Source organism: Pseudomonas sp. CFBP 8770 (genome assembly GCF_014841705.1).
Lineage (GTDB): Bacteria > Pseudomonadota > Gammaproteobacteria > Pseudomonadales > Pseudomonadaceae > Aquipseudomonas.
The window spans coordinates 1-56,603 of the sequence record NZ_JACYUL010000007.1 but is presented as its reverse complement, the minus strand read 5'-3'; the positions used below and the strand labels follow the sequence as shown (position 1 = coordinate 56,603).

The window sequence follows — 56,603 nt, the reverse complement described above, 5'->3', positions numbered from 1 at the left end:
GGGCATGCCGGGCTGCCTGCACTTCGCTGTCCAGCGCAGCCATGGCAACGAGCGACTCTGGCAGGTGGCCGGCGTATGGCGCGATCACGCCGCGATGACGGCCTGGTTCAAGTCGCCTGGCATGCAGGTGTTCTCCGACCTGGTCCAGGGCCTGCTGGTCACCAGCCTCGATCTGCACACTTTCGAGGATGCCGCGATCGAACAGGCCAGCGCGGCCTGAGCTGCGTACAATCGTGGCTTTTGCATAGCTGCGAGGTACGTCATGGCACGCAAGGTATTCGAACATCACGAAGCGGTTTCGGCGGTAGTGCCGAATGAAGGCAGTTACCACGCCGCCATCGCCATCAAGGCCCTGCAGGGCGGTGGTGCGCCGCGGTTTCACAAGGTGCTCGACGGCCAGTCGTTTCGTACCGCGCACGAGGCCGATGGCGCCGCCGCCGAGGTGTTGTCGACACTGGGCAATGTCGACGACGACGGCGAACCGGTCTTCGACGTTACTTGACCTGTGGCCGGTGCATCTTGAACAGCGCCTGCGGACCGATCTCGAAATAATCGGCCGGACCGCCACCGCGCAGGATCGGACCGGCAGCGGCCGTGTCGTAGACCCCGTCCTTGAGCAATGACTTGGCGATGTGCACCGCCACCACCTCGCCCAGGATCAGCCAGGTGGGCACTTCCTGCTGATCGACGCCCTTGAGCTGAATGATCTGGGTCATTTTGCACTCGAACGACACCGGCGCTGCGAGCACCCGCGGTACGCTGACGATTGTCGACGGTGCATGGTGCAGGCCACTGAGTTCGAACTCGTCGACTTCGGGGCCGACCGCGGCGCAGCTCTGGTTCATCTGCTCGGCCAGGGCACGAGTAGACAGGTTCCAGACGAATTCGCCGGTCTGTTCGATGTTGTTCAGGCTGTCCTTGCGTCCCACACTGGCGAAACCGATGATCGGCGGCGTGTAGTTGAAGGCGTTGAAGAAGCTGTACGGCGCCAGGTTCAGGCGACCTTCACGGTCGTGGGAAGAGATCCAACCAATGGGCCGCGGGCCGACGATGGCGTTGAACGGGTCGTGGGGCAAACCATGGCCCTTGGCGGGCTCGTAGTAGTAGGTGTCATCCGACATCAGGGGCAATCCTCAGCGTTCAGGTGCCCCCAGTGTGCGTCGGCCATGGCGGCCAGTGCAACTGCCCCCGCCTTGGCGGCGGAGGCATGCTGAGCTTCAGTCCGTTTCGATCCGTGAGTGCGTCTTGGTGTCCTTCATGAACACGTACACCAGCAGCGAGCAGGCAATGCAGGCGGTCACGTACCAGTAGTAACCGGTTTCCATGCCGATCTGCTTGAACCACAGCGCGATCAGTTCGGCGGTTCCGCCGAAGATCGATACGGTCAGTGCATAGGGCAGACCCACGCCCAGCGCGCGGATCTCGGTGGGGAACAGCTCTGCCTTTACCACGGCGTTGATCGAGGTATAGCCGCTGACGATGATCAGCGCCGCCATGATCAGGAAGAACGCACCCCACCAGGTTTGAATGGTGTGCAGCGTGGTCAGGATGGGAACGGTACACACCGTGCCCAGTACCCCGAACGCGATCAGGATGGGGCGTCGGCCGATCTTGTCGGAGAGGGCGCCGACCAGCGGTTGCAGGCACATGAACAGGAACAGCGTGGCCGCCGAGATGGCCGTCGAGTCCGCCTTGCTGAAGCCCACCGTGTTGACCAGGTATTTCTGCATGTAGGTGGTGTAGGTATAGAAGGCCAGGGTACCGCCCATGGTCAGGCCGACCACGGTCAGCAGTTCCTTGGGATGGCGCAGCAGGGTGCGCATCGTGCTTTCCTTGGATTCCTTTTTCTGGGTGAAGGAGTCGGTCTCTTCCATGCCACGGCGCAACCACAGCGCCACCACTGCGCACAGCGCGCCGATCACGAACGGTACACGCCAGCCCCAGCTGAGCAGCTGTTCTTCGGTGAGTGTCTGCTGCAGCACGATCAGCACCGCCAGCGCGATCAGCTGGCCGGAGATCAGGGTCACGTACTGGAAGCTGGAGAAGAAGCCGCGCCGTTGCTTGGTGGCCATCTCGCTCAGGTAGGTGGCGGACGTACCGTACTCGCCACCGACCGAGAGGCCTTGCATCAGCCGCGCCAGTACCAGCAGCACGGGCGCCCAGATGCCGATGGTCTCGTAGCTCGGCGTCAGCGCAATGACCAGCGAGCCAAAGCACATCAGCAGCACCGAAGCCATCAGCGCTGCCTTGCGGCCCTTGCGGTCGGCGTACAGGCCCATCAGCCAGCCACCAATGGGCCGCATCAGAAAGCCGACGGCGAAGATCGCGGCGGTGTTGAGCAGTTGCGCGTTGAGGCTGTCCTTGGGAAAGAACACCTGGGCGAAATACAGCGAGAATGCCGCGTAGACGTACCAGTCGTACCATTCGACCATGTTGCCGACCGAGCCACTGAAGATCGACTTGACGCGGCTGGCGGTGGTGCGAGGCGGGGCGGTTGCAGCGGTTGCCCCGGCGGGCAGGGTGTTGGAGTTATCCATGCTGGATCCTTCTCATTATTGTTGGTAGCGCGTTGGTTCGCGCTTGCCAAGGCAATAGCAGGAGCCGTGCCAGCCGCTGCACCCCCGCTTTCAGAGGGGGACGCGAAAAAAGCCGGCGGATTCTTGCCGATACGAGAAGTGGAGTGAGCGGATTCTTGCCTACTCGCGAAAATCTTCACGAACCAGGCCGTGACGCTGCATCTTTTCGTTGAGGGTGCGCCGGGGCAGTTGCAGTTCCTCCATCACCGACTTGATGTCGCCACGGTGACGCGCCAGCGCGGCGCGCAGGCACTGGGCTTCGAAAGCTTCCTGTTGTGCCGCCAGGGACAGCCGGGCGCTGGCCGTTTCAGCCGCAGGCGCGGCCAGACCCAGCACATGTCGTTCGGCAGCATTGGCCAGCTCGCGGACATTGCCCGGCCAGTCGTGGCTGAGCAACTGGGCCAGTTGTGCCGAATTGACCGGCGGCACCCGCCGCGCCAGACGCTTCGCGGTCGCCGCGGTGAAGTGATCGAACAGCCGCACGATGTCTTCGCGTCGCTCGCGCAATGGCGGCAGGCGCAGTTCGGCGACATTCAGCCGATAGGCCAGGTCTTCGCGAAACAGCCCGGCCCGTGCCTGCTCCAGCAGATCGGGCTTGCTCGCCGCGACCAGCCGCAGGTCGACGGGAATGCTCTGGTTGGAACCCAGGCGCTCGAGTTTCTGCTCCTGCAGCACACGCAACAGCTTGGCCTGCTGAGCCATGGGCAGGCTTTCCACTTCGTCGAGAAACAGGGTCCCGCCGTGGGCGTACTCCAACTTGCCGATGCGCTTGCCCTGGGCGCCGGTGAACGCACCGCTTTCGTGGCCGAACAGTTCGGCCTCGAACAACGCCTCGGGAATGGCGGCACAGTTGAGTGCCACGAACGGTTTGCCAGCCCGTGGGCCGAAGTCGTGCAGGCACCGCGCAACCAATTCCTTGCCACTGCCGGTTTCGCCACGAATCACCACGTTGACCGGCAATTGCGCCAGATCCAATACCTGGCGGCGCAGCTGCGCGATGGCCGGCGCGGCACCGAGCAGGGTCGCCTGCAGTTGCTCGCTGAAATCGGCCCGGTTGTGCAGGCGACGGTTTTCCAGGACCAGCCGACGCTTGTCCTGGGCGCGCTGCAGGCTGGTCAACAGGCTTTGCGGGCTGAAAGGCTTCTCGAGAAAATCGTAGGCACCCTCGCGCATGGCCTGCACCGCCATCGGCACGTCACCGTGCCCGGTCAACAGAATCACCGGCAACTCGGGGTCGCGAGCCTGGACCTGTGCCAGCAGGCCGAGCCCGCCCATGCCCGGCATGCGCACATCGCTGAGTATGACCCCGGCGAAGTCTGCCGGCAGCTGCGCCAGGCAGTCTTCGGCCTGGCTGAAGCGCTGCACCGAAAAGCCGCTGAGGCCCAGCCACTGTTCGACGGCGTCGCGAATGCTCGCTTCGTCGTCGATGACCATCACTTGATTGCTCATGCAGGCTCCGTATCGATGGGCAGGGCAAGGGTGAAACGTGCGCCGTGTGGCAGGTTTTCCGCGCTCAACTGGCCGCCGTGTTCGTGAGCGATCGCCAGAGAGACCGCCAGCCCCAGGCCGAGGCCTTCGCCGATTGGCTTGGTGGTGAAGAACGGGTCGAACAAGTGTTCGATGTGCTCGCTGGCGATGCCGCCACCGCTGTCGGCAATCTCTAGCTGCCACTGCTCGCCATGAAGCTGCAGGCTGATGTGCATATCCTTGGCAGGCACTCCGGTCATGGCGTCCAGCGCATTGCGTAACAGGTTGATCAGCACCTGTTCGAGGCGAATCACGTCGCCGCGGACATAGGCCGGCCGCCGGACCTGCAAGTGCAAGCGTACACCTGCCGTATGCAGAGGCGTTTCCAGCAACTGCAAGGCTTGATCGAGCACCTGCGCGAGGTCGAGTCGTTCACGCACGCCGGCCGGGCTCTTGCGCGCGAAGGTCTTCAAATGGGTGGTCAGCGCCGCCATGCGCGCCACCATCTGTTCCAGCGGCGCCAGGGCCTGGCGCGCGGCGTCGATGCGGTCCTGATCGAGCAACATCCGCAGGCTCGCCAGCTGCATGCGCTGCGCAGTAAGCGGCTGACTGATCTCGTGGGCCAAGGCCGCCGACATCTGCCCCAATGCCGCCAGCTTGGCCGCCTGGACCAAGCCCTCCTGGGCATCGCGCAATTCCCGGGTGCGTGCCCTGACCAGAGATTCCAAATGCTCGCGACCACGCTGGCGCAGGGCGGCCAGGCGGCGACGCTGGTTCAGCCACAGGCCACCGAACACCAGGCTCAACCACAGGCCGGCCGCTGCCAGCGCGGCATTGCGGCTGTCTTCGGTACTTGCAATGGGAGGCTTGAGCAAGTGCAGGGTCCAGCCTTCGCTGGCCATCGGCAACGATGCCCACAGGTAGTCGGCCGTGCCTTGAGGGCCGTTGACGCGCACGTGCCGCGCCGCGCCATCGAGGCTGCCCAGCACCTGATGATCCAGCGGTTGCAAGGCTTGATCGTGATACTGACGGGTGCGCTGCAGTTCGGCGCGGTCGGCCTCGCTCAAAGGGTGCAAGGTGCGATACCGCCATCCCGGCCGGTTGGCGATGAACACCACCCCGCGCGCGTCACTGACCAGCAAGGTATCGGGCCCCTGCGCCCATTCCTGTTCCAGTTCGGGCAGTTCGAGCTTGACCACCATGGCACCGAGAAAACCGTCCCGAGCGTCCTTGATCGCACTGGACAAGAAGTAGCCGGGAATGCCGCTGGTCACGCCCACCGCATAGAAACGCCCGCTGCCCTGGCTGATCGATTGGCTGAAATAGGGGCGGAAGGCGTAGTTGTGGCCTACATAGCTGGTCGGCAGACGCCAGTTGCTGGCCGCCACCGCCAGGCCCTGGCGGTCGAGCAGTTCCAGGGTCGACGACCGCGCCGCCGCGTTGATGCGTTCAAGTTTGCGGTTGAGCCGGTTCTGGGTGGCGGGATCGATAGGCTCGCGCAGCGAGTGCTGCAGTTCGGGGTCCAGCGCCAGTACGGCAGGCAGGGTGCGATAGCGCTCGATCAGGGTGTGCAGGCCGTTGGCGTACAGCGCCAATTGGCCATTGCTGCGTGCCGCCTCTTCATTCTGCGCCAGCTGCTGGGCGTGGCGGCCTGCCCAGACGGCGGACAACAACGTGCCGGCCACGATGACCAGCACGATGATGGCCAGGCGCAAGGCACGCGAACCGATCACGGGCGCTGTCTAGCCGTTGCCGACCTACAACAACTCGAAATTCGCCTCTTTGACGTCCTCGGAGTCCAGCCCGATCATCACGGTGAATTGCCCGGCCTCGGCGGCCCGAACCAGTTGCTGGTTATAGAACTTCAGATCACCCTCGACGATATCGAATGTCAGGGTCTGGCTTTCGCCCGGCTTGAGCATCACCTTGCGGAAATGCTTGAGCTCCTTGACCGGTCGGGCCATGGAGGCAGCGACATCGCGCAGGTACAGCTGAACCACGGTCTCGCCGGCGACCTTGCCGACGTTGCGGACATTGATGCTGGCTGTCACCTTGCCGTCGCGGCTCAGGCGCTTGCTCGACAGGCTGACGTCCGACAGGCTGAAATCGGTGTAGCTCAGACCGTAGCCGAAGGGGTACAACGGGCCCTGCTCGCTGTCGAAATACTGCGAGCTGTAGTTGCCTGGATGCCCCGGCGTGAACGGTCGACCGATGCTCAAGTGGCTGTAGTACAGCGGCACCTGGCCAACCGAGCGCGGGAAAGTGACCGGCAGTTTGCCCGACGGGTTGTAGTCGCCGAACAACACGTCGGCAATGGCATTGCCGCCTTCGGTGCCGCTGTACCAGGTTTCCAGCACGGCATCGGCCTGGCGCTGTTGTTCGCCAATGGTCAGCGGGCGGCCATTCATGAGCACCAGCACCAGCGGTTTGCCCGTGGCGCGCAGCGCGGTGATCAAGGCCTGCTGGGTACGCGGCAGGTCAAGTGCGACACGGCTGGCCGATTCATGGGTCATGGCGCGCCATTCGCCCACCGCGGCAACGATCACATCGGCATCGCGTGCGGCTGCCAGCGCTTCGTCGATCAAGGCCTGGCCGGAGCGTGGATCGATCGCCTGCTTGATGTGCTCGGGGTTGAAATGGGCGATGAAGTCCAGCGTCGCACGGTCATCGGTCAGGTTCGCGCCCTTGGCGTAAGTCACTTTGGCAGGGTCGGCCACGGCATTGCGCAGCCCGCTGAGCAATGTCACCGATTGCCCGGCGACGCCGGCCGCCGACCAACTGCCGAGCATGTCGTCCGGCGCGTCCGCCAGGGGGCCGACCAAGGCAATGCGGGCGTCCTTTTTCAACGGCAGCGTGTGCTTCTGGTTCTTCAGCAACACCAGCGTCCTGCGCGCGACATCACGCGCTTCGGCGCGATGCAGGCGGCTTTCCGCGTTGACATCGGCCGGGTCGTCCTGGGCCTTGCCGATGCGCAGGTACGGGTTGGCGAACAGGCCCATGTCGTACTTGGCGCCAAGCACCTCGCGCACCGCATTGTCGATGTCCGCCTGGCTGATCTGGCCGCTCTTGAGCAGTCCCGGCAGCTGTTCGCCGTAGGCCTGGTCGTTCATGCTCATGTCGACGCCGGCCTTGATGGCCAGCTTGGCCGCCTCTCGGTCGTCGCTGGCCACGCCATGCTTGATCAATTCATGAATGGCACCGTGGTCGCTGATGGTGACGCCCTTGAACCCCCACTGCTTGCGCAGCACATCCTGCATCAACCAGGTGTTGGAAGTCGCCGGCACACCGTTGATGGAATTCAGCGCGACCATCATGCCACCCGCGCCTGCTTCGACCGTGGCGCGATAAGGCGGCAGGTAGTCCTGGAACATCCGTTGTGGACTCATGTCGACGGTGTTGTAGTCGCGCCCGCCCTCGATCGCGCCATACATCGCGAAATGCTTGGCGCTGGCCATCATTCGGTCCGGGTTGGCCGGGCTGGGGCCCTGTATGTTCTCCACCATCACCCGGGCGATCTTCGACACCAGGTGGGTGTCTTCGCCGAATCCCTCGCTGATGCGGCCCCAGCGTGGATCGCGAGAGATGTCGACCATCGGCGCGAAAGTCATGTCGATACCGTCGGCCGCCGCTTCGGCGGTCGAGGTCCTGGCGCTCAAGGCAATGGCTTCCATGTCCCAGCTCGCGGCCAGGCCCAGGCTGATCGGAAACTGCGTGCGGTGACCGTGGATCACGTCGTAGGCGAAGAACATGGGAATCTTCAAGCGACTGCGCTGCGCGGCATCCTGCATGGGCCGGTTTTCCGCACGAGTGACCGAATTGAAAGTGCCGCCGATGCGCCCTGCGGCGATCTCCGCCTCGATGCGCTGGTGAGTCATTTCACCACCGATGGCGATCAGGCGCAGTTGGCCGATCTTCTCGTCCAGGGTCATGCGTGCGAGCAGGTCGGCAACGAATGCATCCTTGTTTTGCGGACCTTGGGAAGGGCTATCGGCATACGCGGTTTGCAAGGCCAGGCCGACGACGACACCCAGCAGACACAGCTTGTTCATTGAGTTCTTCTCTCTGGCCTACCGCAGGGATGCCGCAGCCGATTACGGGTGACAGTGTTTTTATAGTTTGCCGGAGGTGTTTTAACGTATCGGAGCGCTTCAATCCAGTCGGGTGCCGGGATTGATACAAATGCATCCGCGCAAGCGGCATCCAATCAAATCCCCCAAGTCGATCCACAGCCACTAAAATGCCTGCCTGAATACACCCGAGATCCGTCCCGCCATGCCCGTCACCGACCCACGCGCCGACTTCCTTGCCCTGCTCGACACCAGCCTGGCGCAGAACGCTTTCATCAAGCTGGTGCTGGCTCGCCATGTCGGCCAGGAGCTGGACCTGCAGCGGCTGATCGTCAAGTTGGCGACCATCAAGGGTGAAGCGTGCCTGTCGTTCGTGTACCGCTACAAGACGCGTGACATCACCAAGAACTTCAGTCTGACCGATGGCCAGCAGTTCATTGCCGACGCCTTGCCCGACACCTTCAAGAACGCCCACCTGTTGACCTTGACCGACGAGTTGCAGCTCGAATTCAGCAAGAAGAACAAGGCCAGCCTGCACCGCAACAAGCAACAGCAGGAGCGGGCCGCGCCGGAGTTGGGTCACGATCGGGAGAAAAAGCGTTACCTGGAGCTGAGCCGGCCGTTTCTGCAGGACCTGGGTGTCACCGACAAGCAGCAGCAGTTGATCCCGGCGATGTCGCGCAAGTGGAAACAGATCAACAAGTTCATCGAGGTGTTTTCCCACGCCTTCGCCTCGTCCGTGCTGGCCAGGACAGACGCGCCCGTGCGGGTCGCCGATTTCGGCTCGGGCAAGGGTTACCTGACGTTCGCCATCCATGACTATGTGGCCAACTCGCTGCAGCGTCAGGCCCAGGTCACCGGCGTCGAACTGCGTCCGGACATGGTCGAGTTGTGCAACGCGGCTGCCACCTCCTTGGAACATCCGGGGCTGGTGTTCGAGTGCGGCGACGTGCGTTCGGTGGTGCCCAGCGAGATCGACGTGATGATCGCCTTGCATGCCTGCGATATCGCTACCGACTACGCCATTCACACCGGTATCCGCTGTGGCGCGGCGATCATCATGTGCTCGCCGTGCTGCCACAAGGAAATCCGCCTGCAGATCCAAAGCCCGGGCCTGCTCAAGCCCATGCTGCAATATGGCCTGCATCTGGGCCAGCAGGCCGAGATGGTCACCGACAGTTTGCGCGCGCTGTTGCTGGACGCCTGTGGCTACGAGACCAAGGTGTTCGAGTTCATCTCCCTGGAACACACCAACAAGAACAAGATGATTCTGGCGGTCAAGCGCGACACATCCGGCCCGTCCGCCGAGGCGCTGGCGAAGATCGAGCAGTTGAAGGCGTTCTACGGCATTCGCGAGCAGCGTCTGCAGACCCTGCTGCAGGAAGACGGCCTGCTGGGCCAGGCGCTGTGAGGCATCGGGACTACAAGTCGCCGGCATTGTGACCCACCCCTGACGAGCGCCACCATGAGGCTCAAGTCAAGGGTTGGAGTTCGCAGTGACGCTCGACATCAAGCTGACGCCGCGCGAGCAGGAAGTGCTCGTCTGGAGTGGCAGGGGCAAATCCTCGTGGGAAATCTCACGCATACTGGCCTGCTCCGAGGCCACGGTGAATTTCCATTTCGCCAACATTCGCCGCAAGTTCGCCGTGGGCTCGCGCAGCGTGGCCGTGCTGCTGGCGCTGCAGAAAGGTCTGATATCGCTGTGGTGAGCGCCTGGTTGCGCTCGAGTCTTCAACGACGCTTCTTCAATACCGCAGGAACGGCCACGTTCAATTGCGCACTGCCCAGGCCATGGCTGGTCGCGTCGAAGAAATACAGCGCCTTGCCGCAGCCGGCGAACAACTCTTCGAAGCGCTGTTTCTGGCTGATGATCCAGGCATCGCTGAGCGGGAAGATCGACACATAAAAAGTCTGCGCAGGCGCCAGGCGCAGCGCCTGAAGGATGTGCGCATCGTCGCTGTCCAGGTTGTGGCCGAAGATGCACAAGGTGCCATCTTGCCGACTCAACTCGCCGTGGCACCAGCTCAGGTAGTCCGAATCACGAATGGTGCGCAGCTTCTGCGCACTGGGCCCTTCGTTGACCAGCAACGGCACGTCGCCAGGCGTGTTGATCGCAAACCCGTCGAGCAAGGCTTCGCCCTCGGCGGTGCGTTGCCGGGTCGTACCGTCGCTGTTCTTGATCAGCTGCAGACCGCCGTGCAGGTACAGCATGCGGCAGCCTGTGGCGGCGGTGTGGCGAATGTCGAAACCGGTGTCCACGTCCATCAGCTCGGCAAAACCCTGCGGGTCGTGCTGCACGGCCCAGGGGCAGAGCAGGTCGTAGTTGCTGCTGTACACCGTGTCGAACGCGCGTAGTGCAAGGTTGAGCGCGGCCAGGCGCTGTTCATCGAGCAGGCGAAAGGGAATGTGCACGCTGCGCACCGCATGGATCAACGCTTCCTTGATCGCATAGTAGCGATTGAGCGGGGCAGTCGAACTGATCGCCAGGGCGGCATTGACCCGAACGGTGCTGTTGAGCACCGCCAGCACCTGTTCGAAGCTGCGGGTCTGCAGCGATTTGAACAAGGCCAGGTCGGTCAGGCTCAAGGGCTTGTTGCGCACCTTTTGCGCGCGCTCGAACAACCCATCGTAGGCGAAGCTGCGCCACACTGCGCGGCTGGCGCCGTTGCCCAGCAACAGGCTTTGTGCAGGCTGACGGGTATGCAGGGTTTGCCAATCGTCGAGGTGGGCGTCGAAGGTGTCATGTGCCATGGTGATGATTCGTTCTACTCGTGTCTTGGGCAAGGGCGCGACTCTATCACGCCATGTCCTGTCATCCGACGCCGTCTATGCTGGGTCGGTTCACCGGCATCAAGCCGCGCCGTTTTCGATCATCCGTGGAAGGACTACACATGTTGGCACACCTGTACAAGACGCTCTGCCTCACCGCTGCCATGGGCGCAGCTGCCTCGGCCCAGGGGCAAACTCCCGATCAGTTGGCTCACGCCGCCAACATTCCCCACCCAGCGGTCATTGCCCATCGAGGTGCTTCGTTCGATGCGCCGGAATCGACACTGCCGGCCTACCTGCTGGCCCGTGACCTGGGCGCCGACTATCTGGAACTCGATGTGCAGCGCACTCGCGACGGGCAACTGATCGCACTGCACGACGATACTTTGTTGCGCACCACCGACATCGCCAGCAAATTTCCCGAGCGCAAGGACAAGCCGGCCAGTGACTTTACCCTGGCGGAGCTGAAAACCCTGGATGCCGGCAGCTGGTTCAACGCAGCGCACCCCGAGCGCGCCCGTGACAGCTACAAAGGCTTGCAGATTCTCACCCTGGATGAGGTGCTCGACGTGGCGCAAGGCGCTACGCACACGCCTGGGGTGTATATCGAAACCAAGGTGCCGCAGCAGTTTCCTGGTATCGAGCGCGATCTCAAGGCCAAGCTTGCGCAACGAGGCTGGCTCGATGGTCAGCACCGGGTCGTGTTGCAGACGTTCGAAAAGGGCAGCCTGGAACTGCTGGCCAAGGAAATGCCGCAGGTGCCCAAGGTATTGCTGCTATGGGTAGGCGAGGGCAGCATCGAACCCGAATCCAAGGTGACGTTCGCAGCGTCCGGCATGAAGGACAAAGCGGCTTACTACGCCCAGCAACGACCCCGCGACCGTGCCGAGTTCGAGCGGTGGCTGGACATCGCCAAAGCCAACGGTGCGGTGGGCACCGGCCCTTCGGCCGCTTTGAACGAGGGGGGAGAGCAGAGCTACATGGACCTGGTCCAGCCGTGGATGAACAAGCTGACCCACGACAAAGGCCTTCTGGTGCACGTGTATACCGTGGACGAGCCGGTCGATTTCAAGAAAGTCAGTGACGCAGGCGTGGATGGCATCTTCACCAACCGGACCAGCGAGCTGCTGAAGTTCTACAAGCGTCCTGCGGCTGAATCCGTGATCGAGGTTCTTCAACGCAACGGTTACTGACCTGCAGAAACGCCAACGGCGCGAATCCGGTTGACCTTGCAATTGCGCTTGGCAATTTAAAGGGCAGAATTCGCGCCGCTGCAGAGGCTGGGGTGGGCTTATTTGCCGGCGCCGCTGCCGTTGCCGCCACTGTTGCCCGAGCTGCCATCGCCTTTGGTCGCGCCCATCGGGGTAGGGCCACCGTCGGTGGTGCCGGCGTCTGCGCCCTGGCTCATGGAACCGGTCTTGCCGTCGATACCGGTGGCGTTGCCATTGTCGGGCGATTTGTCGGTGCCTGGAATGACCTGCTTGCCCGATGGTGCTTCCGGCGTGGCAGTAGGGTTGCTGTCATTGGATGCCGCAATCGCCGCGAACGACGAGGCCGACAGAAGACCGGCCAGAGCCAGCGAGGCAAGCTTTTTGCTAATCATCATGGTGCATCTCCGCAGTGATTGGGGTACAAGCATTGGGCCAGCGTCTTGCACGCAAGGTGCCGTCGAGGCGACGAGCGGCACGTCGCCGTGGCACCTCTTCTCAGCGGTACTGGCGATGAAAGCCCGGTGGCTGGCTTCGGGCCGAATCGATGGAAATCGGCTGCCCGCGCTTCAGCCAGGCATCCAGGGTCTGGCCAAAGGTGTGATCACTGCAATCGCGCAGCAGCATCAGTGGAATATCCAGGTGGCGCGCAACGGCTCGCGCGCTCTCGCGCTCCTGGTGCTGGAACACCTCGACCTCGGTCGGCGAAGCGTGACTGGCCGGCAACCGCTTCAACACCGTCCACGGATCGCTCTCCAGCAACACAATCGCCCTCAGGGAAAGCCGCTCGAACGCTGTCAGATCAATGCCTGACGACCGCGGTCGCTTGCCCATCAATGCAGCGTTTCCCTCCAGCAGCAGTGACTTGCCGCTGGCGGCAATACTGGTGACAGCCAGTTCGAGCGCCTGGCGGTTGCGGTCTCGATTGGTCGCATAGCGATCATCGCTCCATTTCACACAGGCCAGCACCTGCCTGACCAAGCCCGCCACACTGCTGTGCAACACGCCCCGACGGTGCGCGTAATGCTCGCAATGCCAGGTTTTTCCCACGCCATGAATACCGGCTACCAGGATGATCATGATGGATGTCCTTATCAAGTAAGAGGGTATTACTTGAAAGGATGGGTAACTGGACCGTCAACGTAAGTGTCAGAAATTTCTTCGCAATGTAGGGTAGTTTTCTGATTGAGTTGGCGTAACTGGCTGTTTGATCGAGAAATGAACGGCGCCAGGCGGGCAGGCTTCGCAAGGTTGCGAGCATCGAATCTGTGCTGATAACTGCGCCGTGTCTGCATCTTGTTTATCTGTATAGCTGGTGCTAATGGAACGGTTTGCACACTATGCGGTGCCGCCCGGACGCTATCTGTCCTTGAAACCTGCAAGCTGTTGCAGATACCCCTGTTTGAAGCGTTCAACCTATCACCAGGCCTGTTGCGTGAGATGACAATGTGTTCGAACTGACCAGCTATGCGAGCCTTTTCATCGTCGCGTTCGGTGCCGCCACGCTGCTGCCTTTGCAATCGGAAGCGGTATTGGTGGGGATGCTTGTTTCGCAACACTACGCAACGGTGTCGCTCGTACTGATCGCCACGGCGGGCAACGTGCTGGGTTCTGTCGTGAACTGGTACCTGGGCCGCTCTATCGAGCGTTTTCGGCACCGCCGTTGGTTTCCCATCGGTGAGCGCCACTTGGACAAAGCGCAGAATGCCTACCTGCGCTACGGACGCTGGGCGCTCTTGTTCAGCTGGGTGCCGATCATCGGTGATCCCATCACTATGATCGCTGGCGTCATGCGTGAGCCGCTCTGGCGTTTTCTGGTCGTGGTTACGCTGGCCAAGGCGTTCCGCTATTTGGCACTGACCGCGATCACGCTTGGCTGGGCGATATGAACGCCTTCAGCCGAACGCCTGGGAATGGCGAATTAAATACAAGTCAACGAGTATCAGATGGGTAGGATCGGCATCAGCCTTTGCTGTGTTTATCCGATGTTGGCGGAATGGCAACACCTCTCGGCCCGGCGATGCCCCAGATAGCGAGTCCGACAAGGGGCAATACAAAGATCAGCACCGTCCAGCCCAGCTTCGTGCCGGAGCCTTTGGTGCTTCGCCAGACGCTGGTCAGTACCCAAGCGTCCAGCAACAGAACGATCACGGCGGACGCCGCCCAGAAAATCGAGGTTTCCATGGTTTATCACTCCTGAGCAATCACCTACACGAGAGGGGTACCGATCTGCGCAAGTTCCCGATCATTTCCAGCTGGCGATCAACGTACCTTCCAATTCCTCACGGTAATCACCGCCGCGCAAGCGCCCGACGCACTCATCTCGCGTGTTTATGAGTGAGCGTGCGGTTAAATCGAATTGATATGATCGGATTCGCGGCGCTCAGTCCAATGGCAGTGAGCGATCTGTGATGATGTGCTTCATTACCAAGGTCGAGGTCAGCCGCTGTACATTTGGCAGCCTCGATAGCGCTTCGTCATAAAGTCTCTGAAACGCGGGAAGATCTGCGGTTACCACCATGAGTAGGTAGTCCGGATCGCCAAACAGTCTCTGCGCCTGGACGATGTAGGGGATGCCTGGCAAAGCCTTTTCGAAATCTGCTACAGCCTGCTGGTGTCCTTCCCGCAAAGTAACAAACACAAGCGAAGAGAAATTGAGTCCTAACTGGGGTGCAGAGAGGTGGGCGCGATATCCTTTGATCACTCCAGCCTCTTCCAGAGCTCGAACGCGCCGATGGCAAGGGGATAAACTCAACCCCACGCGCTCGGCCAGGTCAGTGAGTGACTGGCGACCATCCTGTTGTAGCTGCGCAAGAATCTGCCTATCGATCCGATCCATTTCGTAAAACCTTCCACAGCCCCTGGGTCCTGCGAGTAACTACGCAAGATAATAACACGAGGCTTTCTTTATCCTTCTCTCTCAGTTTCCACCAGGGCCAAAGGCGCCGTACTGGTAATGGGCAAGAGGAAGGATCGATCGTGAGCGCTTCTATGATGATGGCCTTTTGGGCCGTTTCGTTTCTGTTTGTCATCACGCCTGGGGCGGACTGGGCTTACGCTATTTCAGCGGGTTTGCGAGGCCGTACCGTGCCGGCAGTATTGGGTATGCTCTGTGGCCATGTTCTCGCCACATTGATCGTCTCGGCGGGTGTGGGTGGCGTGCTGGTGAAAATACCTTATGCGCTGTTGACACTTACGCTGATGGGCGCCGCTTATCTCTTATGGCTTGGCATCAACATGCTGTTGAGGCCGGCAATGCCCACCCAGGGAGACGCCGCAGATGACGGAGGCTGGATGACCTCGGCGGTTAAGGGGCTTTGTGTGAGCGGCCTCAACCCGAAAGTGCTGTTGTTGTTCTTGGCTTTGCTACCCCAGTTCACTGATTCATCTGCCCCCTGGCCGGTTGCAGCTCAAATTCTTGCGCTGGGGCTAATTCATGCATTGAGTTGCGGCGTCGTATATCTGGCCGTGGGATATGGTGCCCGCGCAGTACTCAGCTCTCGACCCGGTGCCGCTCTCAATGTAAGCCGGCTCTCTGGGGTCGCAATGATTGTGATTGCTGTCGTTCTCGCGGCTGAGCGGCTGGCTGTTTGAAAAGGTATCCACATGTCTGAACAGACCAACTTCTTGAAGCTTCTATGAACGTTGGGCTCAAGGGCGGTGAAGAGATTCCGAGGGGCTGGGGGCAGAGCGGATTCGCCTGAAAGGGCCGTGAATACTGGGTGAAACTGGAGCGGGTAGAGGGAATCGAACCCTCAACTAAAGCTTGGGAAGCTTTCGTTTTACCACTAAACTATACCCGCATAACGCGTTGTTTCCGTGCCGCTGGCAGTTCATTGCGAACTCGATTGCCAGCTTGGCCACCTCGGTGCGATGCGTCTTTCGACACCTGCTCCGGGCGGCTGACTTTGTACCAGAAGCGCCTGGCAATTTGAAGCGATAATTTTCGTTTCTCTGCGCGATCCCCCTCAAACCAGACCGATCTCTTCTGCGCTCAAGCTGCGGTACTGGCCGGGTTGCAGGCTGTCATCGAGCATCAGCGCGCCCATGCGCTCGCGGTGCAGCGTGAGCACCTTGTTCTGGAAGTGGCCGAACATCCGCTTCACCTGGTGGTAACGCCCTTCGACGATGCTCAGGCGCGCCACGCGCGGGCCGAGAATGTCGAGGTGGGCGGGCAGGGTGGTGAGGTCTTCGAAGGCGAAGTAGATGCCCTTGGCGAACGTCTCTACATAATGGGGCTCGATGACCTGCTCGGTCTCGACCAGGTACACCTTGGGCAGCTTGGTGGCCGGCTGGGTCAGGCGGCGTGACCATTGCCCATCGTTGGTCAGGATCATCAGCCCGGTGGTGTTGAAATCCAGTCGCCCGGCGATGTGCAACTGGTGCTTGTCGGGCACCTCGAGCAGGTCAAGAACGGTCCGATGCTGCGGATCCTGCGTGGCGCTGACGCAACCAGGTGGTTTGTGCAGCATCAGGTAGCGAGCAGGATAGCCGGCCTGCAACAACGTCTGGTCAAGCCGTACTTCGCTGAACTCAGAGACAGCGTGCAGCGGGTCGCGGACCACGCTGCCATCCACCTGTACTCGTCCTGCGATCAAGGCCAGGCGCACCTGCTGCCGGTTGAAGCGTTCGAAATTGGAAAGGAATCTGTCCAGACGCATCGCTGCGCTATGCCCCCGACTCAGACAGTTGCTCATTCACCCGCGCGCAGCGCGGACACAAGCAGGCGGCGTTGCGCAGATGCTCGGGCAAAGCCCGCAGCACAGCGGGGTCGATGCTGACCGTGTAGCACCAGCACGGCTGTGCGGCCGTCTTGGCATCGGCCAATGTGCAGTCGTTGCGGCCGCCGCAGGCTGGGCAAAGGCGGCTGTCGGTCAGCGCGAGCGTGGTCATGAGCGATCCGTGAAGGTATGAACGTGGCATTCTACTTCAGCGCCCTGCGGGTCGGCGAAAAGCGTCAACGCAGAGCGCTTTGTATCAATTTATTGCCGAGTGAAATGCAGTATCTTTCCTGCTGTCTGAGTTATGCCCAGAACCACCGTTCCGGGTAACGACCAGTCGTGCTGGTTCGATCCCCCTCGCGGTCCAGGAGGCCGCTTATGTCCCCTAGAGCTCTTTTGATCGTGGTATTGGGCTTGTTGACAAGTGCCTGTGTGCCCTATGGAGGGGGAGGTTACTACCGCACCGAAGTCTATTCCGTGGACAGCTCGCCGAGAGGCGGCTACTACCCCTACAGCCAGCCCTATGGCAGCGGTTACTACGTGACGCCGGCGCCGCGCTACTACGAGGGGCCGCGCTACTTTTCTTCACCACGGTATTACGCGGTGCCGCCACCGCGCTACTACGGTCCGCCTGCGCCGCACTACCGGCCGGGTTTCAGGCCGGGACGCGGCCCCGACCCACGTTGGCGCGACGGGCCGGCGCGGCATTACGGCCAGGATTGGAACCGGGGTCGAGGCTCCGACCGCGGCCCGGGCCGTGGTGGTCGACACTAGCCAGCAACGGCGCCCTCAGGGGCGCCGTTTTCGTTTTCACCTGCCATTCAGTAATCGCAAAGGTCGGCCAGCGGATGACGGCCTTCCCAGGCCTTGCTGAAATGCGCCTCGACCACCGCCTGCGGTACATGGTCGACGTCGGGCCAGTGCCAGTGCGGCTGGTTGTCCTTGTCGATCAGGCGCGCACGCACGCCTTCGCTGAATTCGGGATGGCGGCAGCAGTTCAGGCTCAGGCTGTATTCCATCTGGAACACCTGGGCCAGCGACAAGTGGCGGGCACGGGCCAATTGCGCCCAGATCAAGTGCGCGGTCAGCGGGCAGCCCTTGGCGAGGTTGCCGGCAGCCTTGGCCAGCAAGGGGTCGTCGTGTCGTTGCCATTGCACCAGTGCATGCCAGGCGCCAGGCGCGTCGCTGACGTCCAGCTGGGCGTCGATGGCGGCCCTGCGCGGCAGCCATTGCGCTGCTGGGGCACTGTCGCGCGCATCGTGCTCGAGGGCCTTGAGCAAGCTGTTCAGCTGCATGGCTGTCTGCTCCTGCCAGTTCAGCTGCAGCAGGCCGTCGAGCAGGTCTTCGTATTGGTCGTCGCGCAGGCAGCGGTCGGCCAGGCCCAGGTCGAGGGCATCGCGGGCGTTGATCTGCGCGCCGGTCATGCCCAGGAACAGGCCGAGCTTGCCGGGCATGCGCGAGAGGAATCCGCTGGCACCCACGTCCGGGTACAGGCCGATGGTGATTTCGGGCATGGCCAGGCGGCTGCTCGGCGTGACGATGCGAATGCTCGACGCCTGCAGCAAGCCCATGCCACCGCCCAGTACGTAGCCGTGGCCCCAGCAGATCACTGGCTTGGGGTAGGTGTGCAGGCGGTAGTCGAAGCGGTATTCGGCGGCGAAGAATCGGGCGGCCAGCGGCGGCACTTCACCGGGGTGGGCGCGGCAGGCCTGGACCAGGCTGCGTACGTCGCCACCGGCGCAAAAGGCTTTTTCGCCTTCGCCGCGCAGCACCACACAGACCACCCGATCATCCTGCGCCCACTCATCGAATTTTCCCGCGAGCGCTTCGAGCATCGGCAAGGTCAGAGCATTGAGGGTTTTCTCCGCATTCAGGGAGGCGACGCCGATCCGCGCGCCATTGCCGGCGCTGAGTTCTTCGAAATTCAAATCCATCCTGACCTCGCATCAAAGGGGCGGCAGCAGCGCAGCGATGACCGCGAAGGGCCGGCGGAGGGTCGCAGTGCGCTGTCCAGTCTGGATTTGACTTTCTGTGTCCGCATTCCTACCGTCCGCCCACTGATTTCTGGTGCCTGGTGTTTTAGGGTGCCTGCTTCTTGTTGAGGAACATATGAGCACAGACGACCGCATCAAACTCGAGCCTAGCTGGAAAGCTGCACTGCGTGAGGAATTCGACAAGCCTTACATGGCCCAGTTGCGCGAATTCCTGCGCCAGGAGCATGCGCTGGGGAAAGAAATCTATCCGCCCGGGCCGATGATCTTCAACGCGCTCAACACCACGCCGTTGGACCAGGTGAAAGTCGTGATTCTCGGTCAGGATCCCTACCACGGTCCGGGCCAGGCGCATGGCTTGTGCTTCTCGGTGCAGCCGGGCATTCCTACGCCGCCTTCGCTGGTGAATATCTACAAGGAGCTCAAGCGCGACCTCAACATCGACATCCCCAAGCATGGCTATCTGCAGAGCTGGGCGGAGCAGGGTGTATTGCTGCTCAACACCACCATGACGGTGGAGAGGGCAAACGCCGCCGCCCATGCCAAGAAAGGCTGGCAGCCGTTCACCGACCGCATCATCGAAGTGGTCAGCGAGCAACAGTCCAGCGTGGTGTTCATGCTGTGGGGCGCGCATGCGCAGAGCAAGCAGAAGCTGATCGACAACAGCAAGCACCTGGTGCTGACCTCTGTGCATCCCTCGCCGTTGTCGGCGCACAAGGGCTTCATCGGCAACGGCCACTTCAGCCGCGCCAACAAGTTTCTCGAGCAGAACGGTCTGACCGCCATCGACTGGCGCCTGCCCTAAGGCACCGGTCGACGCTTCTGCCACTGGCGAAACAGCGGTTCAGCCAGAAACAGCACGAACAGCAGGCGCATTACCTGCATCGCTGTCACCAGCGGTACCGACAGCTGCAGCACCTCGGCGGTCAGGCTCATCTCGGCAATGCCACCGGGCATCATGCCCAGGGTCAGCGAGCGCAGGTCGAGGTTGGTCAGGGCACTCAGGGCCAGTGCGCAGCCGCCGGCAATGGCCATGGTCAGGGCGGTGCTGACCAGCGTACGCGCGAGAAACGATGGCGCGCGGCGGAAAAACGCGCGATTGAAGTGGCAGCCCAGGCCGCTGCCGATCAGCCACTGGCCGATCTGGCTGCCACCGTCCGGCAGGCCGATGTGCAGATCGAAGCTGACGCTCATGGCAGCGCTGACCAGCAAGGGGCCGAACAGCCAGGGGTTGGGCTGATCCAGTCGCTGCCAGATCCAGGCCGCCGCCCCGGCGAGGGGGAAGATCAACGCCAGCCAGGCCCAGTCGACGCCGCCTTCATGGCTGATGGGGGTGCCGTCGCCCATCAGGAATTTGAACAGCGCCGGCACGCACAGCACCACGGCCAGTACCCGCAGGCTTTGCCCTGCGGCGACGCGGCTGAGGTCGGCACCGTTGCGCGCGCCCAGGTTGACCATTTCGCCGGAACCGCCCGGCATGCTGGAAAAAAAAGCCGTGGCCCGGTCTTCACCGGTGCGCAGCATCAGCCACACGCCCACGGCACTGGAAACGCTGGTGATCAGCGCTCCGAAAAAAATCAGGCCGAAATGGCCGCCAACCTGCTCCATCACCAGGGGGGTGAAGTGCAGGCCGATGCCTATGCCGACGATCCACTGGCCCAGCTTGCGGCCATTGGGTATTTCCGCCAATTGCCAAGGTGTCAGGCAGCGCACCAGGATGATCGCCAGCAACGAGCCGATCATCCAGGGCAGCGGCCAGCCGATCAGGCTGGCGACATAGCCGCCAGCCAGACCTACGAACGGTGTACCCCACCAGTTGTGCAGGAACCGATCAAACATCGGCAGCGGCACGACGCATGGCAGCGCGCTTGCGCCAGATACGAACCACCGGCAGCAGCAGCATCAGAACGGTGAGTATCCAGACACCTGCGGTGATCGGGCTGCCCCAGAGAATCTGCAGCTCGCCGTTGGAAATCGACAGCGCGCGACGCAGGTTCTGCTCCATCAGGCCGCCCAGGATGAAGCCGAGCAGGACGGGCGACAGCGGGAAATCCAGCTTGCGCAGGATGTAGCCGAAGATGCCGATACCGATCATCAGGAACAGGTCGAAGGTGGTCGCGTGGACCGCGTAGACGCCGATGCCGGTGATGATGGCGATGACCGGTACCAGTGCCCAGTTCGGCACGGCGAGGATCTTGGTGAAGATGCGGATCATGGGGATGTTCAGGATCACCAGCATGATGTTGGCGACGAACAGCGAGGCGATCAGGCCCCAGACGATGTCCGGTTGCTGTTGGAACAGCAGCGGGCCTGGCGTGATGTTGTACAGAGACAGGGCGCCGATCATCACTGCAGTGGTGCCCGAACCCGGTACGCCGAGGGTCAGCATCGGCACCAGGGCGCCGCAGGCAGTGGCGCCGATGGCGGTTTCCGGCGCGGCCAGGCCACGCTTGTCACCTTGGCCGAACTTGCCGCTGGCACCCGCCAGGCGCTTCTCGGTGGTGTAGGCCACGGCGCTGGCCAGGGTGGCGCCGGCGCCGGGCAGTACGCCCATGATGAAGCCCAGCACGCCGCAGCGGATGTTCACCCAGAACACCGAAGCGGCTTCCTTGAGGTTGAACATCATGCGCCCGGTGGCCGTGACGGCCACGCTGCCGTGGTGAGTCTTTTCCAGCAGCAGGAGGATTTCACTGATCGAGAACAGGCCCAGCACCAGCACGACGAATTGAATACCGTCGGTCAGGTGGATGTTGTCGCCGGTGAACCGGTACACGCCGCTGTTGGCGTCGATGCCGACACTGGACAGAAACAGGCCGATCAGCGCCGCAATGAACGTCTTCAATGGCCTGTCACCGGCCATGCCGCCCAGGCAGACGATGGCGAACACCATCAACACGAAGTATTCCGCAGGGCCGAAGGCAATCGCCCATTTGGCCAGGATCGGGGCAAACATGACCATGCCGCAGGTGGCGATGAATGCACCGATGAACGAGCTCCACGCGGACAACGACAGCGCAACGCCGGCCAGGCCCTGGCGGGCCATCGGGTAGCCGTCCAGAGTGGTCATCACGGTCGATGCTTCGCCGGGAATGTTGAGCAGGATCGAGCTGATGCGACCGCCGTATTCGCAGCCCAGGTACACCGCCGCCAGCAGGATCAGTGCCGATTCCGGCGGCAGGCCCAGGGCGAAGGCGATCGGGATGAGCAGGGCGACACCGTTGATCGGTCCCAGGCCCGGCAGCAGGCCGACCACGGTGCCGATCAGGGTGCCCGACAGGGCGGTGATGAGGTTGTAAGGGGTCAGTGCAACGCCGAAGCCCTGACCCAGGTAGCCGAGAGTATCCATGTCAGTTCTCCAGAACGCTGAGCAGGCCCAGGGGCAGCGGCACGTCCATGACTTTGTCGAAGAGCACGTACAGGCCGATGCTCATCAAGGTGATGATGATCACGCTGGGCATTGCGCGGCCGCCATACAGCAGGGCCATCGGAATGCCGATCAGGATGCTGCTGAGAATGAAGCCCAAGGGTTCGAACGTCCCGGCGAACACCAGCAGCAGGCCGATGCACATGGCGATCTTCTTCAAGGTCGGACGGTCCAGCGGCGGTTCTTCCTCGCTGTGCACGATCGGAGTGGGACGAAACACCAGGTACAGCAAGGCCAGGCTCATCAGGCCCAGCATCAGCAACGGGTAGGCGCGCGGGCCTACCGGCTCATAGGAAAAGGGTGCCTGGTAGGGCCAGGCCATCAGTGCCAGACCGGCACAGACAAGCAGCAACAGCAGGGCGAAAAGCCGTTGAACGATCATGATCATGGTCATGTTCCTTCGTGAAGGAGGACGATGGTGGTGTCGGCAGGGAAGCCTTCGCGGGCAGAGATCCGCTCTCACGGTGGGCTTGTATATCCAGCCCTGAGGGAGCGGGTCTCTGCCCGCGAATGGCTCCCCGCGGACCCAGGCCGATTACTGAACCAGCCCGAATTCCTTGGCCAGGGTCTTGTACTCGGCGACCTGTTTCTTCACGTAGGTGTCCAATTCCTGCCCGGTCATGGCGAACGGGAACAGCTCGCGCTGGTCACGCAGCTTGGCGAATTCTTCGGATACCAGCAGCTTGTCGAACGCCGCTTTCCACCAGTCGTATTCGGCGTCGGTCACCTTCGGCCCCAGGTAGAAGCCGCGCACCACTGGCCAGACGATGTCGTAGCCCTGCTCCTTGGCAGTGGGGATGTCCTTCATTTCCGGCTCGTCCAGACGCTTGTCGGAGAACACCGCGAGCAGGCGCATGTCACCACTGAGGATGTGCGGCATGGAGTCGGAGATGTCGGTGCTGCCGACCTGGATGTGGCCACCGAGCAGGGCCGTGGCGATTTCACCGCCACCTTCCAGGGCAACGTAGCGCAGGTCGCGCGGGTTGATCCCGGCAGCCTTGGCGATCAGCGCGGTCTGCATCCAATCCTGGCTGCCGACGGTGCCGCCTGAGCCGATCACCACTTTGCTCGGGTCAGCCTTGAGCGCCTTGACCAGGTCATCCAGGGTCTTGTAGGGCGAGTTGCTCTTCACCGCGATGGCTCCATAGCTGGTGCCTACCGCGGCCAGCCAGCGTACGGCGCTTTCGTCGAAACGGCCGAACTTGCCCTGCGCCAGGTTGAGTAGCGAGCCGCTGGACCATGCCACCAGGGTGCCTGCGTCGGCTGGACGCTGGGCGACCACCGCGTTGTACGCTACCGCGCCGACACCGCCGGGCATGTAGGTGACGCGCATGGGTTTGGACAGCAGTTTCTCGTTGACCAGTGCGCTTTGGGCAAGTTTGCAGGTCAGGTCGAAGCCACCGCCAGGCGAGGCTGGGGCAATGCATTCAGGACGTTTGGGTTCTTCCTGGGCAAGCAGCGGGGCACTGATGAACAGGCAGCTGACAGCCAGGGCAAGCGGACGCATGGCGCGGATCATGGGTATTTCTCCATTGTTGTTCTTGTTATCGAAAACGTATCGTGACGTTTGCGTGGCAGGTCTCTACGGACTCGCCTTGCTGAAACCTTATGTTGCGAACCTTTCACCAAGCTTTCAGCGGCGGTCAATCTGCCAAGACTGCTTCACAGTCCGGCGCGGGCCTGTAAACTCGGGCACATAAAGCGGTTGATGAGCCTTTCGCAGCTGGCGCTGACAGCAGCGAATACCGTACTACGGCAACATCACCCCGACATAGAAAAGATTGGCCGTGAGGAATACCGATGCGTGTCCTGCTTGTAGAAGATCACCTGCAGTTGGCCGAAAGTGTCGCCCAGGCGCTGAAGGCCACCGGCTTGACCGTCGATGTGCTGCACGACGGGGTGGCGGCAGACCTGGCCCTGGCCAGCGAGGAATACGCCGCCGCGATACTCGATGTCGGCCTGCCCAGGCTTGATGGTTTCGAGGTGCTGGCGCGCCTGCGGGCGCGAGGCAAGAACCTGCCGGTGCTGATGCTCACGGCGCGCAGCGACGTCAAGGACCGCGTCCATGGCTTGAACCTGGGCGCCGACGACTATCTGGCCAAACCGTTCGAACTCACCGAGCTGGAAGCCCGGGTCAAGGCCCTGCTGCGGCGCACCGTGCTCGGTGGTGAGCGCCAGCAGCGCTGCGGTCCGCTGGCCTATGACCTGGATACGCGACGCTTCACCCTGGGCAAGGAACTGCTGACCCTGACCTCGCGCGAACAGGCGGTGCTCGAGGCGCTGATTGCCCGTCCGGGGCGGGTGATGAGCAAGGAGCAGTTGGCGGCCCAGGTATTCGGCCTGGACGAGGAAGCCAGCGCCGACGCCATCGAGATCTATGTGCACCGCCTGCGCAAGAAGCTCGACAAGCAACCGATCGCCATCGTCACCTTCCGCGGTCTGGGCTACCTGCTGGAAAGCCGCGATGCGTGAAGTCAGCAGCCTGCGTTGGCGGCTGCTGTGGAACCTCGCCATGCTGCTGGTCTTCCTCATGCTGGCCAGCGGCTTGAGTGCCTACTGGAATGGCCGCGAAGCGGCCGACACGGCTTATGACCGGACCCTGCTGGCTTCGGCGCGCACCATTGCTGCCGGGCTTTCCCAGCGCGACGGCACGCTCAGTGCCGACGTGCCCTACGTGGCCCTGGATACCTTCGCCTACGACAGCGCCGGGCGTATCTACTATCAGGTCAACGACATTGACCACAAGCTGATCTCCGGCTACGAAAATCTGCCGGCGCCGCCGCGCGGCACTCCGCGTACGGACGATTACCCGGCCCTGGCCACGTTCTACAGCGGCCGTTATCTGGGGCAGAACGTACGCGTGGTGAGCCTGCTCAAGGCGGTCAGCGAACCGAACATGATCGGCATGGCAGAGATTCGCGTGGCCGAGACCGAAGAGGCGCGGGTGTCGATGGCACGCAGCCTGATGGCCGACACCTTGTTGCGCCTGGGCATGCTCGGCGGCGGCGCCTTGTTGCTGGTGTGGGTCACGGTCAGCGCTGCCCTGCGGCCACTGGAGCGCCTGCGCGACGAAGTCGAAGACCGTCAGCCCGACGACCTGCGCCCCCTGCCGCTGGTCGAGGTCCAGCGCGAACTGTGGCCGCTGGTGCAGGCCCTCAACCATTTCACCGAACGCCTGCGTGTCCAGTTCGAGCGGCAGGCGCAGTTCATTGCCGATGCTGCCCACGAGCTGCGCACGCCGCTGGCAGCGCTCAAGGCGAGGGTGGAGTTGGGCCTGCGCGCCGAACAGCCGGAAGTCTGGCGCAGCACCCTGCAGCAGGCGGTGGAAGGCACCGACAAACTTACCCACCTGGCCAATCAGTTACTGTCGCTGGCCCGCGTCGAGAACGGCGCACGGGCCATTGCCGAAGGCGGCGCCCAGCGCCTGGACCTGAGCCAGCTGGCCCGCGAACTGGGCATGGCCATGGCCCCTCTGGCCCACGGCCGGGGCGTGGCGCTGGCGCTGGAGGCCGACGAGCCCATCTGGTTGCGCGGTGAGCCGACGTTGCTCAACGAACTGCTCAGCAACCTGGTGGACAACGCCTTGGCACATACTCCGGCCGGCGGCAACGTCATTCTGCGCGTGCTGGCCCCTGGCATCCTCGAAGTCGAGGACGACGGGCCAGGCATTCCGGCGGACGAACGCGATCGAGTCTTCGAGCGCTTCTACCGGCGCAATGCGCAGAGCAGCGGAACCGGGTTGGGGCTGGCCATCGTCGGTGAAATCTGCCGCGCGCACATGGCGCGCATCAGCCTGCACGATGGCGCCAGGGGCGGCTTGAAAGTGCGCGTCGACTTCGCGCTCTAGTTCAGCAGCGACTGTGCCTGCAGCAGATCGCTGGCCAGCAGCACCGGGCTTTGCTTGATTTCCAGGCGTTGATACGCCGGATGCTCGACCAGGGTCGGCAGGCCCGTATTGTGCGGCAGGCGCAACAGCGTGACGATCATCACCAGATCGCCATAATCGGTTTCCGTGTTGTGCCGGTTCAGGTCCAGGAACTGGCCTGGCACCTGCGCGAGCATGGCCGGAAAGTCCCACTTGTGCAGGATGTGGTCGCCTATCCGCGGATGGATATGCTCGATCACATGGGTGAGGCTCACCGGGTCGGCCAGCAGTTCGTTGTGCTCCTGGGCGTAGGTCAGGATCGGCAATACGCCGATCTGGTGCACCAGGCCGGCAAGAGCGGCGCGGTCGGGCTTGAGCGTGGTGAATCGCCGCGCCAGCTCGGTGCACATGCCGGCCACCTCCAGGCTGGTCCGCCAGGCCTCGCGCATGCGGCTCTGCACAGCAGGCGCGCGGGCGTGGAAGATCTGTTCGATGACCAGGCCGATGGCCAGGTTGCTGCTGTAATTGACGCCCAGCCGATTGATCGCCGTACGCACGTCGGTGACCTCGAAACTGGCGCGCAGCAGTGGGCTGTTGACCACCTTGAGCAGACGCGCCGACAGCGCTGCGTCCTGAGCGATGACTTGACTCAGACGATTGACGCTGACGTTGTCGTCCTCGGCCGCTTCACGAATTTTCAGGGCGACTTCCGGCATGGTCGGCAAGACCAGCTCGTCACGGTCGATGGCGGCCAGCAAATCCCTTTGTACTGTATCGGCCAGCTGGTTCATTCGACGCCTCGGCATAGCGGGAGAGGGGTACGCAGGCCCTGCTACGGGCCGTGTCAGCGCTGTATTTCACGGTCTCGATCAAGTGTATAGGGCAAGGTGAGAAGTGCCAGCGCAGGACCTTCGAGACTGCCCAGATGAATGCGACCATCCTCCACAGCGTTGTCCTGCAGTACGGCAAGAGCCTCGTAGCCCTCGGCCGTCGGTGCGGCCAGGGCAATCTCGCCGATGGCGCTGCCATGCACCGGCGAGAACAGCGCGGTACCCGGTTCCGGACGGGTCGGGCCGGTCAACTGGACGTGGTAGAGGCGTCGCTTGAGTTTGCCCAGGTACTGCATGCGTGCCACGATTTCCTGGCCGGTGTAGCAACCTTTCTTGAAACTCACGCCGCCCACGGCCTGCAGGTTCAGCATCTGCGGGATGAACAGTTCGCGAGTCGGCTCCAGCACCTGGCCGATGCCGGCGCGGATCTGCCCCAGCAGCCAGTCGTCGAGCGAGCCCTGGGCCAGCTGTTCGGCCAGCCGGGCGGCAAGGTTCTCGGCCTGCTCGGCAGGCGCCCACAGCTCGGCCCGCGCCGGCGAGACGCGCACTGCGATCAGCGCGCCGTGACGTACCACCGCATCGGTGTCCAGGGGCAGGTCCAGGCCCAGCGCGTTCAGCGCGCCATCGCCATGCTGCACGCCGAAGCGCACCCAGGCGTCGCTCTCGTCGGTGAGCTTGGACTTGGAGAACACCGCGTACTTCTTCAGGTCCGCCAATTGTGCTTCGAGCAGGCCGCGGGCCATGGCCAGAACACAGCCATCGCCCTGCAAAAGAATGCGAAAGCTGGACTGCATGCGGCCTTTCTGCGTGCAGCGCGCGCCGAGACTTGCCGTGTGCTCGTCCAGGTAGTTGAGGTTGCAGGTGAGCTGGCCCTGCAGGAACTTGCCGGCGTCCGAGCCGCGAACGGCGAGGACGCCCTCGTGGGTCAGGGTGCAGAACATAGCGCTATCGGACATGGGTCATCGCTGAGTTGAAGGGACTGGACATCATCATAGAGCCCCGCGCCGGGGGAATGCTATCCCCGCCGCCCTGACACCCCACCGACGCCTCTGTATACTGCGCGCCTATTCAAGGAGCCCCCCATGGTCGAAAACGTTGAACTCAACCGGCTTTACTGGCACAGCCGCCGCGGCATGCTGGAGCTGGACGTGTTGCTGGTGCCTTTCGTCAAGGAAGTCTATCCCCACTTGAATCAGGTGGATCGCGACGTCTACGTGCGCCTGCTCGAATGCGAAGATCAGGACATGTTCGGCTGGTTCATGGAGCGCAACGAGTCTGATGACCCCGAGTTGCAACGCATGGTTCGGATGATCCTGGATCGTGTCCAGCCCAAGTAACCGCTTCGAATGCCGTTGGCAGCCCTCGCGGCGGCTGCTGGCCGTCTACGTGCTGGCGCAAGCCTCGGCGTGGCTGGCAAACCTGCTGATGGATGCACCCATCCTCGTGCACCTGGCGGCCGCTGCGCTGTGCATCGTGCATGCGCTTCACGTATTGCCGCGGCACGTGTTGCTCGACAGCCCCCACGCCGTGACCGGCCTGCGCCGCGACCGCAGTGGCTGGGCAGTATGGACCGAGGCGGATGGCTGGCAAGCGGTGCAGCTGCGCCCCGACAGCATGGCGCTGCCCCAGGTGGTGGTGCTGCGCTTCCGTCTGGCCGGTCAGCGACGGGTGCGCAGCGCCTGTGTCATGCCTGACTGCCTGGATGCAGACACCCATCGGCGCCTGCGGCTGCGCCTCAAGTTCAGTCGGCGTAGGTGGGCGGTTCCAGGATAGTATCCTTCGCCTCTGGCAGCAGGTCTGGATAGTCGAGCGTGTAGTGCAGGCCTCGGCTTTCCTTGCGCTGCATGGCTGAAGCGATCATCAGCTCGGCCACCTGCGCCAGGTTGCGCAGTTCGATCAGGTCTCTGCTCACTTTATAGTTGCTGTAGAACTCGTCGATCTCGTCGAGCAGCAGGCGCACTCGGTGCTGTGCGCGCTGCAGGCGCTTGGTGGTGCGCACGATGCCCACGTAGTCCCACATGAAGCGCCGCAGTTCGTCCCAGTTGTGGGCAATGATCACGTCTTCGTCCGAATCGGTCACCTGGCTGGCATCCCACTGCAGCAACGCTCCGGGCATTGCGACATCGGCCAGGCATGAAACGATGTGCTCGGCGGCGGAGCGCGCGTAGACGATGCACTCGAGCAGTGAATTGCTGGCCATGCGGTTGGCGCCGTGCAGGCCAGTGCAACTGGTTTCGCCAATGGCATACAGGCAGGGGACGTCGGTGCGGCCGTGCTGGTCCACCTGCACGCCGCCACAGGTGTAGTGGGCGGCTGGCACCACGGGGATCGGCTGGCGGGTGATGTCGATGCCGAACGTCAGGCAACGTTGGTACACCGTGGGAAAATGGCTGCGGATGAAGTCCGCCGGTTTGTGGCTGATGTCCAGGTATACACACTCGGCGCCCAGCCGCTTCATTTCGTGGTCGATGGCGCGTGCCACGATATCGCGCGGGGCAAGCTCGGCGCGCGGGTCGAAGCGGGGCATGAAGCGCTCGCCGTTGGCCAGCTTGAGCAGGGCGCCCTCGCCACGCAACGCTTCGGTGATCAGAAAGCTTTTGGCCTGGGGGTGATACAGGCAGGTCGGGTGGAACTGGTTGAATTCCAGATTGGCAACCCGGCAGCCCGCGCGCCAGGCCATGGCAATGCCATCGCCGCAGGCACCGTCGGGGTTGCTGGTGTACAGGTAGACCTTCGCGGCGCCACCAGTGGCGAGCACGGTGAAGCGCGCTGCGTGAGTGTTCACCGCACCGCTGCGATGATCCAGTACATAGGCGCCGAGGCAGCGATCCTCGGCGCGGCCCAGGCGCCGTTCGGTAATCAGGTCGATGGCAGCGCACTGTTCCATGAGTTCGATGTTGGGCCGCAGGCGCGCCGCTGCCAGCAGCGTGTCGAACATCGCCGCGCCGGTGGCATCCGCCGCATGAATGATGCGGCGCTGGCTGTGGCCGCCTTCACGGGTCAGGTGAAAGGGGAAGCCGGTGTGCTCAGGGTCCGTTGCCTGCTCACGGGTAAAGGGCACGCCCAGCTCCACGAGCCATTGAATCGCTGCGCGGCTGTGCTCCACCGTGAAGCGCACGGCCTCTTCATCGCACAGGCCAGCACCGGCCTGAAGGGTGTCCTGAACGTGGGCCTCGACGGTATCGGTGTCGGCCAGGACGGCAGCAACGCCCCCCTGGGCCCAAGGTGTCGAGCCATCGCCAAGCCCGCCCTTGCTGATGACCGCAATGCGCAGCGTGTCGGGCAACGCCAGTGCAAGGCTCAAGCCTGCGGCTCCGCTACCGATCACCAGAACATCGTGTTGCAGTTGCTTGCCCATTCGAAGGTCGTCCGCAGGTCGAAATTGAAGTTGCGTGAAGCGCTATCCAGCGTGCCGTTCGTGCCTGTTGTGCACGTCCCGCTGGTATATCCAAGGGGGTAGCGGCACAATAGCGGCACCTTCGACGCACGCAACCCAGCATTTTCCGCTGGTACGGCGCGGCATTTATAGCAGCCGCACCGACGCCTGCGCTATGTGAACAGGCACTCGACCTGGGTTGCGCGAGCTGAATCACTTCAGTCGCAGCAACGGCTGTAGGACCGAATAAACCGTGCGTGTAGGCCTAGACCTTCGTTTTTGTGGGAACTTTCCAAGAAACCCCGCAATCAATAGAAGGTTGCCTATAGGAAGGAAACAGTGTCGATCAATGGATGCACCAGCAATGCCTGGATGCGGCGATCGGCGGAAAGATTATCGGCGCAGCCCGGCATGTTCGAGCTGCGCTTTCCGTGCAGGCTTGATCCGGGCCTGCGGGAAACTTGCCTGGAGGGGAGAACTTTTGCGAATAGCCCGAGTCTATGGTTGCAAGCCTGAACGATGGCCTGAGCAGCGCTCCTTCCGGACCCATGAGGAGTGTTCATGCTAACCCAGGAAGAGGATCAGCAGCTGGTCGAGCGTGTACAACGCGGTGATCGGCGAGCGTTTGATCTGTTGGTGCTGAAGTATCAGCACAAGATTCTCGGGTTGATCGTGCGGTTCGTGCACGACACCCATGAAGCCCAGGACGTGGCGCAGGAAGCTTTCATCAAGGCTTACCGCGCGTTGGGCAACTTTCGCGGAGACAGCGCGTTCTACACGTGGCTGTACCGCATCGCCATCAACACGGCGAAAAACTATCTGGTGTCCCGCGGACGCAGGCCACCGGACAGCGACGTAAGTTCCGAGGACGCGGAGTTCTATGACGGCGATCATGGCCTCAAGGATCTCGAGTCACCGGAACGTTCATTGCTGCGCGATGAGATCGAAGGCACCGTCCATCGAACCATTCAGCAGTTGCCCGAAGACCTGCGCACGGCGTTGACCCTGCGCGAGTTCGACGGTTTGAGTTACGAAGACATTGCCAGTGTCATGCAGTGTCCGGTGGGGACCGTGCGGTCGCGGATTTTTCGTGCCCGGGAAGCCATCGACAAAGCCCTGCAGCCGTTGTTGCAGGAATCCTGAGACAGCGGCGATAGCCAAGAGAGGAACGCCATGAGTCGTGAAGCCCTGCAGGAATCGCTGTCCGCAGTGATGGATAACGAAGCGGACGAATTGGAACTGCGTCGGGTACTGACCGCGTTGGACGATGCTGAAACCCGTGCCACCTGGGCGCGTTTTCAGGTTGCCCGCGCTGTCATGCACAAGGACCTTCTGGATCCGCGCCTGGATCTGTCGGCTGCAGTATCAGCAGCCATTGCCGAAGACGTTGCGCCTGCAGCAGCTGCTCGCGGTCCATGGCGCAGCCTGGGTCGTCTGGCCGTCGCCGCTTCGGTGACGGTCGCTGTGCTGGCAGGTGTACGCCTGTACAACCAGGACGACATCACCGGCGCTGAACTGGCGCAACAGCAGCCCGCCCAGCAAGCACCGTCGACGCCGATGGTACAAGGTCCGGCCGTTCTGGCAGGCTACACGCCTGACAGTTCCGACACACCAGGGCCCATGGCCAACGGCGTGTTGAAGGGTGAGGAAGGTCTGAACGACCAGCGTCTGCCGGGCTACCTGCGCCAGCATTCGCAAGAAGCGGCCGCCAAGGGTTCCGACAGTGCGCTGCCCTATGCCCGCTCCGCGAGCATGGAAAACCGCTAATCCCGACCATGCGTGCGGCTCTATTCCTGCCATTTCTCCTTGGCTTGGCCGCACCGGTCACTGCGGCTCCCGATGCAGCGCAGTGGCTCGAGAACATGACGCGCGCAGAGCGCACGCAGAATTTCGAAGGCACGTTCGTCTACGAGCGTGACGGCGATTTCTCCACCTATCAGGTTTGGCACCGTGCCGGCAACGGCGGGGTGCACGAGCGTGTACTCAAGCTTGACGGTATCGCTTCCGAACGCGTTCAGGTCGCTGGTCGTACGTCCTGTGCGACGGGCAACCCAATGCTCGGCGTGGTGCAGGGGCCTGGCGGCTACGATGGCCTGGTCGATCCGCTCAAACTGATGTCTTGGTACGAACTGCGTGTTGCGGGAGCTTCTAGGGTCGCTGGGCGCGATGCGGTGGTGGTGACTCTGGTTCCCAAAGATCGCGACCGCTATGCCTTCGAAATGCATCTGGACACACGCACCGGCCTGTTGCTCAAGTCTCTGCTGATCGATGCACAGGGGCGACTGCTCGAACGTTTGCAGTACACGCGTCTGGCACCGGGAGCACCTGCGTCGGCCGACTTGATAGCGACACCAAATTGTAAGCCTGTATTGCATACCGTCGCCGGGCCCGCACCACGCGAGGTGTCCGCTTGGCGCTCCAAATGGATACCGGCCGGCTTCGAGCTGGCCCAGACAGGCTTGCGCAAATCCTCTGCCAGCAATGCCAGTGTGACCAGCCTGCTGTATGCCGATGGCCTTGCCCATTTTTCTGTATTTCTCGAACCGCTCAATGGCGCTTCGGCGCGTGATACCCGCGTCCAGCTTGGCCCGACGGCGGCCGTGTCGCGGCGACTGAAGACTACGGACGGTGAAATGATGATCACGGTGGTGGGTGAAATTCCGCTGGGCACCGCAGAGCGAATAGCCCTGTCGATGCAACGGCAGGATGTTCAGGCTCGGCGTTGAACTGTGCGCGCCCCAGGCGCCGTCCATGCTTCGCGGCAGCCCTTCATGCTGGTTTAATCATCGCGACGTAACGTGAAAGCTGTTTCATGCAGGTTGCAAACCGCCGGTTTTTTTCTTATAGGTCTGTGCTTCGGGGGTGAGTCATTTCTGCAGTCACAGGCTCGCTGCCGTGCGCCACAGCAAAACGCGGGATTGCCAGAGGGCTGAATCCTGGTTTTGTCGGCCGCACAACCCTATTGCTCAACCATGCTCGTTACGAACGGGAGCCGTATGTCGATAACACGTTTCAACCCCTTTCTTTCACTGTTCGCGGCAGTGCTGATGCTGGGCAATGTTGCCAGCGTCCAGGCTGAAGCGTTGCCCGATTTCACCACGCTGGTCGAACAGGCCTCGCCTGCTGTGGTGAACATCAGTACCACGCAGAAGCTGCCGGATCGCGGTGTGGCTGCCAGCCAGATGCCGGATCTGGAAGGCTTGCCGCCGATGTTCCGCGAGTTCTTCGAGCGCAACATGCCGCGCGGTGGGCCGCGGTCGCCGCAACGCGGAGATCGTCAGCGCGAAGCGCAGTCACTGGGCTCGGGCTTCATCGTGTCGGCCGATGGCTATGTGCTCACCAACAACCACGTGATTGCCGACGCCGACGAAATCATCGTGCGTTTGTCTGATCGCAGTGAACTGAAGGCCAAGCTGGTCGGCACCGATCCGCGAACCGACGTGGCGCTGTTGAAAATCGACGGCAAGAACCTGCCTACGGTGAAGCTGGGCGATTCGGCCAAGTTGAAAGTGGGCGAGTGGGTATTGGCCATCGGTTCGCCGTTCGGCTTCGACCATTCCGTTACCAAAGGCATCGTCAGCGCCAAGGGCCGTACGCTGCCCAATGACGCCTACGTTCCGTTCATTCAAACGGACGTGGCCATCAACCCAGGCAACTCGGGCGGCCCGCTGTTCAACATGAACGGTGAAGTGGTGGGTATCAACTCGCAGATCTTCACCCGTTCCGGTGGCTTCATGGGCTTGTCCTTCGCGATCCCGATCGACGTCGCCCTGGATGTTTCGGACCAGCTCAAGAAGGACGGCAAGGTCAGCCGCGGCTGGCTGGGTGTGGTCATTCAAGAGGTCAACAAGGACCTGGCCGAGTCGTTCGGCCTGGACAAGCCGGCCGGCGCACTGGTTGCACAGGTGCTCGAAGAAGGCCCGGCAGCCAAGGGCGGCCTGCAGGTGGGTGATGTGATCCTGAGCATGAATGGCCAGCCGATCGATATGTCGGCCGACCTGCCGCACCTGGTCGGGGGCCTCAAGGCCGGTGCCAAGGCCAGCCTGGAAGTGATCCGGGAAGGCAAGCGCCGTACGGTCGACGTGACCGTCGGTGCGATGCCGGATGACGATCAGGACCTGGATGCAGGTGCCAAGGCCCAGACCGAGCGCAGCAGCAATCGCTTGGGCGTGTCGGTGGCAGAGCTGACCACCGAGCAGAAGAAGGCTCTGGAGCTCAAGGGCGGTGTGGTCATCAAGGAAGTGCAGGACGGTCCGGCGGCGCTGATCGGCCTGCAGCCCGGCGACGTCATCACGCACCTGAACAACCAGGCCATCGAGTCGTCGAAGCAGTTCGCCGATATCGCCAAGGGCCTGCCGAAGAATCGTTCTGTGTCCATGCGCGTGCTGCGTCAGGGCAGGGCGAGCTTCATCACCTTCAAGCTGGCTGAGTAATCAGGTTGGGTGTGTGAACGAAAGGCGACCTTCGGGTCGCCTTTTTTGTGAGCGGTGGTGTGGCCTTCGCGAGCAGAGGGCTCGCCGCAACCCACCGCTCCCACACCCCAACGTAATTCAGGTACAATTCCCGGCTATTTTTCGTTGGGCGTCCGGCCCGCAGCCTTTTTGAGTGTTGACCCGTGAGTGATTTGAGTCATATCCGCAATTTCTCCATCATCGCCCACATCGATCACGGCAAGTCGACCCTCGCCGATCGGTTCATCCAGATGTGCGGCGGCCTGGCCGACCGTGAAATGGAGGCCCAGGTGCTGGACTCCATGGACCTGGAGCGTGAGCGCGGGATCACCATCAAGGCGCACAGCGTTACGCTGCACTACAAGGCGCAGGACGGCAAAACCTATCAGCTGAACTTCATCGACACCCCGGGCCACGTCGACTTCACCTACGAAGTCAGCCGTTCGCTTGCGGCCTGCGAAGGTGCGCTGCTGGTGGTGGATGCGGGGCAGGGCGTCGAAGCCCAGTCCGTGGCCAACTGCTACACCGCCATCGAGCAAGGCCTGGAAGTCATGCCTGTGCTGAACAAGATGGACCTGCCGCAGGCCGATCCGGACAAGGTCAAGGACGAGATCGAGAAGATCATCGGCATCGACGCCACCGACGCCGTGGCCTGCAGCGCCAAGAGCGGCATGGGCGTCATCGACGTGCTCGAACGCCTGGTGCAGACCATTCCAGCCCCTACCGGCGATATCGAAGCACCGTTGCAGGCGTTGATCATCGACTCCTGGTTCGACAACTACCTGGGCGTTGTCTCGCTGGTACGCGTGCGCCATGGCCGGGTGAAGAAGGGCGACAAGATTCTGGTCAAGTCCACCGGCAAGGTGCACCTGGTCGACAGCGTCGGCGTCTTCACGCCCAAGCACACCGCCACCGCCGACCTCAAAGCCGGCGAGGTGGGCTTCATCATCGGCAGCATCAAGGACATCCACGGCGCGCCGGTCGGCGACACCCTGACCCTGAGCAGCACGCCCGATGTCGCCGTACTGCCGGGCTTCAAGCGCATTCAGCCGCAGGTCTACGCCGGGCTGTTCCCGGTAAGCTCGGAAGACTTCGAAGATTTCCGCGACGCCCTGCAGAAGCTGACTCTCAACGATTCCTCGCTGCAATACCTGCCGGAAAGCTCCGATGCCTTGGGCTTCGGTTTCCGCTGCGGGTTCCTTGGCATGCTGCACATGGAGATCATCCAGGAGCGCCTGGAGCGCGAGTACGACCTGGACCTGATCACCACGGCGCCGAGCGTGATCTTCGAAGTGGTCATGAAGACCGGTGAAACCATTTATGTCGACAACCCGTCGAAGCTTCCGGACGCCTCATCCGTCGAAGACTTCCGCGAGCCTATCGTCTCGGCGACGATTCTTGTGCCTCAAGAGCACCTGGGCAACGTCATTACCCTGTGCATCGAGAAGCGCGGCGTCCAGCGCGACATGCAATTCCTCGGCAGCCAGGTTCAGGTTCGCTACGACCTGCCGATGAATGAAGTGGTGCTGGACTTCTTCGACCGCCTGAAATCCACCAGCCGTGGCTATGCCTCGCTGGACTACCATTTCGAGCGTTACCAGTCGGCCAACCTGGTCAAGCTGGATGTGTTGATCAACGGCGACAAGGTCGATGCCCTGGCGCTGATCGTGCACCGCGACAACGCGGCCTACAAGGGCCGTGCATTGACCGAAAAAATGAAGGAGCTGATCCCTCGGCAGATGTTCGATGTGGCAATCCAGGCCGCCATTGGCGGACAGGTCATTGCCCGGACCACTGTCAAGGCACTCAGAAAGAACGTACTGGCCAAGTGCTACGGTGGCGACGTGAGCCGTAAACGCAAGCTGTTGGAGAAACAGAAGGCTGGTAAGAAACGCATGAAGCAGGTCGGCAACGTGGAAATTCCACAGGAAGCCTTCCTTGCTGTGCTCAGGTTGGAATAGTCGAGTCCTATGTCACTAAATTTCCCGCTGTTGCTGGTTATCGCCGTAGCCGTTTGCGGTCTGCTGGCCTTGCTTGATCTGGTCGTCCTGGCGCCACGACGACGGGCTGCGATCGCCACCTACGAGGGCAGCGTCAGCCAGCCCGAGCCGGCGGTGGTCGAGCGCCTGGACAAGGAACCGCTGCTGGTCGAGTACGGCAAGTCGTTCTTCCCGGTGCTGTTCATCGTGCTGGTATTGCGCTCGTTTCTGGTCGAGCCTTTCCAGATTCCTTCGGGCTCGATGATCCCGACCCTGGAAGTGGGTGATTTCATCCTCGTGAACAAGTTCTCCTACGGCATTCGCCTGCCGGTGGTAGACAAGAAGATCATCGAGGTCAACGATCCCAAGCGCGGCGACGTCATGGTGTTCCGCTACCCCAGCGATCCCAACGTCAATTACATCAAGCGCGTGATCGGCTTGCCGGGTGACCAGATTCGCTACACCTCGAACAAGCAGCTGTACGTCAACGGTGAATTGATCGCCCGGCAACTGGTCGGCAGCGAACCGGGCAGCCTGGGCAGCGCGGAGTTGTACAAGGAAAAGCTGGGCGAAGTCGAGCACGTGATTCGCCAGGAGATGTCTCGCTATCGCGCGCCGCCCGACAGCCAGTGGACGGTGCCTTCCGGGCACTACTTCATGATGGGCGACAACCGCGACAACTCGAACGACAGCCGTTACTGGGACGATCCGTCGATTCCCAAGGAACTGCTGGGCATGGTCCCCGACCAGAACATCGTCGGCAAAGCCTTTGCCATCTGGATGAGCTGGCCCGAACCCAAGCTCAGCCACCTGCCCAACTTCTCGCGAGTCGGGCTGATCAAGTAGCGCCGCCGGCGCCGTCCACGGACGGCGCCGATCGTTTTCCGAGGTGTCCAGCATGAACGCAGTGAAGTCTCAGCAAGGCATGTCCATCGTTGGCTGGTTGCTGACGCTGGCGGTGATCGCGTTCGTGGCCAGCACGGCTTTCAAGCTGGTGCCGCACTACATGGACTACCGGACGCTGACCCAGGCCATCGAGTCGGCCGGTGCCGACAAGTCCACCCGGGTCGATACGGTGGGTGAATTCTATGGCCACGTCAGCCGGGCCATGCAGGTCAACAATATTCAGGATCTGGATTTGAACAAGGTTTTAAGCATCACCGAGGCGGGCAACGCATTCAAGGCGCACCTCAAGTACGAAAAGCGTGAGCCACTGATCCAGAATCTGGACGTGGTGGTGAAGTTCGATCGTGAGTTCAGCGTGGTCAAGCCGTGACCGCTTCCCTGGGCCGCCTCGAACGCCAGCTGGGCTACACTTTCAAGGACCAGGACCTGATGGTGCTGGCACTGACTCATCGCAGCTTCGCCGGGCGCAATAACGAGCGCCTCGAGTTTCTGGGTGATGCCATCCTCAATTTCGTCGCTGGCGAGGCGCTTTTCGAGCGCTTTCCGCAAGCCCGTGAAGGCCAGTTGTCACGCCTGCGCGCGCGTCTGGTCAAAGGTGAAACCCTGGCCATACTGGCCCGCGGCTTCGATCTGGGCGATTACCTGCGCCTGGGCTCGGGCGAGTTGAAGAGTGGTGGTTTCCGCCGCGAATCGATTCTGGCCGATGCCCTCGAAGCACTGATCGGGGCTATCTACCTGGACACCGGCATGGATGCAGCGCGTGATCGCGTGCTGGCCTGGCTGGAAGGGCAGTTCGAAGGGCTGACGCTGGTCGATACCAACAAAGATCCCAAGACCCGCCTGCAGGAGTTCCTGCAGTCGCGCGGTGCTGAACTGCCGCGCTATGAAGTGGTGGATATCCAGGGCGACCCGCACTGCCGACAGTTCTTCGTCGAGTGTGAAGTCGTCCTTCTGAATGAGAAAAGCCGGGGCCAGGGCGTCAGCCGTCGCATCGCCGAACAGGTGGCCGCCGCGTCTGCCCTGATCGCCCTGGGCGTGGAGAATGGCAATGACTGATGCACCCGTTACCCGTTGTGGCTATGTAGCCATCGTCGGCCGCCCGAATGTCGGCAAGTCGACGTTGCTCAACCACATTCTGGGGCAGAAGCTGGCGATCACGTCGCGCAAGCCGCAGACCACTCGCCACAACATGCTGGGCATCAAGACCGAGGGCGAGATCCAGGCCGTCTATGTCGACACCCCGGGCATGCACAAGGGCAATGAAAAAGCCCTGAACCGCTACATGAACAAGACCGCCTCGGCGGCGTTGAAAGACGTCGACGTAGTGATCTTCGTGGTCGACCGCACCAAGTGGACGGACGAAGACCAATTGGTTCTGGAGCGAGTGCAATACGTCCAGGGGCCGGTGATCCTGGCCATCAACAAGACCGACCGCATCGAGGACAAGGCTGAGCTGATGCCGCACCTGGCCTGGCTGCAGGAGCAACTGCCGAACGCCGAGATCGTGCCGATTTCCGCGCAGCACGGGCACAACCTGGAAGCGCTGGAGAAAGTCATTGCCGGGCATCTGCCGGAGAATGAGCATTTCTTCCCCGAAGACCAGATCACCGACCGCAGCAGCCGGTTCCTCGCTGCCGAACTGGTGCGCGAGAAGATCATGCGCCAGCTGGGTGCCGAGCTGCCGTACCAGATCACCGTCGAGATCGAGGAATTCAAGCAGCAGGGCAAGACGCTGCATATCCATGCCTTGATCCTCGTCGAGCGTGATGGCCAGAAGAAAATCATCATTGGTGACAAGGGCGAGCGTATCAAGCGCATCGGCATGGAAGCGCGCAAGGACATGGAGGTGCTGTTCGACTCCAAGGTCATGCTCAATCTGTGGGTGAAAGTGAAGGGCGGCTGGTCCGATGACGAGCGTGCGTTGCGTTCGCTGGGGTATAACGACCAGTAATCCACAGCTTGGCCTCGCGTTGGCCTTTTCGCGGCCACTGACCGCTCCCACGGGGCAGCACATCGCAGGGCATGCGCGATGTCTGTGGGAGCGGGCTTGCGCGTAAGGCGGCGAAGAGGCCCGTCCAGATACCCGCCAACCCCGAGTCGCCCACATGTCGACCACCCCAACGCCACAACCCGCCTACGTCCTGCACTCGCGTGCCTATCGCGAAACCAGTGCCCTCGTCGATTTCCTCACCCCCCAGGGCCGCCTGCGCGCCGTGCTGCGTAACGCGCGCGGCAAGGCGGGCACCCTGGCGCGTCCGTTCGTGCCGCTGGAAGTCGAGTTTCGCGGCAAGGGCGAACTCAAGAACGTTTCGCGCATGGAATCTGCCGGGGTGGCGGTGTGGATGCTCGGTGACGCGCTGTTCAGCGGCCTGTACCTGAACGAGCTGATCATCCGCCTGTTGCCCAGTGAAGACCCCCATCCCCAGCTGTTCGATCATTATGCCGCCACCCTTCAGGCACTCGGCGCAGGGCGCGCGCTGGAGCCTTTGCTGCGCTCCTTCGAGTGGCGTCTGCTGGATCAGCTGGGGTATGGCTTCGCGTTGGACGTCGACGTCAATGGTGAGCCTGTGGCGGTCGATGGCTTGTACCGCTTGCTGGTGGATGCTGGCCTGGAACGGGTCGAGCTGTTGCAGCCAGGGCTGTTCCAGGGCGCCGAGTTGCTGGCCATGGCCCAGGCCAGTTGGGAAACACCAGGTGCGCTGGCCGCAGCCAAGCGCCTGATGCGCCAAGCCCTGGCGGTGCACCTGGGCGGTCGCCCGCTGGTCAGCCGCGAGCTGTTTCGCAAGCCCTGACCAACACGTATGCTGTGGGCCTGGATTTATCGGAGAGTTCTCGTGAATACCTGTAACCGCATTCTGCTGGGCGTCAACATCGACCACGTGGCGACCCTGCGTCAGGCCCGTGGCACGCGCTATCCCGACCCGGTCAAGGCCGCGCTCGACGCCGAGGAAGCCGGAGCCGACGGCATCACCGTGCACCTGCGGGAAGACCGCCGGCACATCCAGCCGCGCGACGTGCTGCTGCTCAAGGACGTGTTGCAGACGCGGATGAATTTCGAAATGGGCGTCACCGAGGCCATGCTGACCTTTGCCGAGCAGATTCGCCCGGCTCACGTCTGCCTGGTGCCCGAAACCCGCGAGGAGCTGACCACCGAAGGTGGTCTGGATGTCGCCGGTCAGGAAGCCAAGATCAGGGCTGCGGTCGAGCGGTTGAGCAAGCTGGGCTGCGAGGTATCGCTGTTCATCGACGCCGACGAACGCCAGATCGAGGCTTCGAAGCGCATCGGTGCGCCGGCGATCGAACTGCATACCGGCCGCTACGCCGACGCCCAGACCCCGACCGATGTTGCCAATGAACTGCAGCGAATCGTCGACGGCGTAGCCTTCGGTCTGGGCCATGGGCTGATCGTCAATGCCGGCCATGGCCTGCACTATCACAACGTCGAGCCGGTGGCCGCGATTCGCGGGGTCAACGAGCTGAACATCGGTCACGCGCTGGTGGCCCACGCGTTGTTCGTGGGCTTCAAGGCTGCGGTGGCAGAGATGAAGGCATTGATTGAGGCGGCAAGCAGGCGCTAGTCGCCCAGTCGTTGCAGATAGTCTTCCACCAGCCTCGCCCAGCACGCGGCGCCCAAGGGAATCACGGCGTCGTTGAAGTCATAGTGGTCGTTGTGCACCGAGCAGCCATTGAACGAACCGGTGCCGTTCCCCAGGACGAAATAGCAGCCTGGACGCTCGTTCAGCATCCAGGCGAAGTCCTCGCTGCCCATCAGGCGCACCGGCATCTGCTCCAGTACATTGTCCGCACCCAATACCGCGCAGGCTGCGGCATGCACACGTGCGGTTTCGTCGGGTGCATTGACCAGCACCGGTGCCAGCAACCGGTATTCGATGCGCGCGGTGACGCCGAAGCTGGCTGCCTGCCCCTGCACGATTTCGCGGATACGCTGCTCCACCTTCTCGCGTACGGCAGGCGTTGCGGTACGCACCCCGAGCATCAATGTGGCGGTCTCTGGAATGACGTTGTACACGGTACCGGCGCGGACTTTACCCACACTCACCACCGCAGCGTCGCTGGTCGAAAGGTTGCGTGAAACGACGGTTTGCAATGCGGAAATGATGCCTGCCAGCGCCGGTATCGGATCAATGGCCCGTTCCGGCATGGCGCCGTGGCCACCCCTGCCTGTCAGGGTAATCTGCACTTCCTCCGAAGACGCCATGAAGGCTCCGGGCTGAACCACGGCCACGCCGACCGGCAAGCCGGGCATGTTGTGAAAGGCATAGACTGAGTCGCACGGAAACCTGTCGAACAGACCTGCATCCAGCATCATCCGCGCGCCCGTCAACCCTTCCTCGTCAGGCTGGAAAATCAAGTTCAAGGTGCCTTCGAATCGACCCTGGGTCGCCAGGTGCTCTGCCGCCGCCAGCAGGGTGGCGGTATGGCCATCGTGCCCGCAAGCATGCATGCGACCTGGGCGCTCGCTCGCCCACGGCAGGCCGTTGCGCTCCACGATGGGCAACGCATCCATGTCCGCCCGGATGCCCAACGTACGTGCGGATCGCCCGCGCCTGAGTACGCCCACTACGCCTTTGCCCACGTCGGTATGGACTTCATAACCCCATGCGGCAAGCCGCTCGGCCACTATTGCCGCCGTGCGACAGGTGTCGGTTCCCAGCTCGGGGTGACGGTGAATGTCCTGGCGCAGTGCCGCAAACCGTGTGGCAGTGTCGAGCAGGTGTGGGTGAACCGTGGGCTCGCTCATGGGCATCTCCCTCTGTCTTGCAGTGTATTGAACGATCAGTCGCGGCCGGGGTGCTCTGGCAGCAGACGCAGGGCGCACAGGCTGAGCGCCACGGTGGCCACCAGGTACAGCGCCGGGGTCAATGGGTTGCCGGTGACGTTGATCAGCCATGTCACCAGCAGCGGTGAGAACCCGCCGAACAGTGTCACGCTGACGCTGTAGATGATCGACATGCCGGTCACCCGCTGGTGCCGGGGGAATGCTTCGAGCAGCATGGCCATGCTCGGCGCCAGTCCGATCGCCATCGGCAGAATCAACAGGATGATGGCCACGATGCACAGCAGAATGTTCTCGTGGCTCAAGAGCATGAATGCCGGGTAGACCGTCAGCAGCGCCAGCCCGGTAACCCCATAGAGCAACGGCTTGCGGCGAATGAAACCGTCCGCATAACGGCCGGCGATGGGCGTAACAACGACGAGCAGGGCGCTGGCCAGGCCGACCAGGGCAAATCCCAGGCTCTGCGGGCGGCCAAGTGTCTGGGTCAGGTAGGTGGGCATGTAGTAGACCACCATGTACATGGTCACGGCGGTCGCCGACATCCAGGCAATGCCCAGCAGCAGGGTGCGGCATTGCGCCTTGAGCAACTGCCCCAGCGAGGGTGTACCGGCGGTGGCCGTATGCGTTTCATCCAGGTGCTGGCGGATGAACCAGCCGACCGGGCCGATCAGCAGGCCGATCACGAAGGGGACCCGCCATCCCCAATCGAGCAACGACTCCTGGCTGAGACTGCTGGTCAGCAGCAAGCCCGTGCCCGCACCCAGCAATGCCGCAGCGCCTTGACTGGCGCCCTGCCAACTGACCACGAAGCAACGGTTGTCGGTTCGGCCCGACTCCATCATGAACGCCGACGCGCAACCCACTTCACCGCCGACCGACAGCCCTTGCAGCAGCCGAGCGATCACCAGCAAGACACTGGCACTGATGCCGATACTGGCGTAGGTCGGTGTGAAGGCGATGATTCCGGTACCCACCGTCATCAGGGCAATGGTCAGCGACAGCGCGGCCTTGCGCCCTCGGCGGTCGGCGACCCGACCGATGAGCAACGCACCCAAGGGCCGCATGACGAAGCCGACGGCGAACGTCGCCAGAGACATGAGCAGCGAGGCCATGGGTGAAGAGCCGGGAAAGAACAACTGACCGATGATGACTGCGAAAAAGCTGTACACCGTGAAGTCATAGATCTCCAAGCCATTACCCAGAGAAGACGCGATGATGACCCGGCGCATCTTGTTGGGCTGCGGCGCGGACGTTACATCGCTGACGGGGAGAAGGGAATCGCTGGCAAGAGTGCTCTTCATGGCTGAGGCCTGTACCCGGAATCGTGGTGCGGGCCAGTGTCGGAGATGGGCTCACTCACTGCACATCACATTTAATCAAGGGCTTATGGGTTGGTTGCGAAGGGGTTGACTGTTGATACCGAGGTTAGGTGCGAATGGGGAAGGACTGACCCGTAACAATCCGAATGAGTGACATGGGATGGGAAGGTAAGTAACCACTGGCGGTCGTTACGAGGGTGCTCAGGCCGCCTGGCCAATCAGATACGGGCTCTGGGTCGGGCATTGAGCGACATCGAGTGGCGTTGATTGCATTCGTTGCAAGGCGTTGAGCATCGCTCAAGCCTGGGGGGCGAAAATAGCCTTTTTGGACGCCTGGCGGGTGTGGTTTTGGCCCTGATGGCCGTTCAGGCAAAGCTGGCCTGCAGTTGACTGAACAGCACGCTTGCGGTCCTGGTCAGGTAGGCCTGGTTCACACACACGACATTGACCGAGAAATCGGGGACCGATTCCTGCAGTTGCAGAGTGTGCAGGTACTGGCCCATATCGGTCATGCCTGCCCAGCACGGGCCGAGCGCGCTTTCGCTCACCACCATCACCGCATCGCTTTCGATCAGCATCTTCAGCGCCAGATTCATTGCAGTGCATTCGAACACCTTGGGCGGGCGGCCAAGCGCACTTGCGGTGAACAGTTGGTTGAACTGCGATTGGCTGTCTGCAAGCGGGTCAACACTGATCCATTGGGCCTGCTGCAACAGCCGCAGCGATTTGACGTTGCGTAGCGGGTGATCCTTGCGCACTGCCACACTGCCGGGAATGCGACACAGCGGCTGCCAGTCCAGGCCTACGGCATGGCTCGGCACTTGGGAAGTCAGGGCAAAATCCAGCAGGCCGTCGCGCAGATGCTGCAGCAGCTGGGCGGGGCGCATTTCCAGTACCTTCAGCGCGGTGTTTGGACAGGTTTGCTGGAAACGCAGAAGGGTCTGTTGCAGCGGCGGCAGCAAGGCCGTGACGGGCGTCACCCCCAAGGTGACCTCGCTCACCGTCAGACCCTTCATGTCGTCGATTTCCTGACGCGCTCGCCGTACGCTCTCCAGCGCCTGGCGGGCGTGGGTCAGCATGCGCTGGCCATGCTCGGTCAGGCTCATGCCTTTGTTGGAACGAACCAGAAGCGTCACCCCCAGTTCATGTTCCAGCTCCTTCATCGCCCGGCTCAATGCCGATTGCGTCAGGTGCAGCACGTGCGAAGCGTCTTGCAGGCTCCCGGTTTCATGAATACAGACCAGTGCACGCAGTTGATGCAATTTCATTGTGTGTCGATCTCCCTGACCTGTTCAGATGATCAACCGCACATTGAAGGGAAATCAAGGCGAAAACGGCAGCACACGCTTGTGATGCGTCTGGTCATACGCTTTCACGATAATCGCGTAGGCTTCGTCGCCCACCGGCTCGCCATGAAGGAACGCGTCGATCTGCTGGTAGCTCACGCCATGGGCGTCTTCGTCCGGCTTGCCGGGCCGCAGTTCTTCGAGGTCGGCCGTTGGCACCTTCATCACCAGATTGTCCGGTGCCCCGAGGCGGCGGGCGATGGCGCGCACCTGGTTTTTCACCAGCCCGCTGAGCGGCGCGAGGTCGCACGCCCCGTCACCGAACTTGGTGAAGAAACCCATCACCTTCCTCCCCCCGGAAAAGTGCACAATCAACCGTAAATAAACAGTGGTAGTAGTGCTAGTGCTATGTGCACAATCCACGTTTGCACAACGAAAAAATAATTTAAAATTTTCGCCTACCACCCAGCTTTGCCAGCAATCGAGCCTCGGCATCACCCCTTGATCGGGCATAATGACTCCACTATCACAAGATGCTGCGACATGTCCGGCCTGTCCTTAGATGAGCCACCGAAGCCACGTTGTGCTGCCGCTCAGTCGCCTTCAGCCAACTCGGTAGCGTGTGTCGGATGTCAAATTGCCAAATGAACGACGCTTAGCTGACGGCGCAGAATCTTGTAGATCCCATATCAGGTTTCGGGAGGACCCATGGATCAGCGTTTGAGAGTGGTAATGGCCCAGTTGAACATCCGAGTTGGTGATGTTCATGGCAACGTCGAGAAAATCATCGAAGCAGCTCAGACCGCTCGCGACGACCTCGGCGCACAGGTCATCCTCTTCCCTGAGCTAACCCTTTGCGGCTATCCTCCAGAGGATCTGCTGCTGCGTTCCAGCATGCAGAGCCGCATCGAAAAGGCACTGGCGCGCGTCCGCGAGGCCGCTCGCGGCATCGTCATCGTGATCGGCTTCCCGTGGGTTGAAGATGGCGCTCGCTACAACAGTTGCGCGGTCATCTCCGAAGGCGAAGAGGTTGCCCGCTACTATAAGCAGCGCCTGCCGAACTACCGCGTATTCGATGAGAAGCGCTATTTCGAGTCCGGCAGTGGCCCCTGCGTGGTCAACTTGTTCGGCATCCAAGTCGGTATCACGATCTGCGAGGACATCTGGTTCTCGGAGCCCCTCAAGCAGGCCTGCGACGCTGGCGCCCAGATCATGCTGACGCTCAACGCATCGCCGTTTCATCGCGGCAAGCAAGCGGAGCGTGAAGCTCTGCTGGCCCAGCGGGCCGATGAGTGCTCAATCCCAATGATGTACGTGAACCAAGTCGGCGGCCAAGACGAGTTGGTTTTTGACGGCAATAGTTTTGTCGTGGACGGCAACGGCAAGGTCACCCAGCGCGCTCCAGCGTTTGAAGAGGGTCTGTATGTCACCGACTTCGATTGCACCGACAATTCTCTGGTGCCAGTTCCAGGGACGGTGACAGAGCTGCTGAGCCTGGAAGCCAGCGTGTACCAGGCGCTGGTGAGTGGCGTGAAAGACTACGTGCATCGCAATGGCTTTAAAGGCGTTGTACTGGGCCTTTCTGGCGGGATCGACTCAGCACTGGTTCTGGCCGTTGCTACTGATGCGCTTGGCGCAGAAAACGTTGAAGCCGTGATGATGCCTTACCACTACACGGCGCAGATGAGCCAAGACGACGCGAGGGAAGAAGCTGATATCCTTGGGGTGAAGTACAGCGTTCTGCCAATAGCACCCATGGTCGAAGCGTTCCTTTCTACGCTAGCGCCAATGTTCGAAGGGCTGGGCAAGGACACCACGGAGGAGAACCTCCAGGCCCGGTGTCGTGGCACGATGTTGATGGCTATCTCCAACAAGAAGCGCTACTTGGTGCTGACAACCGGCAACAAGAGCGAGATGGCTGTCGGCTACGCGACCCTTTACGGCGATATGGCCGGTGGATTTGACGTCCTGAAGGACGTACCAAAGACGCTGGTATTCAAGCTTTGCGAGTACCGCAATACCCTGGGCTACGTAATTCCGCAGCGCGTCATTGACCGCCCACCGTCAGCCGAGCTGGCACCCGATCAGAAAGACGAAGACTCCCTGCCTCCGTATCCGGTGCTTGATGAGATCCTTCGCCTCTATGTCGAGCAGGACCTGTCTGCCGACGCGATCATCGAGGAAGGATTTGACGCAGAGGTCGTGCGCAGAGTGATCCGCCTTGTTGACCTCAACGAGTACAAACGTCGCCAGGCAGCAGTGGGACCACGGATCACCGAGCGCGGGTTTGGGCGAGATCGCCGCTATCCGATCACTTCGGGCTGGCGTATCGGCGATTGATCTTAAAGGCCAGTTGCTATAGAAATACGAGTGCCTGTAGGAATTAGACTTACGGCATCGCGAAATAGGACCCCCTTCTTTCGTGATGTAGTAAGCGTGTTTTTTTGGCTTACGTACTCCCTCTGGAGTATTGTGTTTCGATTTTTTTGTTAAGGTAACCGGTAGTGTGCTTGTGATCTTCAGTAAGTTTCTTGATCCATACCTTGAGTTTATAACAGGCGCTGCGCGACAGATAAGGGACATAATACGACAATGGTACGTTCACGTCACAGGAAGACTTCAATGAGCAACGAACTGCCTTTTTTTGAGCGCCCTGACCTCTCACCATATTTGGTGCATCTGACTCGGAGGTCTAGCGATAACGGATTTTCAGCTTTTGAGAACTTGATATCTATACTTCTCGATGGACGAATAGAAGGTAGCACAACAAAAAAAGGATTTATCAAGGGGGCCAATCCAGCGGCTTGCTTCATGGACATACCTTTAAATTCACTCAAGTACGTACTGAATCAGGCGAACACAGATCCCGCAAAACCCAGGTATGAGCCTTATGGGATTGTTATTACCAAAAAAACCGCTTATAAAAAGGGATGCCGACCAGTAATTTATCTTTCAGACGCTGAGATGGAGCAACTCGGAATTGCTGAGGATGAAAAATGGCGTGTAGTCCGTTTGGAAAATGTAGATGGTACAGGCGTCAACTGGATTCATGAGAGAGAATGGCGGTGCAAAGGAAGTTTAATTATGCCTGAATCGCCTATTGCCGTTTTAGTCAAAAGCAGTAATGAAGCGGCAAGGCTTCAAAAAGTACTGTCAAAACGCAAGCGCGACTTTGCAAGTATGCCTAACTCAATAATTCCTCTAAGTATTTTGTGCCAAGGCTTACCGTATATGTCGTAATTGCTATAAGATTTTTAAGGTTTTATTTCTTCGCCTAGCTTCTGAACGCGTCTGTCCGACGCGATTCACTGACCATCAAACGCTGATTTGTAAGCGGCCCGAGATCGTAAGGTCTGACTATCAGAATATACAACTCTCCCTTGTCGAGAAGTTCAGGGTTCTTGCCCTAGCACGGCTGCGTGGCTGGCAGTACTTACAGCTCTATTGGTCGCTATATGTACTGCCTTAAGCTTGGGACGTTAAGTTTTTTCATGTGCTTGCTGTGTGTTTAGTGGTCATGCGTTGGTTTAGTAATGCCGAAAGCTAGAAGCAACTTTTCTCTTTCCTCGTTTTCAATGATCATTCTGCCTAGACTGCTATCAATAATTTTTGAGGCGGAGCTTACCTCTAGTCGGCCGTGCGGGTTAAGAGTGGTGTTGAAAGAATAGAAAGGCATTTTTTCATCTGCATACTCCCTGTTGCTTGCAATAATCGTTTTTATATGGCGCTCGTAATCCTCGCTTACTCTGGGGCCGAATATTATACCGCTTATAAAATTTGTGCCATGGTACAAAATTCTCTGCTTGGGGTTTTCTGGTTTTTTGTCAGACGCAGCCATCCAGTGAGTCTGAACTTCCTCACTCGTGAATAGCCTTAGTTCTTGTTCGTAGCACCAAAATGAGTTTTTTTGTAAAAAAGCCTCCTCCACTTTGGTCTTGCCTTCCGTTGCACACTCAAGGATAGGAATATGTTTATCCGAATCTATGTACTTGACCTCACGCAACGGGTAAATGTCCGCTTGGTCTGACATCAGATGGTGTCTTAGCTTTATAGTAGGTCCTTCAAGTCCGCCATATATCACCACGCAGCCTTTGAAACCATCGGCATAATGGGCCCACATCATTGGGTCAAGAGCGCTCTTTGAGAACGAAACACTATAGAGCTGATGGTTTACTGCCCTAGCAAGAAGTTCTGTAATTATAAGAACGCACCAATCGACGCGATTTTTTTTCGATGACTGCTCTGCGAAATCAGATTCGTTTGATGCGGGACTGTCAATGATCGAGCGCTCAAATAAATCCTTCAAGTCAGGTTCTCTGCTTTGGATTATTTCTCGTATCGAACCGGTCAATGAGTCCACTGTTACGTTTTTGAATAAAGTGTTAAGCTCATTTATTAATAGTTCGTCATGTGCGGATATGTGGTGAAGGATATTCCATGCGGGACTGATTGGTTTAAGCGATAGTAAATTTTTCCAGAGAGAAGGGCTGTCTTCAAAATAGTAGGTGGCTTTAAGGTCGTTAGGATCGTTTAGCTCATGATTTGCTGAAAAATACAACTCGTTGTAGCGAATCGATTTTTCAAAATATATATTCGGTCTGTAATATTTAAAAATAGGCATGAAAAACTCTTTAATGGTGGTGTTCTTAGCTATAAAAAGATATTAAGCCTTGACTGGTTGGGTTGAAGTTTTCAGAAAAGATTGATTCCTTTTATATAAAGAATTATCTGTTCTTTATGTAAGAATTGGGTTCGCGTCTCATCCAGTCGTACTATGAGATTAGATGTGATTTCATAGTAGTTGCCTTCAATCATTTTCGCTTCCTTTTCCAATGTCAACGATGAGGGTGTTGAATGCCCTTCAATGGCATTTAAGATCGTGTCGACGTCTGATGCTGTGATTGAGCCAACAAAAAATCCGTCTTTGAGAAATATTTCAATTTTCCTGCTTTGATTTTTCAAAGCTCAAACCTTTATTTAGTGTCGCAGTTTTAATTTTAAAATGTTGGGCTGAACTCCCAATAAGCTGTTATCACACATCGCGATAAGTTGGGATTTGGCCCTCACCCCTTCTGATGTTTTCCTCGGTTTTTATCCTTATAAGCACAAATTTTGAGCTGGTAGCCCTGTGCCATCAATCTGTCGACAGTGAGTGTGCGGCCAGCCCGCGAGTTTGACTCCTGCACTAGGGACAGTCCGAGACGCACATACAGAACGCTTTCTGCATCAGCAAGGATTTCCAGACGGTTGTGATTCCTCTATCAAATCAGCTCTCCTCGGCGACTCTTAAGGCGTAGCTAGGCCGACTCCAGCCGGTCATGGAGATCATGTGCACTTGTCAAGTCGAGTGCAAATGGGTGGTTAAGTCCATGCAGTCACTCAAATAGGGCTGCTTTTTTTGTCATATCCGCCAACGATCCTCGTCGCTCATGTCTCGCCCTTGTGTTCAACTCGAATAAACCGCCAATCGAGTGCAGCGCCTGTTCGGCCAACCGGCTTTAACTCGGCACGTGCAGATCGAAAAACCTGGGTCATGCAGCCGGTTTCGGTCATGCCTTTCTCGAGTCCGGCGTTGTAGCCAGCAAAGTCATCGCACACCAGCTTACTGTTCCCAAGCTCAGTGGTCGGCATTCAATTGATCCTTCAACTTGTAGCACAAGAATAGCCCCATCCAAGGGGCATGCACCTAATCAAGAAGTGGGCGGGGAAACTCGAATTCCGAGTAACCAGCGAACGTAATCCCAGATTAAGTACCGGTTCCTAGGCCAATGCCAATGCCATGGCCAGCTCCCATAGTGGGGATGTCTGAAAACCTCTTCATGCTTGAAATGTACGCCGAGGCTCGTGCCCCCAACCATCAGTAGATGTACGCCTTTCTGATAATTGGCTGTTTTTACAACATCGCTTGCGAGGTCCACTTCTACAGTTTTATGTGGATGATACGGGGAAACATCCGGTACACACTGCACATACATCTGTGCATCGAACGTAGAGGCTGATCCAATTTCCCAAGAGTGCTGAGAACCATGGTGAGGTACCTGTACGGCAGCTAGCCGGATCCAGCGATGCTCGCCGAAATGTCTCCGCATCGAACTGGAGGTGGCAGAATCGACTTTCAAGTCGCCGAGCATCAGTGAGGCCGAAACGCATACACATCTTGGTTGCCCATTTCTCGAACATCTGGCACATAGGTCTTCAGAGAAAGTGACAAGGCGGCTCATCAGGCAAAGCGATATGTTGTTGCGAGCAATCCCTGAAGAGCCGAAATGTCTGTCGTAAATTTTTCGCAGCTCTTCTCGCCAATTTGGTTTGGGCTTCCCTCCGGGCACGCCAATTCTATAACGCTTGACTATGTCTTCTATCTCCACCTCGACTTGCGTCAAGGCTACTTTAGAGCGACGAGCGGCTCGCTCACCCTTGCTGTTGACGACACTTACATCCGGCTGGTCGGAGTTGTAAAACATGAACTCGATGCCACCCCCCACTGCGCTGAACGGCGTCGAATGGCTGAGCGTTGCCATTGCATGATCATCGGCGTTGCTCGGGGCCGTGCTTGGCTGCACTTTCTCATTTAGGTCGGTGGATTTACCATTGCTGAGCGGCCGATAGCGCTCCAAAATCGGGCGGTATTCTCCGTCTCCCTCCACGTTGTCCCCCTCTTTGGGGAACGGTCTAGGTTCGCCCGGTATCTCATCCGGATTTCCTTGGTCATCGGGGGGAGGGCCGCCATTCACCTGCAAAACTGTTTCAACCTGCTGGCTCAGCCCGCGTGATGCGAGCCACTTGGTAGGTGCGATTTGAAAGAGTGCAGTTGAGTCTGAGCATGGGCCACCGACCAAGCCGGCTGCCTGAGCTAGCCTGGCGGGGAGATCAAGGAAGGGGAGCGCAAGCCACTTTACAGACCAAGTCTCTAGAAATAGCTCCACACCGTTGACGTGGTCGTCGTCGAAGTGTGACAGAACCAATAAATCGAATCTTTTGGTCTTGCTTTCGATGAGGTAGCGGCCAGATTCAGACAGGTCGCGGATAGCTGCACTAGTCAGAGTTCTTCGTTTCGACCCACAGTCATAAGCCCAAGTGAAGGAGGCTTCACCAGTAGGAGACCATGCTACACCAGTAAGAAAAGTGCCATGCCCCACTGGGTGAAAAAATTGGCTAGCTGCTACTTCCATGGTTTCCCTACCTGCAATTGGTTCAGATGCTCATTGGGCCGGTGTAAGCTCATCCGATATAATGACAGACATTAAGAGCGAACCAAGGATGGGTCAATAGAACAGCCGATTTACGTGTGTACCATGCGAAGCGGCGCCAGGAATTGGGGCTGCTGAAGTCATAGACTACAGCTTTAATTGCTGAGAACGGTGTGGCGTAGGAAGCCCAAACCCGCACCGGCGTTTCGTCGGCGTGAACAATTCGCTGCGCCAGAACGGCTTCTCGAAAGGCATCAATCAGCGGCTGAAGCTGTTCGCCGGTTTGTCCTACCCATTGAGCACGTGTGAAACGCGGTGTGGCTAAGCCGCGTCAGCATGCCCTTGAGATAAGCTAACGGATCTTAACCATTCAGCCGCCCAGAGTGGACAAGGCTGTGGGACTGGAGCGTCCATATGAGGCTCCGGCCGGGCTTGAGCGCCCCCACCACGGAGCCTCCAGCGCTTGCGCTGCTATAACCTCCGTCGCAGAAGGTGCCAAGTGGGCGAGGGTGTTGATCAGCCTTTCAATCATCCTAGAAAGAACATTGAATCGCGAATGTTAGCCTCCAAATAGTTTCTTGCGCTGTTCAGTCCTTTCTCCGCGCAGTTTTTGATATGCAGACCGCCTCTTCGCTGCATCTCCAACCAGCTGTAAAGTCAAAGCAATATCACCTAGCAATTCCTCCCGAGTGGGCAGCGGCAACTGGCGCTCGCCTGGGGTGTCGTGGGCTTCGGTAGCCTCACAGGCCCTACCGTAGATTCCCAATAATTGCTCCCATTCTACTAAAGGGTGCCCAATAACTGCGCCAAACGCCTCTACGCTCACAATGTCGCTGAAAGGTTGAACCGTATTGTTCATGAACACCTCGCGAATTGCGCGCTCAATCGTGCCCCTTAGACTTGAGTAGCCTGCTGCAATTTCTCGTTCGAGATTATCGTCCGGGTAGCTATCGTCAAACGCATTCAAAGCGGTTGTTCGGTCTCGTAGGTCAGCCAATCGAGCTTTGGTATCCATCGCGGCCCAGGTCAAGCCCTCGCTTACCAGCCCTGGCGATTCGTCCCAGCCGACGGTCTTGTAGCTTGCCGAGCGATCAGAGTGCTGGAGAGCCATGGCAAGCTCAGTCAAGAACACCGCATCGTGTGTGAAAACTAGTACTTGGCGAGTCTCAGAGAGCATGACCAATCGCCGCGCAATAGCGCGCCGATATGAGTGGTCCAGCGAGGTAGAAGGATCATCGAATATTACGGTAGATGTATGGGGCAAGGATTCGAGTTCAGCGAGGAACATGGCCATACCTAACGCCCGCTGCTCTCCTTCGGATAGAACCCTGGATGCTTTGGTGGTGATGTCTTTTAGACGCAGCGTAACTTTTGTCACCCCAAGCTCAGTGCGCCCGCTCAGATCAGGTTGCACCCTGCGCTTGTACCCTAGCGCTTTCAGTTCATCATTCATTGTTGCGGCTAAGGCCTCGGTCACATGCGCCCCGGCCAATTGGGTGAGCTTGCGAGAGACGGTGGCTGGATTCAGAGCACTGTGGCAACGACTCAAGGTGGCGTGCGTCTGGCTATCCTGAATAAATCGTTCCACTGTGGCTAATTGATCTGATAGCCGCTGCCGAGATTCTAACTCTGCAAGTTCTTTGGTTAGAGCGAGACGAACGTCTGGGTCGGCGGACGCTCGAAGAGTCGCTGCATCCGCACGTAGCGAGGCAGCCTTGAGCGCTAATTCAGCATTCAGATTTATCTCTTGAGGTATTGGTTCAGCACCAGGAGGTAAATCCCCGTCTTGCAGAGCCTTGCTCACCCAGGAGTGCCTAACGCTCCAGACGGAGGCTGCGGCAGTAAGAGCACTGTGTAAATCCGGAAGCCGCTCTGCGAGTTCAGATAGCGTAGGAGCGTCCATGATAGTGAGATTCACTGCGTTTACTTTCCGCAGCGCAGCTAAACGTGCATTGTTAGCGGTCTGCGCATCAGCAGTTGCGCTATCTGAAACGAATTCTGCGAAACGGAGCATACGCTCCACTGCATCTTCTGAGTAAGGCTGCTGACACAGCACACATCGTGAGTCCGGCTCCAAGTGAGGAAAATGAAGTCCAGGGTATGCCAACTGCTGAGAAAATGATTCGGCTGCGCGGTACAGCGTTTGCCAAAGCACATCTCCAGTGCCAGGCAAGAGTGATGCGCAATGCGAATCAGAAGTTAGAATATCGGTAATTTCTTCTGATGGGACGGGCCCACGGAGGCGGGCTTGCGCTAACTGCATCGCCATATGAGATGCTTTCTCGGTAGCAATGAGTTCCTTCACCCGCCCAACTGCTCGGTCGCTAACCCAAGGCTGGACTTGCTCAACCCGAGCTTGAGCCTGATCCAGTCGTGTGGCTAAACGTTCAAAGGCTGCTATTTGGGGGCTGGAATCAGTCTCCAATAAATTCTGCTTCAGAAATTGAAGCCTTCGAAGCTCAGCTTCGCCAAGCGTTCCCAAGCGAGCTAGGTCTTCATAGCTTGAATCAGCACCGAGCGCATTGATGTATCGACCTACCGCAGTATTTCCTTTCAGAGATTCAAACTGCGTGGCATTTAGCACCAAAGCATTGCGCTCTCCTCCGATTCGAGCCTGCAAGTCGCGCTGAAGTAGCACCAAGCGGGTGAGCTGGGTCAGCCCGTATGGTTGAAATGCCGGGATGCCTTCAGCATCAATGTAGTCGGCGGCACAGGCAACGTCATACACAGAAACCGAACTCAGATGTGGATGCGCTGGTTCGCTCTGAACCCATCGGGCCGTAGCCGCAACACCATCCACCAGAATAGAAAACTCTCCAGATGGAGCCCGACCAGAACTTACCGTGTTGAAGGCATTGGGCAGTACGTCAACACGATGCCGAGCTTTGCATGCGTTTTTGAAGACGCGAGCATAACCAGACTTACCTGCCCCGTTGCTGCCAAATAATACGGTCATACCTTCCGGAACGAGGTCCAGGCTGCGGCCCGATGGGAAACCATTTACCTGATCTAGCCCAGATACCCCAACCAGTCGCACAGTGGCACCGCTACCGGCACCTGGTACGTCAGCTAGCGAAAATAGCGTTGCATCCGGTGAAGCCGAGCCCAGCCTTTCTTCGTCCCGGACCAACTGCAAAACAGCGTCGACGTCATCTTGAGATAGATCTGGCTGGGCGAAAATGCGACGCAATGCATCCTGTTGCCACGTCTTTAGCCCTTGAGCCCATGTAATGATTTCCTCTAGCAGCGACATAGCAATCTCCTTTGCATGAGTCTCCAATTAGAGGTTGCCAGGATGCGAATGGCAAGTGGCCATTCATGAGAAAAGATCGGGCACTGCTATTGCTTCAATTCAGCCAACAGGACTAAGCACGACAATTGACAAACTGCTCGTGGGAGGGGGCCGGAAAAATTACGACTCAAAGATAAATCTCGAATGGATTCCAAACGCCTGTCAATTGAGGCTACAACTGACCGTATTCGCAGGAGAATATTTTTTTGATTTAGAGCGGACGCACCGTCCTATCCACCACCGAATTCGACCCTTAGGGCTTTATAGGCGGAAAGATGGGTCGATGAATCCTGCGACACAAAGCTGCCGCTCAATGTCTCGAATCGTTTGAGGCAGCGGATCTGAAGGCAGCATGAAATGGTTTGCCAGGATCACAGGCACAGCTTCCTTGAGTGTGGCAGTTTCCGTAGTGTTGAGGTCATCGACAAGACTCGGGTGCTCAAATCCGTTGGCCGTGAATCTTCCAAGACTTAGCATTGCGGCGTCCCCCGCTTTTGATAACCGCTGGAGGCTGTTAGTGGGAGTGTTTTTTGAGCCGTACCAACCTGAAACCTGCTGCCTCTGTGGGGCGAAGGGATCACTCACTGGTAAACACAAAATTAAGGCTTCTGCCATGCGAAAAATCTTCGGAGCGGACGGCATGGTCATCGGGAGCTTCGACGAGCAGAGCATCATCTGGAGTTATGATGTGGAAGGGGCAGCAACCTGGCATGGGAGAGAAATTGCTCACTACATCCGAGATATCGATCTCAGAAGATTTGCGCGACCTCTGCCTGCGTGACCTTTACAAACAGGGGTAAAGCCCGAGGGCGAAGACCTCTGCGGTCCTGCGGGAGGGTGTGGAAATAGGGTTGCTTATATATGAAGATTGGGGGCGTCCTCAGGGCTACATTTACGAAATTTTCGTGCTTCCCTCATTCAGGGGGGAAGGGCAGGTGCTTGGATGCTTGAGCAAGCTGAGTGCATTGCACGTGAGCTTGGCTGTACGAGTGTCAAACTGGAGCCAAGATCGTTGGATTGTAGTGGTCTAATGAAACCGGACACCCATTTAGGCGAGAATGCTCGCCACAGAGAGGTGTCTGATGACC

Annotated in this window: 53 protein-coding genes, 1 tRNA gene and 3 pseudogenes (1 of these 57 running past the window's edge); 26 read left to right on the top strand and 31 right to left on the bottom strand. The window is 60.1% G+C overall.

The features are described from left to right. On the top strand, nt 1–220 hold the 3' portion of the coding sequence (locus IFT98_RS16405; protein ID WP_192050760.1) for a putative quinol monooxygenase. 119 nt of this gene lie to the left of the window's left edge; 220 of the gene's 339 nt are visible here — the last part of the coding sequence; its start codon lies beyond the left edge, outside the window; its stop codon occupies nt 218–220. 42 nt (nt 221–262) lie between these two features. Further along, nucleotides 263–502 (top strand): hypothetical protein, encoded by a 240-nt coding sequence (locus tag IFT98_RS16400; RefSeq protein ID WP_192050762.1) that lies wholly within the window; start codon nt 263–265, stop codon nt 500–502. On the opposite strand, the gene IFT98_RS16395 is transcribed toward IFT98_RS16400, so the two are convergent. The 5 genes from IFT98_RS16395 to bglX all read right to left on the bottom strand — a co-directional run bounded on the left by IFT98_RS16395 (nt 495) and on the right by bglX (nt 8,092). Beyond that, nucleotides 495–1,121, bottom strand: coding sequence for a flavin reductase family protein (locus tag IFT98_RS16395; RefSeq protein ID WP_192050763.1), 627 nt, complete (start codon nt 1,119–1,121; stop codon nt 495–497). The two genes, IFT98_RS16400 and IFT98_RS16395, sit on opposite strands and share 8 nt — an antisense overlap. Nucleotides 1,122–1,217: 96 nt before the next feature. Further along, nucleotides 1,218–2,537 carry an MFS transporter gene (locus tag IFT98_RS16390; RefSeq protein WP_192050765.1) on the bottom strand — a complete coding sequence of 440 codons (1,320 nt, stop codon included), beginning with the start codon at nt 2,535–2,537 and terminating at the stop codon, nt 1,218–1,220. 159 nt (nt 2,538–2,696) lie between these two features. After that, a complete protein-coding gene (locus IFT98_RS16385; RefSeq protein ID WP_192050767.1) occupies nt 2,697–4,025 on the bottom strand; it encodes a sigma-54-dependent transcriptional regulator in 1,329 nt (442 codons plus the stop codon). Then, nucleotides 4,022–5,776 (bottom strand): ATP-binding protein, encoded by a 1,755-nt coding sequence (locus IFT98_RS16380; RefSeq protein WP_192050769.1) that lies wholly within the window; start codon nt 5,774–5,776, stop codon nt 4,022–4,024. The genes IFT98_RS16385 and IFT98_RS16380 overlap by 4 nt, the downstream gene beginning before the upstream one ends. A gap of 24 nt (nt 5,777–5,800) precedes the next feature. Next, nucleotides 5,801–8,092, bottom strand: coding sequence for a beta-glucosidase BglX (gene bglX, locus IFT98_RS16375; RefSeq protein WP_192050770.1), 2,292 nt, complete (start codon nt 8,090–8,092; stop codon nt 5,801–5,803). A 223-nt stretch (nt 8,093–8,315) separates the two neighbouring features. Here bglX and IFT98_RS16370 point away from each other — a divergent pair, with 223 nt between their 5' ends. Further along, on the top strand, nt 8,316–9,521 hold the full coding sequence (locus tag IFT98_RS16370; protein WP_192050772.1) for a class I SAM-dependent methyltransferase: 1,206 nt from the start codon (nt 8,316–8,318) through the stop codon (nt 9,519–9,521). An 85-nt stretch (nt 9,522–9,606) separates the two neighbouring features. Beyond that, on the top strand, nt 9,607–9,819 hold the full coding sequence (locus IFT98_RS21085; RefSeq protein WP_342214176.1) for a response regulator transcription factor: 213 nt from the start codon (nt 9,607–9,609) through the stop codon (nt 9,817–9,819). A gap of 22 nt (nt 9,820–9,841) precedes the next feature. Here the strand turns inward: IFT98_RS21085 and IFT98_RS16360 are convergent, their stop codons facing one another. Next, complete coding sequence (locus IFT98_RS16360) at nt 9,842–10,861, bottom strand: DUF4917 family protein (protein ID WP_192050776.1); 1,020 nt, start codon at nt 10,859–10,861, stop codon at nt 9,842–9,844. A 140-nt stretch (nt 10,862–11,001) separates the two neighbouring features. Between IFT98_RS16360 and IFT98_RS16355 the strand changes: the two genes are divergently transcribed. Continuing rightward, nucleotides 11,002–12,072 carry a glycerophosphodiester phosphodiesterase gene (locus IFT98_RS16355; protein ID WP_192050778.1) on the top strand — a complete coding sequence of 357 codons (1,071 nt, stop codon included), beginning with the start codon at nt 11,002–11,004 and terminating at the stop codon, nt 12,070–12,072. A 98-nt stretch (nt 12,073–12,170) separates the two neighbouring features. Here the strand turns inward: IFT98_RS16355 and IFT98_RS16350 are convergent, their stop codons facing one another. Both IFT98_RS16350 and IFT98_RS16345 read right to left on the bottom strand, forming a co-directional pair. Then, nucleotides 12,171–12,485: a hypothetical protein gene (locus tag IFT98_RS16350; RefSeq protein WP_122479390.1), complete on the bottom strand. Its 315-nt coding sequence runs from the start codon at nt 12,483–12,485 to the stop codon at nt 12,171–12,173. 100 nt (nt 12,486–12,585) lie between these two features. After that, the gene (locus IFT98_RS16345; protein ID WP_192050779.1) at nt 12,586–13,167 is read right to left on the bottom strand and encodes an AAA family ATPase; all 582 of its coding nucleotides are present in this window, start codon (nt 13,165–13,167) and stop codon (nt 12,586–12,588) included. A 368-nt stretch (nt 13,168–13,535) separates the two neighbouring features. Between IFT98_RS16345 and IFT98_RS16340 the strand changes: the two genes are divergently transcribed. Next, complete coding sequence (locus IFT98_RS16340; protein WP_192050781.1) at nt 13,536–13,976, top strand: VTT domain-containing protein; 441 nt, start codon at nt 13,536–13,538, stop codon at nt 13,974–13,976. 73 nt (nt 13,977–14,049) lie between these two features. Here IFT98_RS16340 and IFT98_RS16335 read toward each other — a convergent pair whose 3' ends face one another. Further along, the gene (locus tag IFT98_RS16335; protein WP_192050783.1) at nt 14,050–14,271 is read right to left on the bottom strand and encodes a PLDc N-terminal domain-containing protein; all 222 of its coding nucleotides are present in this window, start codon (nt 14,269–14,271) and stop codon (nt 14,050–14,052) included. Between the two features lie 199 nt (nt 14,272–14,470). Continuing rightward, a complete protein-coding gene (locus IFT98_RS16330; RefSeq protein WP_192050785.1) occupies nt 14,471–14,926 on the bottom strand; it encodes an Lrp/AsnC family transcriptional regulator in 456 nt (151 codons plus the stop codon). Between the two features lie 140 nt (nt 14,927–15,066). Here IFT98_RS16330 and IFT98_RS16325 point away from each other — a divergent pair, with 140 nt between their 5' ends. Beyond that, entirely contained in the window at nt 15,067–15,681 is a 615-nt protein-coding gene (locus tag IFT98_RS16325; protein WP_192050786.1) for a LysE family transporter, read from the top strand. A 135-nt stretch (nt 15,682–15,816) separates the two neighbouring features. On the opposite strand, the gene IFT98_RS16320 is transcribed toward IFT98_RS16325, so the two are convergent. The 3 genes from IFT98_RS16320 to IFT98_RS16310 form a co-directional block, all read right to left on the bottom strand. Continuing rightward, nucleotides 15,817–15,890: transfer RNA gene (locus tag IFT98_RS16320), tRNA-Gly, on the bottom strand. Nucleotides 15,891–16,055: 165 nt separating this feature from the next. Then, nucleotides 16,056–16,748: a pseudouridine synthase gene (locus IFT98_RS16315; protein WP_192050788.1), complete on the bottom strand. Its 693-nt coding sequence runs from the start codon at nt 16,746–16,748 to the stop codon at nt 16,056–16,058. A gap of 7 nt (nt 16,749–16,755) precedes the next feature. Then, the gene (locus IFT98_RS16310; protein WP_192050841.1) at nt 16,756–16,965 is read right to left on the bottom strand and encodes a cysteine-rich CWC family protein; all 210 of its coding nucleotides are present in this window, start codon (nt 16,963–16,965) and stop codon (nt 16,756–16,758) included. 221 nt (nt 16,966–17,186) lie between these two features. Between IFT98_RS16310 and IFT98_RS16305 the strand changes: the two genes are divergently transcribed. Next, nucleotides 17,187–17,582: a hypothetical protein gene (locus IFT98_RS16305; protein WP_192050790.1), complete on the top strand. Its 396-nt coding sequence runs from the start codon at nt 17,187–17,189 to the stop codon at nt 17,580–17,582. A gap of 47 nt (nt 17,583–17,629) precedes the next feature. Here the strand turns inward: IFT98_RS16305 and IFT98_RS16300 are convergent, their stop codons facing one another. After that, on the bottom strand, nt 17,630–18,742 hold the full coding sequence (locus tag IFT98_RS16300) for an enoyl-CoA hydratase/isomerase family protein (RefSeq protein WP_122713342.1): 1,113 nt from the start codon (nt 18,740–18,742) through the stop codon (nt 17,630–17,632). Nucleotides 18,743–18,917: 175 nt separating this feature from the next. Here IFT98_RS16300 and ung point away from each other — a divergent pair, with 175 nt between their 5' ends. Continuing rightward, on the top strand, nt 18,918–19,604 hold the full coding sequence (gene ung / locus IFT98_RS16295) for a uracil-DNA glycosylase (protein WP_122797200.1): 687 nt from the start codon (nt 18,918–18,920) through the stop codon (nt 19,602–19,604). On the opposite strand, the gene IFT98_RS16290 is transcribed toward ung, so the two are convergent. From IFT98_RS16290 to IFT98_RS16275, 4 genes are all read right to left on the bottom strand, one after another. Then, a complete protein-coding gene (locus tag IFT98_RS16290; protein ID WP_192050792.1) occupies nt 19,601–20,638 on the bottom strand; it encodes an AbrB family transcriptional regulator in 1,038 nt (345 codons plus the stop codon). The genes ung and IFT98_RS16290 overlap by 4 nt on opposite strands. Further along, nucleotides 20,631–22,145 (bottom strand): tripartite tricarboxylate transporter permease, encoded by a 1,515-nt coding sequence (locus tag IFT98_RS16285; protein WP_185793979.1) that lies wholly within the window; start codon nt 22,143–22,145, stop codon nt 20,631–20,633. Before IFT98_RS16285 ends, IFT98_RS16290 begins: the two co-directional genes overlap by 8 nt. Before the next feature lies 1 nt (nt 22,146). Beyond that, nucleotides 22,147–22,605: a tripartite tricarboxylate transporter TctB family protein gene (locus tag IFT98_RS16280; RefSeq protein ID WP_192050843.1), complete on the bottom strand. Its 459-nt coding sequence runs from the start codon at nt 22,603–22,605 to the stop codon at nt 22,147–22,149. A gap of 153 nt (nt 22,606–22,758) precedes the next feature. Then, nucleotides 22,759–23,742, bottom strand: coding sequence for a Bug family tripartite tricarboxylate transporter substrate binding protein (locus IFT98_RS16275; RefSeq protein ID WP_197976744.1), 984 nt, complete (start codon nt 23,740–23,742; stop codon nt 22,759–22,761). A 281-nt stretch (nt 23,743–24,023) separates the two neighbouring features. Here IFT98_RS16275 and IFT98_RS16270 point away from each other — a divergent pair, with 281 nt between their 5' ends. Together IFT98_RS16270 and IFT98_RS16265 are read left to right on the top strand one after the other, a co-directional pair. Further along, on the top strand, nt 24,024–24,695 hold the full coding sequence (locus tag IFT98_RS16270) for a response regulator (RefSeq protein ID WP_049860714.1): 672 nt from the start codon (nt 24,024–24,026) through the stop codon (nt 24,693–24,695). Beyond that, a complete protein-coding gene (locus tag IFT98_RS16265) occupies nt 24,688–26,070 on the top strand; it encodes a sensor histidine kinase (protein ID WP_192050794.1) in 1,383 nt (460 codons plus the stop codon). Before IFT98_RS16270 ends, IFT98_RS16265 begins: the two co-directional genes overlap by 8 nt. Here the strand turns inward: IFT98_RS16265 and IFT98_RS16260 are convergent. Both IFT98_RS16260 and ygfZ read right to left on the bottom strand, forming a co-directional pair. Beyond that, a complete protein-coding gene (locus IFT98_RS16260; protein WP_122797203.1) occupies nt 26,067–26,879 on the bottom strand; it encodes an HDOD domain-containing protein in 813 nt (270 codons plus the stop codon). The two genes, IFT98_RS16265 and IFT98_RS16260, sit on opposite strands and share 4 nt — an antisense overlap. Nucleotides 26,880–26,932: 53 nt before the next feature. Continuing rightward, nucleotides 26,933–27,874 (bottom strand): CAF17-like 4Fe-4S cluster assembly/insertion protein YgfZ, encoded by a 942-nt coding sequence (ygfZ, locus tag IFT98_RS16255; RefSeq protein ID WP_185793977.1) that lies wholly within the window; start codon nt 27,872–27,874, stop codon nt 26,933–26,935. 126 nt (nt 27,875–28,000) lie between these two features. Between ygfZ and IFT98_RS16250 the strand changes: the two genes are divergently transcribed. Both IFT98_RS16250 and IFT98_RS16245 read left to right on the top strand, forming a co-directional pair. After that, entirely contained in the window at nt 28,001–28,255 is a 255-nt protein-coding gene (locus IFT98_RS16250) for an FAD assembly factor SdhE (protein ID WP_122479368.1), read from the top strand. After that, nucleotides 28,239–28,691, top strand: coding sequence for a protein YgfX (locus IFT98_RS16245; protein WP_192050795.1), 453 nt, complete (start codon nt 28,239–28,241; stop codon nt 28,689–28,691). Before IFT98_RS16250 ends, IFT98_RS16245 begins: the two co-directional genes overlap by 17 nt. On the opposite strand, the gene nadB is transcribed toward IFT98_RS16245, so the two are convergent. Continuing rightward, complete coding sequence (gene nadB / locus IFT98_RS16240) at nt 28,660–30,276, bottom strand: L-aspartate oxidase (RefSeq protein ID WP_192050797.1); 1,617 nt, start codon at nt 30,274–30,276, stop codon at nt 28,660–28,662. The two genes, IFT98_RS16245 and nadB, sit on opposite strands and share 32 nt — an antisense overlap. Before the next feature lie 579 nt (nt 30,277–30,855). On the opposite strand from nadB, the gene rpoE reads away from it, so the two are divergent. From rpoE to pdxJ, 11 genes are all read left to right on the top strand, one after another. Then, nucleotides 30,856–31,437, top strand: coding sequence for an RNA polymerase sigma factor RpoE (gene rpoE / locus IFT98_RS16235; RefSeq protein WP_011535354.1), 582 nt, complete (start codon nt 30,856–30,858; stop codon nt 31,435–31,437). 30 nt (nt 31,438–31,467) lie between these two features. Further along, nucleotides 31,468–32,061, top strand: coding sequence for a sigma-E factor negative regulatory protein (locus tag IFT98_RS16230; protein ID WP_192050799.1), 594 nt, complete (start codon nt 31,468–31,470; stop codon nt 32,059–32,061). Between the two features lie 8 nt (nt 32,062–32,069). Beyond that, a complete protein-coding gene (locus IFT98_RS16225; RefSeq protein WP_192050800.1) occupies nt 32,070–33,020 on the top strand; it encodes a MucB/RseB C-terminal domain-containing protein in 951 nt (316 codons plus the stop codon). A 321-nt stretch (nt 33,021–33,341) separates the two neighbouring features. Continuing rightward, nucleotides 33,342–34,727 (top strand): DegQ family serine endoprotease, encoded by a 1,386-nt coding sequence (locus tag IFT98_RS16220; RefSeq protein WP_244651019.1) that lies wholly within the window; start codon nt 33,342–33,344, stop codon nt 34,725–34,727. A gap of 182 nt (nt 34,728–34,909) precedes the next feature. Beyond that, the gene (gene lepA, locus IFT98_RS16215; protein ID WP_122479362.1) at nt 34,910–36,706 is read left to right on the top strand and encodes a translation elongation factor 4; all 1,797 of its coding nucleotides are present in this window, start codon (nt 34,910–34,912) and stop codon (nt 36,704–36,706) included. 9 nt (nt 36,707–36,715) lie between these two features. Then, nucleotides 36,716–37,570 carry a signal peptidase I gene (lepB, locus tag IFT98_RS16210; RefSeq protein WP_192050802.1) on the top strand — a complete coding sequence of 285 codons (855 nt, stop codon included), beginning with the start codon at nt 36,716–36,718 and terminating at the stop codon, nt 37,568–37,570. A gap of 52 nt (nt 37,571–37,622) precedes the next feature. After that, nucleotides 37,623–38,000, top strand: coding sequence for a DUF4845 domain-containing protein (locus IFT98_RS16205; RefSeq protein ID WP_192050803.1), 378 nt, complete (start codon nt 37,623–37,625; stop codon nt 37,998–38,000). Then, a complete protein-coding gene (gene rnc, locus IFT98_RS16200) occupies nt 37,997–38,686 on the top strand; it encodes a ribonuclease III (protein ID WP_122479360.1) in 690 nt (229 codons plus the stop codon). Before IFT98_RS16205 ends, rnc begins: the two co-directional genes overlap by 4 nt. Further along, on the top strand, nt 38,679–39,581 hold the full coding sequence (era, locus tag IFT98_RS16195) for a GTPase Era (RefSeq protein WP_122797209.1): 903 nt from the start codon (nt 38,679–38,681) through the stop codon (nt 39,579–39,581). The genes rnc and era overlap by 8 nt, the downstream gene beginning before the upstream one ends. Before the next feature lie 154 nt (nt 39,582–39,735). Next, entirely contained in the window at nt 39,736–40,422 is a 687-nt protein-coding gene (gene recO / locus IFT98_RS16190) for a DNA repair protein RecO (RefSeq protein WP_122713328.1), read from the top strand. Nucleotides 40,423–40,464: 42 nt separating this feature from the next. Continuing rightward, entirely contained in the window at nt 40,465–41,208 is a 744-nt protein-coding gene (pdxJ, locus tag IFT98_RS16185) for a pyridoxine 5'-phosphate synthase (RefSeq protein WP_342214175.1), read from the top strand. Here pdxJ and IFT98_RS16180 read toward each other — a convergent pair. The 4 genes and pseudogenes from IFT98_RS16180 to nadE all read right to left on the bottom strand — a co-directional run. Beyond that, nucleotides 41,205–42,392: a M20 aminoacylase family protein gene (locus tag IFT98_RS16180; RefSeq protein WP_192050807.1), complete on the bottom strand. Its 1,188-nt coding sequence runs from the start codon at nt 42,390–42,392 to the stop codon at nt 41,205–41,207. The two genes, pdxJ and IFT98_RS16180, sit on opposite strands and share 4 nt — an antisense overlap. A 35-nt stretch (nt 42,393–42,427) precedes the next feature. Further along, nucleotides 42,428–43,729 (bottom strand): MFS transporter, encoded by a 1,302-nt coding sequence (locus tag IFT98_RS16175; protein ID WP_192050808.1) that lies wholly within the window; start codon nt 43,727–43,729, stop codon nt 42,428–42,430. A gap of 383 nt (nt 43,730–44,112) precedes the next feature. Then, complete coding sequence (locus tag IFT98_RS16170; protein WP_192050810.1) at nt 44,113–45,015, bottom strand: LysR family transcriptional regulator; 903 nt, start codon at nt 45,013–45,015, stop codon at nt 44,113–44,115. 54 nt (nt 45,016–45,069) lie between these two features. Next, nucleotides 45,070–45,378 (bottom strand): annotated as a pseudogene (nadE, locus tag IFT98_RS16165) (NAD(+) synthase); the annotation flags it as partial. A gap of 363 nt (nt 45,379–45,741) precedes the next feature. Here nadE and IFT98_RS16160 point away from each other — a divergent pair. Both IFT98_RS16160 and IFT98_RS16155 read left to right on the top strand, forming a co-directional pair. After that, nucleotides 45,742–47,373, top strand: coding sequence for an NAD+ synthase (locus IFT98_RS16160; RefSeq protein ID WP_192050812.1), 1,632 nt, complete (start codon nt 45,742–45,744; stop codon nt 47,371–47,373). Between the two features lie 282 nt (nt 47,374–47,655). Next, a complete protein-coding gene (locus tag IFT98_RS16155) occupies nt 47,656–48,273 on the top strand; it encodes an abortive infection system antitoxin AbiGi family protein (protein WP_192050814.1) in 618 nt (205 codons plus the stop codon). A 268-nt stretch (nt 48,274–48,541) separates the two neighbouring features. On the opposite strand, the gene IFT98_RS16150 is transcribed toward IFT98_RS16155, so the two are convergent. From IFT98_RS16150 to IFT98_RS16125, 6 genes and pseudogenes are all read right to left on the bottom strand, one after another. Next, nucleotides 48,542–49,654, bottom strand: a complete 1,113-nt coding sequence (locus IFT98_RS16150; RefSeq protein ID WP_192050815.1) for a DUF2971 domain-containing protein — start codon at nt 49,652–49,654, stop codon at nt 48,542–48,544. 783 nt (nt 49,655–50,437) lie between these two features. Beyond that, a pseudogene (locus IFT98_RS16145) lies at nt 50,438–50,643 on the bottom strand (IS66 family transposase); the annotation flags it as partial. An 80-nt stretch (nt 50,644–50,723) separates the two neighbouring features. Beyond that, nucleotides 50,724–52,205, bottom strand: a complete 1,482-nt coding sequence (locus IFT98_RS16140) for a hypothetical protein (RefSeq protein ID WP_192050817.1) — start codon at nt 52,203–52,205, stop codon at nt 50,724–50,726. Nucleotides 52,206–52,356: 151 nt separating this feature from the next. Further along, nucleotides 52,357–52,551, bottom strand: a pseudogene (locus tag IFT98_RS16135) (IS66 family transposase); the annotation flags it as partial. 231 nt (nt 52,552–52,782) lie between these two features. Further along, nucleotides 52,783–55,476 (bottom strand): AAA family ATPase, encoded by a 2,694-nt coding sequence (locus tag IFT98_RS16130; protein WP_192050818.1) that lies wholly within the window; start codon nt 55,474–55,476, stop codon nt 52,783–52,785. A 300-nt stretch (nt 55,477–55,776) separates the two neighbouring features. Beyond that, complete coding sequence (locus IFT98_RS16125; protein WP_192050820.1) at nt 55,777–56,163, bottom strand: hypothetical protein; 387 nt, start codon at nt 56,161–56,163, stop codon at nt 55,777–55,779. Nucleotides 56,164–56,603 lie beyond the last annotated feature (440 nt).

Coding starts and splice junctions, on each gene's coding strand:
- IFT98_RS16400 (WP_192050762.1), top strand. CDS start 263: ATGGCACGCAAGGTATTCGAACATCACGAAGCGGTTTCGGCGGTAGTG.
- IFT98_RS16395 (WP_192050763.1), bottom strand. CDS start 1,121: ATGTCGGATGACACCTACTACTACGAGCCCGCCAAGGGCCATGGTTTG.
- IFT98_RS16390 (WP_192050765.1), bottom strand. CDS start 2,537: ATGGATAACTCCAACACCCTGCCCGCCGGGGCAACCGCTGCAACCGCC.
- IFT98_RS16385 (WP_192050767.1), bottom strand. CDS start 4,025: ATGAGCAATCAAGTGATGGTCATCGACGACGAAGCGAGCATTCGCGAC.
- bglX (WP_192050770.1), bottom strand. CDS start 8,092: ATGAACAAGCTGTGTCTGCTGGGTGTCGTCGTCGGCCTGGCCTTGCAA.
- IFT98_RS16370 (WP_192050772.1), top strand. CDS start 8,316: ATGCCCGTCACCGACCCACGCGCCGACTTCCTTGCCCTGCTCGACACC.
- IFT98_RS16360 (WP_192050776.1), bottom strand. CDS start 10,861: ATGGCACATGACACCTTCGACGCCCACCTCGACGATTGGCAAACCCTG.
- IFT98_RS16355 (WP_192050778.1), top strand. CDS start 11,002: ATGTTGGCACACCTGTACAAGACGCTCTGCCTCACCGCTGCCATGGGC.
- IFT98_RS16350 (WP_122479390.1), bottom strand. CDS start 12,485: ATGATGATTAGCAAAAAGCTTGCCTCGCTGGCTCTGGCCGGTCTTCTG.
- IFT98_RS16345 (WP_192050779.1), bottom strand. CDS start 13,167: ATGATCATCCTGGTAGCCGGTATTCATGGCGTGGGAAAAACCTGGCAT.
- IFT98_RS16335 (WP_192050783.1), bottom strand. CDS start 14,271: ATGGAAACCTCGATTTTCTGGGCGGCGTCCGCCGTGATCGTTCTGTTG.
- IFT98_RS16330 (WP_192050785.1), bottom strand. CDS start 14,926: ATGGATCGGATCGATAGGCAGATTCTTGCGCAGCTACAACAGGATGGT.
- IFT98_RS16315 (WP_192050788.1), bottom strand. CDS start 16,748: ATGCGTCTGGACAGATTCCTTTCCAATTTCGAACGCTTCAACCGGCAG.
- IFT98_RS16305 (WP_192050790.1), top strand. CDS start 17,187: ATGTCCCCTAGAGCTCTTTTGATCGTGGTATTGGGCTTGTTGACAAGT.
- IFT98_RS16300 (WP_122713342.1), bottom strand. CDS start 18,742: ATGGATTTGAATTTCGAAGAACTCAGCGCCGGCAATGGCGCGCGGATC.
- ung (WP_122797200.1), top strand. CDS start 18,918: ATGAGCACAGACGACCGCATCAAACTCGAGCCTAGCTGGAAAGCTGCA.
- IFT98_RS16290 (WP_192050792.1), bottom strand. CDS start 20,638: ATGTTTGATCGGTTCCTGCACAACTGGTGGGGTACACCGTTCGTAGGT.
- IFT98_RS16285 (WP_185793979.1), bottom strand. CDS start 22,145: ATGGATACTCTCGGCTACCTGGGTCAGGGCTTCGGCGTTGCACTGACC.
- IFT98_RS16280 (WP_192050843.1), bottom strand. CDS start 22,605: ATGATCGTTCAACGGCTTTTCGCCCTGCTGTTGCTGCTTGTCTGTGCC.
- IFT98_RS16275 (WP_197976744.1), bottom strand. CDS start 23,742: ATGATCCGCGCCATGCGTCCGCTTGCCCTGGCTGTCAGCTGCCTGTTC.
- IFT98_RS16270 (WP_049860714.1), top strand. CDS start 24,024: ATGCGTGTCCTGCTTGTAGAAGATCACCTGCAGTTGGCCGAAAGTGTC.
- IFT98_RS16265 (WP_192050794.1), top strand. CDS start 24,688: ATGCGTGAAGTCAGCAGCCTGCGTTGGCGGCTGCTGTGGAACCTCGCC.
- IFT98_RS16260 (WP_122797203.1), bottom strand. CDS start 26,879: ATGAACCAGCTGGCCGATACAGTACAAAGGGATTTGCTGGCCGCCATC.
- ygfZ (WP_185793977.1), bottom strand. CDS start 27,874: ATGTCCGATAGCGCTATGTTCTGCACCCTGACCCACGAGGGCGTCCTC.
- IFT98_RS16250 (WP_122479368.1), top strand. CDS start 28,001: ATGGTCGAAAACGTTGAACTCAACCGGCTTTACTGGCACAGCCGCCGC.
- nadB (WP_192050797.1), bottom strand. CDS start 30,276: ATGGGCAAGCAACTGCAACACGATGTTCTGGTGATCGGTAGCGGAGCC.
- rpoE (WP_011535354.1), top strand. CDS start 30,856: ATGCTAACCCAGGAAGAGGATCAGCAGCTGGTCGAGCGTGTACAACGC.
- IFT98_RS16230 (WP_192050799.1), top strand. CDS start 31,468: ATGAGTCGTGAAGCCCTGCAGGAATCGCTGTCCGCAGTGATGGATAAC.
- IFT98_RS16225 (WP_192050800.1), top strand. CDS start 32,070: ATGCGTGCGGCTCTATTCCTGCCATTTCTCCTTGGCTTGGCCGCACCG.
- IFT98_RS16220 (WP_244651019.1), top strand. CDS start 33,342: ATGCTGGGCAATGTTGCCAGCGTCCAGGCTGAAGCGTTGCCCGATTTC.
- lepB (WP_192050802.1), top strand. CDS start 36,716: ATGTCACTAAATTTCCCGCTGTTGCTGGTTATCGCCGTAGCCGTTTGC.
- IFT98_RS16205 (WP_192050803.1), top strand. CDS start 37,623: ATGAACGCAGTGAAGTCTCAGCAAGGCATGTCCATCGTTGGCTGGTTG.
- era (WP_122797209.1), top strand. CDS start 38,679: ATGACTGATGCACCCGTTACCCGTTGTGGCTATGTAGCCATCGTCGGC.
- recO (WP_122713328.1), top strand. CDS start 39,736: ATGTCGACCACCCCAACGCCACAACCCGCCTACGTCCTGCACTCGCGT.
- IFT98_RS16180 (WP_192050807.1), bottom strand. CDS start 42,392: ATGAGCGAGCCCACGGTTCACCCACACCTGCTCGACACTGCCACACGG.
- IFT98_RS16175 (WP_192050808.1), bottom strand. CDS start 43,729: ATGAAGAGCACTCTTGCCAGCGATTCCCTTCTCCCCGTCAGCGATGTA.
- IFT98_RS16170 (WP_192050810.1), bottom strand. CDS start 45,015: ATGAAATTGCATCAACTGCGTGCACTGGTCTGTATTCATGAAACCGGG.
- IFT98_RS16160 (WP_192050812.1), top strand. CDS start 45,742: ATGGATCAGCGTTTGAGAGTGGTAATGGCCCAGTTGAACATCCGAGTT.
- IFT98_RS16155 (WP_192050814.1), top strand. CDS start 47,656: ATGAGCAACGAACTGCCTTTTTTTGAGCGCCCTGACCTCTCACCATAT.
- IFT98_RS16150 (WP_192050815.1), bottom strand. CDS start 49,654: ATGCCTATTTTTAAATATTACAGACCGAATATATATTTTGAAAAATCG.
- IFT98_RS16140 (WP_192050817.1), bottom strand. CDS start 52,205: ATGGAAGTAGCAGCTAGCCAATTTTTTCACCCAGTGGGGCATGGCACT.
- IFT98_RS16130 (WP_192050818.1), bottom strand. CDS start 55,476: ATGTCGCTGCTAGAGGAAATCATTACATGGGCTCAAGGGCTAAAGACG.
- IFT98_RS16125 (WP_192050820.1), bottom strand. CDS start 56,163: ATGACCATGCCGTCCGCTCCGAAGATTTTTCGCATGGCAGAAGCCTTA.